The sequence below is a fragment of the Amycolatopsis sp. Poz14 genome (assembly GCF_006704225.1).
Classification (GTDB): Bacteria; Actinomycetota; Actinomycetes; order Mycobacteriales; family Pseudonocardiaceae; genus Amycolatopsis; species Amycolatopsis nivea.
The window spans coordinates 56,362-114,032 of the sequence record NZ_JACLHD010000002.1 but is presented as its reverse complement, the minus strand read 5'-3'; the positions used below and the strand labels follow the sequence as shown (position 1 = coordinate 114,032).

Genomic DNA, 57,671 nt, shown 5'->3' with positions numbered 1-57,671 from the left:
GCAGCTGCTGGGCTCGCCGGACCCGCTCGCGTCCGAGACCGGCGAGGTGGAGGGTGCAGTGCGCAACGGACGGCAGGAGGACCGGCACGCCCGCGCCGGCGGCAAGGGCGGCGGAACCGGCAGGGATGCCGCATGACCCCCGGTGATCCGGGCCGGCCCGCGCCGGCCGTGAGGAGGCCTGCGTGAACACCGTCTTCACGCTGGCGTTCGTCCTCGCGTTCGCCGCCGGCTGGCACGCGCTCCGCAAACGCGTCAAGGAAGGCCCCAAGCCGGGCGGCCGCCGTCCCAGCAGGCGTGCGTCGCTGCTGGCGGTGGTGGCGGTGATCGGGCTGCAGACGGTGCTGTTCGCCCCGTCGGCCAACGCGGCGGCTTGCGGGGAATCACCGAACCCGGAGCGTCCGGGGGCGGGCATGGTCGGCGCGCTCGACCCCGCCGAAGGCCACGGCGAGGCGGGCAGTCCGTACATCGATTACAGCTACGCCGGGTTCGTGTGGAACACCTACCAGACGAACTGCACGGCGTTGTCGGCCATCGCCTCGCCCAGCTCCACGATCGACACCTGGGCGGGCAACCAGCTTTTCAATGTCGGCAAGAACATCGTCGGCGCCACCAACTCGCTGCATTACACGGTGCTCGAGGGCGGTCTGCTCAACCCGATCTACAACGCGGTCAAGGCGGGCGCGGAGAAGGTCTACAACAACATCTACACGCAGTTGTTCGGGCTGGTCGCGCTGATTATGTCGATCATGTTGTTCCGCAACATCTGGCGCGGCGACCTGGCCGGGGTCAGCAAGCGGGCGCTGTACGCGATGGCGGGCGTGTGGCTCGCCGCCTCGTCGCTCGCGATGCTGCGCTATTTCGACCCCATCGACAAAGCGATCGTGCAGACCACCACGAACATCCAGGCCGGGTTCGTGGACGAGTCCGAGAACCGGGTGGTGCGGCACATCCTGCCGACCGACCTGCACAACGAAGTGGTCTACAAGAACTGGCTGCGCGGGGAATTCGGGTCGCCGGACGCGCCGCAGGCAGCCCAGTACGGCCGCCCGCTGCTCGACGCCCAAGCCTTCACCTGGGAGCAACTGCGCAACGGCGACGACGGCAAGCAGAACGTCGTCGACGCCAAGAAGGCCGCCTTCAAGGACATCTCCACCAAACTCGGCCCCGCCACCGGTTACTTCACCGGTGAGGCGGGCGGCCGCACCGGTGCCGGGTTCCTCGCGCTGGGCCAGAGCCTCGTCTACTCGCTCTTCCAGTTGCTGGCCAAGGCGTCCGTGCTGCTCGCGCAGGTGCTGATCCGCCTGTTCGCGCTCACCGCGCCGCTGATCGGCCTGGTCGCGCTGCTGAACCCGGAGATCCTGCGCCGCGTGCTCAAGGTCGCCGGCGGCATCGCGTTCAACCTGGTCGTGCTGTCGGTGCTGGCCGGCGTGCACGCGCTGCTGCTGCAGGCGATCTTCGCCGCGGGCGACGGGCTCAACCTGCTCACCAAGATGGTCCTCGCGGGGCTCATCACGGTGCTGCTGTTCCTCGTCGGACGCCCGGTGCGGCGGCTGTGGCAGATGGTCGAGATGTCGGTCAGCATGGTCGGCGGCGCGGTGCCGTCGCCGGGCGGCGGGCTGTTGTCCCGGTTCCGCCGGAAGAACGAGCCGACGCCGCAGGACCAGTTCTGGCAGAACGTCCGCGACACCGACGACGTCGTGGACGGCGAGCAGCGCGGCCCGATCGGCGCGACCGTCGGCGGCGGCCGGTACCGGCCCGAGGCGGCCGTTTTCGCCAGCTCGCAGCGGCTCGACAACGGCTCCCGGGCGGCCCGTCCCGCCGCGGCCTGGTCCGGTGCTCCGTGGCCGGGCGCGGTCGGCCCCGCGCAGTCCGCCGCGGGCGCGTTGCCCTCGGGCGGCGGAGGCGGTGCGCCGGCGTTCGGCCAGTACCACCCGGTCGCCGGTGCGCCCGGCGACTACGTGATGGCGGGCGCGCGGTGGCCGGTCAAGGAAAGCCGCCAGGTCGACACGTCCCCGGTCGCCGACCGGCGGTGGAGCGACGAGCCGGAACCGGTGGTCGTCCCGTCGCGGATGAGCGCGCCGGATCGCGGCTACTCGGCTCCGGCGCCGGACCAGCCGGGCTTCACCGTGCCGACGCAGGGCATCCGGGCCCAGCCGCGCCGGGTGGATCCCGAGGTCGTGGCCGGGAAACCGGTGTTCGTGCTGTACCGCCCGTCGCGCGGCATCGAGGTCCGCGACACCGACCAGGTCATGGGGCGGTGACCGATGCCGATCCGCACCAACCGCGGCCGGACCGCGGTCTACCGCCGCCTGTGGGGGTTCCCGCTCCGCTCGCCCCGGCATCTCGTGGGCACGCTGGTGTTCCTCGCCGTGCTGATCACCGCGCTGGGCGTCGGCCTGCCCAAGCTCCTGGGCAAACCGGCGTCCGCGCATCCGGGAACGGCTCCGCCTAACTCGTCGGCCGGGCCGCACACCGGCGTCGCGGCCCCGGTGCCGAGCACGGAGACCCTGCCGACCCGGTTGTCGCAGCCGCTGGTCACCCCGTCGTCGGCGGCGCCGAACCCGCAGGCGCTGACCGTCGCTAAGCAGTGGGCGACGGCGTGGGTGCACCATCCGGCGGGCATCTCGAACGCCGACTGGCTCAACGGGATGCGCGCGCTCACCACCGACGAGTACCTCCCGATTATGTCCACTGTGGACCCCGCGAACATCCCGGCGACCAAGGTCACCGGCGATCCGACGGTCGCGCAGTCCTACTCCAGTTCGGTCAAGGTCGTGGTCCCCACCGACGGTCCGAAACTCAGCATCACCGTGGTCAAAACCGCGGCGGGATGGCGAGTGTCGGACTATGACCAGGCGAGCTGACCGTGAAGCTGGCCATTCTCGTCTCGGTGGTGATCGCCGCCGTTTTCGCCACGGTGCTCACCACCAACGTCGTGCAGAAGGCGGTGACCGACCAGCAGCAGGCTGCGGCCGGCGGGGTCGCGCTGACCTCGTGCGACGCCGCGATCGGCCCCACCCAGCCCGGCCAGCCGGAGCAGGGCGGGGCGGACGCCGCGGAACTCGACCAGGAGTCGCGCAACACGGTTTCGCTGATCATCTCGATCGGCAAGCAGCGCAGCCTCGCGCCGCGGGCGTGGCAGGTCGCGATCCAGGCCGGGATGACCGAATCGCGGCTGCACAACGTGAACTACGGCGACCGCGATTCGCTCGGCATCTTCCAGATGCGCCCGTCGATGAACTGGGGCAGCGCGGCCCAGGTCACCGACCCGAACTACGCGATCAACAAATTCTTCGACGTCCTGCTCGGCGTCCCGGACTGGGAGAACCTGCGCCCCGGCGACGCCGCGCAACGGGTCGAGCGGTCCGGCTTCCCGGACCGGTACCACCGCTGGGAGGCCATGGCGGCCGCGCTGGTGCAGAACATGGGCCAGATCGCCGACGTGGTCGGCTGCGGGCAGGGCATGGGAGCCGCGCTGCCGCCGAGCCAGGCCGCGGCGCAGGCGATCAAGTTCGCGCTCGGCGAGCAGGGCAAGCCTTACATCTGGGGCGCGACCGGCCCGGATTCCTATGACTGTTCCGGCCTGATGCTGCGCGCCTACGAGTCGGCGGGCGTGATCCTGCCGCGCGTGTCGAAGGACCAGTACAAGGCGGGCGCGATGCTGCCGGTGCGCGACGCGCAGCCCGGTGACCTGATTTTCCTCGCCACCGACCCGGCCGACCCGACGACCATCCACCACGTCGCGATGTACCTGGGAGACGGCAAGATCGTCGAGGCCCAGCAGACCGGCGTGCCGGTGCACGTGCGCCCGTTCTCGTTCGACGAGCACGAAGTCGTGCCGCAGGCGGTGCGCCCCGGCGTCTAGCATGGGTGCGGGAGGCACCGGCTCTTGACCCGCGGGTTGCCCAGTACCGCGGGTCCGGATTCACCCCGAAGTCGCGGCCTGTCCACGAGCACGTGGCCGCGCGCTGGCAGAGGATGGCACACGTGGCACGGAAATTCGGCAAGCGAGGCAAGACCGGCCAAAGCGAGCCCCAGGACCCGGCGGCGCTGTTCGGCGCACCGCAGCCGCCGCGCCAGTCCGCGCACCCCGCGTCCAGCACCCCGTTGGCGGACCTGCTGAACCAGGGAATGCCCGGCGTCGACGGCGGGTACGTCGTCCTGCCGCGTTCCCTGGCCGAGGGCATGTCGCTCCCGTGGCAACAGCAGATGGCGGCTTTGCTGGCCCAGTTCCACGCCGAACACGCACGGTTGTCGTGGCCGGTGTACCGGGTGGTCCCGTCCCGCTACGAGCGCTTGGTGGATCTCGACGAGGAGCAGCTCGCGGAGGCGGGTTACCTGGTGGAGATGGACGCCGAGGGCGAGATGGTCTACCGGGAACGGAGCGGCCGGAAGGTCCAGGACCCCGACCGGACGACGGTGCTGGTGTCCTGCCTGGACCCGATCCCGCGCCCGGCTGCCGCTGGCCCGGTGCCTTCAGGCGAGGCGCCCCCGGTAGGCCCGCTGGCCGCGGCGGTACCGATGAACATCGGACCGGCGCCGGTTTGGCGATCTTCGGCGCCTCAGGGGCCGGTGGGGGATGAATTGCCGACGAAGTCCGCTCCGGTGGCGGCTGTACGCCCTTCAGACGCTCATGGGGGTTCGGCTCCGGCTCCTTCCGCGGCGGAACAGGCGGTTTCGCCCGCTGAGCAGGCCTCGGAAGCTGCTGGTCCGGAGACGGTTGCTGCGGACGAGACACCTCAGCCCAGCCCGGCTGTCGAGGCTCCGCCTGCCGCGCCACCGCCCGACACCAGCGTCCCGTCCTCGATGCCGCCACCCGCGCAGCCTGCGGTCAATCCTCAGTTGCAGGCGAGGCAGGCGTGGCAGCCGAAGCCGTACGTGCACGAGCCGCGTCAGCCTGCCCGCCCGGCGGAACCGTTGCCGCAACAGGGGAATCCGGTGGTTCCGCCACACGGTCGGCATGAGGCCGCTCCCGGGTGGCATGGACAGAACCCGGCGGAACAGCAAAGTCGGGTTCCGCAGCCCGGGGTGCAGCAGTACGGCCCGAGTTCGCCCCCCGCACCCGCGAACCCGTCGATGCCAGCGCCACAACCCCCGGCTCCGCCAGCTGCGCAACAGCCGGTTACTCCGCCCACGTCCGGTGGGTCGCAACCGGCTCCGCAGCAGCCGCCTACGGCCACACCTAACACGGAGTCGGTGAACCCGCCCGCGGCTAGTGCTGCGCAACCGGTTCCTCCCGCGAGCGCTCCGATGCAGCCTGCTCCTCCCGCGCCCAACGCTGAGTCGGCGAATCCGCCTGCGCCTGGTGCGTCGCAACCGGCACCGTCCGCGAGTGATCCGGCTCCTGCTTCACCCAGTGCTGAGTCGGCGACCCCGCCCGCGTCTACTGCACCGCAGCAGCCGCCGACGGCTCCTGCCGCACCCGGCGCTGAGTCGGCGAACTCGCCCGCCTCTGCTGCGCCGCAACCGGTGCCGCAGCAGCCGCCGACAGCTCCTGTCTCGCCCAGCGCGGAGGCAGCGACTCCGCCCGCGCCTGGTGCCTCGCAACCGACTCCGCCCGCGAGCGATCCGGCTCCTGCTCCATCCAGCGCTGAGTCGGCGACCCCGCCCGCGCCTACTGCACCGCAGCAGCCGACGGCTCCTGCCACACCCGGCTCCGAATCGGCAAGCTCGCCCGCTCCTGCTGCGGCGCAACCGGTGCAGCACCAGCCTGCTCCCGCCGCACCCGGCGCGGAGTCGGCGAACTCGCCCGCGTCTGCTGCACCGCACCAGCCTGCTCCTCCCGCGCTCGGCGTTGAGTCGGCGAACCCGTCCGCGCCTCCTGCACCGCAACAGCCCCCGACTGCTCCTCCTGCACCCGCGGAGTCGGCAAATCCGCCCGCCCCTTCCGCACCGCAACCACCTGCGAATCCTCCGGCCCAGCCGCAAGCACCTCCCGCCTCGGGTGCTCCGTTCCAGCTTCCGCAGCCCAGCGGTCGCCGTCGCGCGGTTGAGACCGGGCCGGACGGGCGGCCCTTGCCTGTCTTCCCTGGGCAGGAGACCGGCACCTCCACGCCGCCGCCGGTGCGGCCGTATCGGGATGAGCTGCCGGTGTTTCCGGGCAAGGAATCGGCCGTACCGCCGGTTCCGGATTACGGTGCTTCCTCCCCGGCGGACGACGCGGCGACCCCGCCTCGCGGCATTCCGGTCGGGGATCCTCGCGGGTGGTTCGACGAGCATCCCGACCACGAGGACGACGGTCCGGCCGACTTCGGGCCCACCGGGCAGCCCACGGAGGTTCCGTTCCGCTGGCGCAAGTGAGCGGGCAGGTGTCAGGCTGAACCCATGTCTGACGACCCGAACCCGGACCAGGGCTGGTACTACAACACCCGCACCCACGAAGTCGAGCACCTGGAACGCAGCCGCGGAGTCGACCTCCTCGGCCCGTACCCGGACGAGGCCACGGCCCGCCGCGCGCTCGACATCGCCCGTGAACGCACCCGGCAAGCCGACGCGGCGGACCGTTCTTGGGACGGCGACTGACTGGGCTGGTCAGGCGGGGTAAAGCGGTTTGGTGCGTGGCTGCCGCCATAGGGGCGGCAGGCAGTCGGAGTCCGCGGTGTGGAAGCGGCTAATGCACCCGGCAAGCCGACGCCGACCGTGCCTGGGTGGCGGCTGACCGGGCGGTCAGTTGGGGTAGAGCGCTTGTCCCCACAGTTGCAGCAGGCAGCCGGAGGCCGCAGTGCGGATGCGGCTAACGCACCCGGCAAGCCGACGCCGCCGACCGTGACTGACTGGGCGGTCAGGCAGGGTAGAGCGGTTTAGTACGCGGCTGCCCCCACAACTGCAGCAGGCAGCCGGAATCCGAGGTGTGGAAGCGGAGCCGGTAGTCGCCGTGTCCGGCGGGCAGCAGTGGCAGCTCCCGTTCCTGTCCGGCCAGTTCGCGCAGGACGACGTGGCCGGAATGAAAACGGCAGCTCAGCTCCGCGATCCGGGCATAGGACCGGTCGGGGCCCGGATCCGCGGGGCAGAGCACCACCGTCAACGGAAGTTCGCCGTCGTGGATCGGGGGCCAGAAGAGCGCCGCGCCGGGGACCGCGTCGATCAGGTTTGCGGATTCGGCGGACGGGGGTACCGGCAGGATGTCGCCGAGTGAACGGCCTCGGTCTAGCAGCATGAACTGCCCTGCCCGGACGCGCAGGAGAAAATCGAGGTGCGTGGTCGCGGGCCGGTACGGGGCGAAGTCCTCGGGGATGCCGTCGGGGAAGCCGTTCGAGGCAAGGAATTCAATGAACTGGGCGTCGGTCACCTGCCGGGTGCGCTCGGCGAGGCCGGGGACGTCTCCTGGCTCCGGCCGTTCGTATCTGCTGACGACCGCGATCTGGCCGGGGCCTTCGGGCAAGGGGCCTTGCCATTGGCTTACCGACACGGTCCCGCAGGTTCGGCAGGCGTCCCGCCTGATGCAGATGGTCCGGCCGGACGCGTCGGTCTGGGTTTCGGTCGCTTCCAGGGCGAAGTCGGGGAAGTCGTGCGGGCTGCCGCAGGCTCGCAGGATGTGTTCCATGGTGACGTCTTCCCGGGTCGGGACGGGTCTCATCGGTCACCTCGGGGTCGGGCCAGCAGGGCGCGGCCACGCTCGGGGGTGAGCGTCGCGGCGAGCATCGGGTCGGCGAGCAGCGCGACCGGGGCGATGTGGTCGGCGTTCCGCGGCCGCCAGTGCTCCATCGCCGCCCGCACGGCCCGCCACAACGCGTCCGCGTCGCCTGTGTGGTCGTCCAGGGCCTTCCTGACCAGCTGATCGAACGCTGGCTCGCCGAAGTTCGGGCCGTCCCGCCGAAGCCGGGCTTGGCCCTCGCCGATGGCGAGCTGGATCTCCGGGCGTTCGCCGATCATCGCCGTCTGCAGCACCGAGTGGCGGTAGTTCGTCGCGGTCCGAGCGTGCTCGGCGAACAGCCACGGCAGGAATTCCTCGGTGAACAGCGGATCGGCGAAAAAGCCTTCTGGCGCCTGATGCAGCAGCCTGCTGAACGACTGGCTGGCCTGGTACTCCCGGCCGAGCAGCAGGTCTAACTGGACGAGCAGGATCGTGGCCCGGTCGCGGCCGAATTCCTCGGCCTGAGCGAGAACCGCCGAGGCAGCGTCGGCATCGCCGGCGAGCGCGTCGAGCCTGGCCTGTTCGACCTTGGCGTCCCACGAGTCGCGAGTTTCGCCTTCCGGACGGCGCATCTGGTGGAACTCGGCGTACAGGCTCTCCATCAACGCGGTGAACGACGCGAACCGGGTGGGCGGTTCAGCCATCCAGGAGAACAAGCTGTACGCCGCCCACTCGCCGGACTCGTCGACGTCCCCGGGATCGAGGAACAGGATCCCGGCGTCGGCCTCGAGCGAGATCAGCAGTCCCCGGCTGAACTTGTTGCTCTCGGCCGGTTCCTCCTCGGAGAGTTCTTCCCAGCCCTCCCAGTACGGCTCGATGTCCCGCAGCCAGCCGAGCGTGGCGGTGTCCCGCATGCGCCAGACGAACGATCCGGCGTCGCGCCAGCCGTCTGTCGTCAGCAGGAAATCCCGGTAGGACGGCGGCAGCGGCAGACCCAATCGTGCCTCTGCCGCCGCGACCGCCTCCTCGCTCGCCGGGGCGAAGCCGAGCCATCGATCGCGCAGCACCTGCGGGTCGAGATCGGCGGGCTCGGAGCTCTGGATCCACTCCGCGCTCCACCGGGACAGCCAGGGTTTCCAGTCCATGCGCGGCATTATGGCGGCGCGGCTCCGGCCCCGGTGGCGGATTCGGCGAGGTGTGCGGTTACCCCATCACCAAGGCCGGATCCAGTACGAATTCCGGATCCACCTGCTCCGTCAGATCCGTTCCCGCGCGTCCGTTCCCCCAGGCCCGTGCGTTCCGCAGGTGGAACTCCACGCCTTGGCGCTGGTACCGGGCCCAGTCGCGCGGCGTCGTGTCCACGAGGTCCTGCATCGCGGCCAGCGTCGCCAGGTTGCGCGGTTCCAGTTCGCCGATCGGCCGGGTCGTGCCGCGTTCGGCGGCCCGGACGTGGCCGGACGTCGTCATCCAGCCCAGCAGTGCCGAACCCAGCTGCTCGGTCAGGAAGTCGACGTCGTCGCCGTCGGTGACCTTGTTCCCGATCGCGACCAGGTGAACCCCGAAGTCCCGTGCGTGATCCGCGTATTGACGGTAAACGCCGACGCTGCGCAGGGTCGGTTCGCACACCAGGAACGTCACGTCGAAGCGCGTGAACAGACCCGAGGCGAACGCGTCGGCACCGGCGGTCATGTCCATCACGACGTACTCGTCCGTGCCGTCGACCAGGTGGTTCAGCAGCAGTTCGGCCGCGCCGACCTTCGAGTGGTAGCAGGCCACGCCGAGGTCGTCCTCGTCGAACTGGCCGGTGACGCCCAGCCGGACGCCGCCGAGCGGGCGGAAGCAGGCGTCGAAGATCGGGTTGTCCTCGAACGGCCGCACGAGTCGCGAGCCGCGGCCGGGCGGGGTGGTTTTGATCATCGCGTCGGCCGACGGGATCCGCGGGTTGTCGCCGCGCAGGTACTCCTTGATCAGCGGCATGTTGTCGCCGAGCGTCGGCCACGCCAGCGCCTGTTCCTCGGTCGCGCCGAGGGCGACCGCCAGGTGCTGGTTGATGTCGGCGTCGATCGCCAGCACCGGTTTGCCCGCAGCGGCCACATAAGAGACGAACAGCGACGAGAGCGTGGTTTTCCCGCTGCCGCCCTTGCCGACGAACGCGATCTTCACCGATCCGGCCCCTTCTGAAAATGAAGACGATTATCAATGCCAGGCAGGCTACACCCGACCGGCCCGCGCCCGAACGGGCGATCACCGGCGGTTCGGCGGGATAGTGTTGGACCGTGCCGCCACTCGTGCTGAGGACACCAGCGTCGGGAGGGGACTTCGGTCGTCTCCGGACGGAGTTCGCGCTGCCGGAGTCATTCGGGCCCGCGGTGCTCGCGGAGGCCGAAACGGCGGTGCTCGATCCGCTCGCGTCCGCGGGCGGCCGCGAGGACGCCACCGACCTGCCGTTCGTCACGATCGATCCGCCCGGGTCCAAGGACCTCGACCAGGCGATGGTGATCGAGCGGCGCGGCAGCGGCTTCCGGGTGCAGTACGCGATCGCGGACCTGGCGGCGTTCGTCCCGCCGGGCGGGGCGCTCGATCACGAGGCGCGGCGGCGCGGTCAGACACTGTATCTCCCGGACGGCAACGTCCCGCTGCACCCGCCGGTGCTGTCCGAGGGCGCGGCCAGCCTGCTGCCGGGCGAGGTGCGGCCGGCGGTGCTGTGGACGATCGACGTCGACGAGGCCGGGGAAATCGTCGCCACCCGGGTTCGGCGGGCGCTGGTGCGGTCGACCGAGCAGTTGGACTACGAAGGCGTGCAAGCCTCGCTGGACGCGGGACGGCCGCATCCCTCGGTGGCGGCACTGCCGGAACTCGGCCGGTTGCGGCGGAGTCTCGCGGTGCGGCGCGGGGCGGTCGAGTTGCAGCTGCCGGAGCAGGAAATCAGCGGCGACGTCGACGGCGGCTGGATTCTCGCGCGCCGCCCGCGGACGGTCGTCGACGCGTGGAATGCCGAAATCTCTTTGCTGACCGGGATGGCCGCGGCGCGGATCATGATCGACGCCGGGATCGGGGTGCTGCGGACGCTGCCGTCCCCGGAGCCGGACGCGGTGGAATGGCTGCGCCGGTCGGCGACGGCGGTCGGGCTGGCTTGGCCGGTCGAGCTGACGGTGTCCGAGTTCCTGTCCACATTGGACCCTGGGCAGCCCGCGTCGATGGCCTTGTACGCGGACACCACGCGGCTGTTGCGCGGCGCGGGGTACACGGCCTTCGCCGGGGAATTGCCCGCGGTTACGACGCACGCGGGGATCGGCGGGGCATACGCGCACGTCACGGCACCGATTCGACGGCTGGTCGACCGCTTCGGGACCGAGGTGTGCCTGGCGGTGACGGCCGGACGCGAGGTGCCGGACTGGGTGCGCGAGGCGTTGTCCGAGGTGCCTGCGTACATGTCCGCTTCGGACAGTCTGGCCGCACGGGTTGAGCGCGCGTGCATAGATCAGGTCGAAGCGTGGGTACTCGCAGAGCATGTCGGTCACGAGTTCACCGCGGTGGTGCTGCGCGCGGACGAGACGCGCGCGGAGATCCTGGTCGAGAACCCGCCGGTGATGGCGAAGTGCTCCGGCGAGAAGTTCCCGGAGGGCGAGCGGATCGCGGTGCGGCTGACCGAAGTGGACGTCGAGCAGCGGAAGGTGTCGTTCGAACGGGTATGAGGAACGCGGAACTGGTCGATGATCTGGGCGAGCCGGTGCCGATCGAGGGCTCGCCGCGGCGCGTGGTGTCGCTGGTGCCGTCGCTGACCGAGGCGGTCGAGGTGAGTGCGCCGGGGCGGCTGGTCGGGGCGACGGACTACTGCACGCATCCGGCGGAGCTGGACGTGGAACGGGTCGGCGGGTCGAAGTACCCGAAACTCGACCGGGTGCTGGCGCTCGAACCGGATCTGGTGCTGGCGAACTCCGAGGAGAACCGGCCGGAGGACGTGGAAACCCTGCGTGCCAACGGGATCCCGGTGTTCGTGATGGCCGCGGCGGAATCCGTACCCGCCGCGCTGGGATCGCTGCGGCGGATTTTCGGCCAGGTGTACGGCATCGACGAACCGGAATGGCTCGACACCGCGGACGAGCTGTGGCGCGAAGTGGCACCGGTGCGCCACCGCGCGGTGATCCCGGTGTGGCGCAAGCCGTGGATCGTGCTGGGCCGCGACACCTTCGCCGGAGACATGTTGCGCCGGGTCGGGGTCGAGAATGTCTACTCAGGACACTCCGAGCGCTATCCCCGGCCCGCGCTGGAAGAGCTCCAGAAGACCGGGGCCGACCTGGTCGTACTGCCCGACGAGCCGTACGAATTCACCCAGGACGACGGCCCCGGCTTCTTCCCGGAGATGCGCCCGGTACTGATCTCCGGGCGCTACCTCACGTGGTACGGACCGTCTCTCGTGGACGCCTACGCGGCGCTCAGAGAGTCAGTCCGGTAAGGACAGTCACGCGCTCCTCGGTGAAGTCCGCCATCGCCGCCGCCGGGCCTTCCCGGCCGACACCGGAGTCCTTCACGCCGCCGTAAGGCATCTGGTCGGCGCGGAAGCTCGGCACGTCGCCGACCAGCACGCCGCCGACCTTGAGCCGCGCCGACACGTCGAACGCGGTCGGCAGGTCGCGGGTGAACACGCCGGTCTGCAAACCGAAGCGGGACGCGTTGATCCGCTCGACGCCGTCGTCCACAGAGGACACCCGGACCAGCGAGACCACCGGGCCGAACACCTCGTCCGCCATCACCGAAACGTCCTCGGGAACCTCGGAGAGCACAGTCGGCTCCACCGTCGCGCCCGAACGGCCGCCGCCGGTCAGCAGCTTGGCGCCTGCGACAACCGCGTCGGTGACCCAGGTTTCGACTCGCGACGCGGCGGCTTCGTTGACCAGCGGGCCCACGTCGACGCCGTCCTCGCGCGGGTTTCCGGTGCGCAGCGCAGCGACCTGCTCCAGCACCTTCTTCTGCAACTCGTCGTAAACGTCGGCGTGCGCGTACACGCGCTGCACCGAAATGCACGACTGTCCCGCCTGGTACATGGCGAACGTCGCGATCCGCTGCGCGGCGAAGTCCAGGTCAGTCCAATCCGGACAGACGAGCACCGCGCCGTTGCCGCCGAGCTCCAGTGCGACGTGCTTGCGCGGCACGCTGTCGCGGATCGCCCAGCCGACCGGCACCGAACCGGTGAACGACACGACCGGCAGCCGCGGGTCCTTGACCAGTTCGGCGGTCGCCTCGTTGCCCAGCGGCAGGATCGACCAGCTGCCCGCCGGAAGAGCGGTCTCGGCAAGGATTTCGCCGAGCAGGAGCGCGGTCAGCGGCGTCGCCGGGGCCGGCTTGAGCACGATCGGCGCGCCGACCGCGATCGCCGGGGCGACCTTGTGTGCCACCAGGTTCAGCGGGAAGTTGAACGGCGTGATGCCCAGCACCGGACCGCGCGGCACGCGCCGGACGAGCGCGAGCCGTCCGGTGCCGCCCGGGTCGGTGTCGAGGCGCTGCAGGTCGCCGGAGAACCGGCGGGCCTCCTCGGACGCCCAGCGGAACGTCGACACCGCACGGCCGACCTCGCCGCGCGACCACTTCAGCGGCTTGCCCGATTCGGCGGTGATCAGCTGCGCGATCTCCTCCGTCCGCTCGGAAAGCCGCCGCGAGATGTGGTCGAGCGCGCCCGCGCGGACGTGCGCGGGCAGCGTCGCGTACTCGTCGGCGACGTCCGCCGCGGCCTGCACCGCGGTCTCCACTTCGGACGGCTCGGGCAGGTAGTGCGAACCGGCTTCGGAGCCGTCGAACGAATGCCGGACGACGGTCGTTTCGCTGCTGGTTACCGGCTTTCCGGCCACCCAGAACGGAAAAGTCACTTGCGGGCCTCCGTGGCGATCGCGTACTCGAGAACGGCGAGGCCTTCGTCGAGCAACTCGTTGGACAGGGACAGCGGGGGAAGCAGCCGGACGACGTTGCCGTACGTGCCGCAGGTCAGCACCACGACGCCTTGTGCGTGGCAGGCGGCGGCGATGCGCTTGGTGAGGTCAGCGTCGGGCTCGTTCGTGCCCGGCTTGACGAACTCGGCCGCCAGCATCGCGCCACGCCCGCGCACGTCGCCGATCACGCCGGTTTCCTCCGCCAGCGCCCGAAGCCGCGGCAGCACCAGTTCCTCGATGCGCTTCGCGGAACCCGTCAGGCCTTCGCCCCGCATGGTCTCGATCGCTCCCAGCGCCGCGGCGCACGCGATCGGGTTGCCGCCGTAGGTGCCGCCGAGCCCGCCCGGGCCGACCGCGTCGAGCAGGTCCGCGCGCCCGGTCACCGCGGCGAGCGGCAGGCCGCCCGCGATGCCCTTGGCCGTGCAGACCAGGTCCGGGACGACGTCCTCGTGCTCCGAGGCGAACCAGTTGCCGGTGCGGCAGAAACCGGTCTGCACCTCGTCGGCGACGAACACGACGCCGTTCGCCTTGCACCACGACGAAATCGCGGGCAGGAAACCGGGTGCCGGCTCGATGAACCCGCCCTCGCCCTGGATCGGTTCGAGCACGACGGCCGCGACCTGGTCGCCGCCGATCTGCTTCTCGATCCGGTCGATCGCCTGCCGCGCGGCCTCCGGGCCGGCGAGCCCGTCGCGGTACGGGTACGAGCCCGGCACGCGGTACACCTCGGGCGCGAACGGCCCGAAACCGTGCTTGTAGGGCACCGATTTCGCGGTCATGCCCATGGTCAGGTTGGTGCGGCCGTGGTAGGCGTGGTCGAACACCACGACGGCCTGGCGACCGGTGGCGGTGCGGGCGATCTTCACCGCGTTCTCGACCGCTTCCGCGCCGGAGTTGAACAGCACCGACTTCTTCGCGTGGTCGCCCGGCGTCAGCTCGGCCAGCGCCTCGCACACCTCCACGTAACCCTCGTACGGGGTCACCATGAAGCAGGTGTGGGTGAACAGCGCCGCCTGCTCGCGCACCCGGTCGACCACCTCGGGCGCGGAATGCCCGACGCTCGTCACCGCGATCCCGGAACCGAAGTCGATCAGCACGTTGCCGTCGGCGTCGGTGAGCAGGCCGCCGCTGGCGGAGGTGATGTAGGCGGGCAGCGTCGACGCGACCCCGGCGGCGACCGCGTTCGCGCGGCGCTCCTGCAGCGCGCGGGAGACGGGCCCGGGGATCTCGGTCTGCAGCCTGCGCTGCCGGGGTGCCGGAGCCTGCGGCTCGGCGGCGGTGCTGGTGGTCACGGCGCTCCTACGTCGCGGTCGTGCGTGCCGGTGAGGACCGGCGTTCACGAGCTTCGGGTGGGTCGCCCTCAGGATGGGGCCTGCGCCGCCCGCCGTCAGCTGGCCGTTCTGTCCAACTTGACGTCTACAATTGGCCGTTATGGCACTCACCCTGCGGGCACTGGCCGCCGAACCCGCGCTCGGCCTGCGCGTGGTCGCGGGCGAGGCGGGGCTGGACCGCCCGATCGGCTGGGTGCACCCCACCGAGCTGACCGACCCCCAGGTCTTCCTCGAAGGCGGCGAACTGCTGCTCACGACCGGTCTGACGCTCTACAGCGCGACGTACGCGCCCTACATCCGGCGGCTGGTCGACGCGGACGTCGCCGGGCTCGGCTTCGGCGTCGGGCTGAGCCACGCGAAGGTACCGGACGCGTTGGTGGCCATCGCCGACGAAGTCGGGTTGCCGGTGCTGGAGGTACCGCGGAAGACACCGTTCATCGCGATCACGCGCGCGGTCTCCCGGTCGGTCGCGGCTGACGAGTACGCCGCGACAGTGCGGATCGGCCGCGCCCAGCAGGAACTGACCCGTACCGCGGTCGGGCGCAGCGGTGCCGGGGGAGTGGTGCGTCGGCTCGCGCGACTCATCGACGGCTGGGTCGTGCTGTACGACTCCGCCGGACGCGTGCGCGAGGCGTCGTCGGCCAAAGCGCGCGGCGTCGAACTGGACGTCACCAGTCTTCGCGCGGGCACGCGCGTGGTGTCTCATGGCGACGACGAGGTCGTCATCCAGACTCTGCATACGCGGGGTGCGCTGGCGGTCGGTACTGCGGAACCGTTGGACAGCACCGGACAGCACATTGTCAACACAGCTGTCTCGCTACTTTCCCTTGCCTTGGAACAGGATCGCGCACAGCGGCTCTCGCTGTCCCAGCTGCACACCGGCGTGCTGGAGCTACTCGCCGCCGGACACGACGAGCTCGCCCGCGAGGTCGTACCGGATCTCCCAGCAGAGCCGTGGACGGTGCTGGCGGTAAAGGGGAGCAAGGCGGCCCGGAACACCCTGTACGAGCGGCTGGAAACCCTTGCCGGGCAGGTGTTCGCCGCGCATCGCGGAGACAAGCTGATCGTGCTGGCCGAGAACGACGAGGTGACCGCGATCGTCGGGGAGACCGGAGAATTCCACAGTGGACTGTCCACAGGAGATTTTCCAACCGCGTTGAGGCAGGCGGAAGAAGCGGCCGAGGCAGCTCAGACCCAGCGTGTGCCGCTGCTGCGCTACGCCGATCACGCCGGGGCCGGGTTGCTCAGCTTGATCGATCAGCAAGCCGCGCAAGCGTTTTCCGACCAGCTGCTCGCGCCGGTACGGGAGTTCGACCGGACCGGCCGCGGCGACCTGGAACTGTCGCTGCGCTGCTGGCTCGAACACCACGGCCACTGGGACCTCGCCGCGACGAAGCTCGGCGTGCACCGGCACACCTTGCGCAACCGGGTCACCAAAGCCGCCGAGTTGCTGGGCCGGGACCTCGACGCGCCGGGCGTCCGCGCGGAACTGTGGTTCGCGCTGCAGATCAGGTCGTGACCAGCAGCGTGATCGGGGAATCCCCGCACCGCCGCAACGTCATCCCGCCCGGCGCGGTATACGGTTCCGCGCCGGATGCCCACCAGGCAGGCACGTCGATCTCGCGCACCAGCGACCCGGTCGCCTTCCGCACGCTGTTCGACACGATCACTCGCCCCTGCGCGTTGAGCAACGCGGCGGTCCGGCCGAGCGCGCGCAGCCGGCGACTCACCGTGCGCTCGAACTCGCGCACATACACGTCCGCACCAACGACTCCGGCGAATTCCTCACCGCGCGTGACGGGAATGGTGAAGGTGAGCGTGTACTCGTCGGTGCAGAGATAGTCCACGTACGGCCCATTGACATGCCGCCGCCCGCTGTCGCGCGGGACGGTGAACCAGGATTGCCGCGTGTAGTCGAGAAAATTGGGGCTCTCCGGGTCGAGGCTGATGAACAGCTGTTCCGGAGCCCCGTCGTCGGCACGGCAGGAGGTCCACCATTCGAAGCCGAGTTCTTGATCGGCAAGGACATTCGGCGCGCTCACGAAGCCCGCGCCGACCACGAGGCCGCCGAGCGCCTCGATGACCTGCGGCCGGATCGTGTGCAGCGCATCGGCGGACAGCTCGCCGGATTCGGCGAGCAGCGTCTCGGCGGCGGCCAGAACCGGTTTCAGGCGCGCGAAAATCTCCTCGACGAGGGAGGAAACCTGGGTCACTACCTCTTCGCCGGTCAGCGTGCGGGTGTCGGGCACGATGCTCACCTCGTGATGCGGGTCATCGGAGCTTACGGCGTTTCGAGGGTCAGGTGCAGATCTGCGAGCCGATCAAGCGCGCCGAGAAGGTGCTCTTCGGTCAAGGCGCGCGCCCGATCGCCGTCGGCCGAGGCGATCGCCGAGACGATCGCCTGGTGCTCAGCGTAAGACCCGCGGCAGGTTTCCTTGTCGCCGAGGGGCGCCCAGAGCAATACGCCGTGTTCGCTCTGCAGCTGAACTTCCTGGTTGGTGAGCCGAGGGGACTGTGCGGCGGCGGCGACTTCGAGGTGGAAGTGCCGTTCCGCGCGGGTCGCGTCGGGACCGCTCGCGCCGAGGAGGTCTTCCGCGGTGAGCCGCAGCCGTTCGAGATCTTCGGGAGTGCTGCGTTCCGCGGCGAGTTTCGCCGCCGAGCCCGCGACGGCGAGGTAGTGGTCGCCGAAGTCGCGAAGTTCAGCCATTGAGACCAATCGCAGGCGTTCGGCCCACGAACTCTGCGCGGGCCAGTCCGGGGTGCGCACGAAGCTGCCGCCGCCGCGTCCGCGCCGCGTTTCGACGAGACCCTGCTGCCGCAGCACCGCGAGCGCCTCGCGCACGGTGACCGTGGAGACGCGGAACTGCGCGGCGAGTTCGGCCTCGCTCGGCAACTGCTCGGCGTCGTCGAGGAGACCGAGCGTGATGGCGTCGAACAGCCGCGCCGCGACCGCCTCCGCGCGCCCCACCTGTTCCAGCGGGGCGAACATCGCCAGTCGTGCGCTGTTCGACATCTCCTTGCGCATCGTTGGTCCACCCGTCTCGGCATCCGTTGGAGCCAATCCTGCCCCAGGGCCTTGTCATTTGAAATATGGAGTTATATGTTTCATCCTGCCACGGAGAGTCAGGAGGCGCACGCGTGCAGGAGTTGAAGCACTATGTCGGCGGGACTTACGTCGACTCGCTGTCCGGAAAGGTCGCGGAAATCGTCGACCCGGTTACCGACCGTGCGTACTGCACCGCGCCGGTGGCCGGCGCCGAGGACGTGGACCGCGCGCTGAAGGTCGCCGCGGAAGCGTTCGAAAGCTGGCGCGAGACCACCCCGGCGCAGCGGCAGCTCGCACTGCTGAAGATCGCCGCCGCGCTCGAGGCGCGCGGCGAGGAGATCATCCGGGTCGAAGCGCAGGACACCGGCAAGCCGTTCGCGCTGACCATGGAGGAGGAGCTGCCCGCGGTCATCGACCAGGTGCGCTTCTTCGCCGGTGCCGCGCGCGTGCTCGAAGGCCGTTCGGCCGGCGAGTACATGGAAGGCCACACGTCGTTCATCCGCCGCGAGCCGGTCGGCGTCTGCGCGCAGGTGACGCCCTGGAACTATCCGCTGATGATGGCGATCTGGAAGATCGCGCCCGCGCTCGCCGCGGGCAACACCATCGTGCTCAAGCCGTCCGACACCACCCCTGCCTCGACGCTGCTGCTCGCCGAGATCTGCGGCGAGCACCTGCCCGCGGGCGTGTTCAACGTGATCTGCGGCGACCGCGACACCGGACGGGCGTTGGTGGAGCACGACATTCCGGCGATGGTGTCGATCACCGGCTCGGTGCGAGCGGGCATCGAGGTCGCCGGTTCGGCGGCGCACGACGTCAAGCGCGTGCACCTCGAGCTGGGCGGCAAGGCCCCGGTGATCGTGTTCCCGGACGCCGACCTCGAAGCCGCCGCCGAAGCCATTGCCGCGGCCGGGTATTTCAACGCGGGCCAGGACTGCACTGCCGCGACTCGCGTGCTGGTGCACGACGACGTGCACGACACGTTCGTCAACGCGCTCGCCCGCCAGGCCGAGGCGAACAAGACCGGCACGGGCGAGGACGTCGCGTTCGGTCCGCTCAACAACGCCGCGCAGCTGGAAAAGGTCGCCGGTTTCGTCGACCGGCTGCCGGAGCACGCGACTGTCCACTGTGGAGGACGACGGTCCGGCGACGAGGGCTACTTCTACGAGGCCACCGTGGTTTCCGGGCTCCGCCAGGACGACGAGATCATCCAGAACGAGGTCTTCGGCCCGGTCATCACGGTCCAGCGGTTCACTGAGGACGACGAGGCGCTCAAGCACGCCAACGGGGTTCCCTACGGCCTCGCCTCCTCGGTGTGGACCAAGGACCACCAGCGAGCCATGAAGTTCTCGGCGAAACTCGACTTCGGTTGCGTGTGGATCAACACGCACATTCCGCTCGTGGCCGAGATGCCGCACGGCGGGTTCAAGCGGTCCGGCTACGGCAAGGACCTCTCGCTGTACGGCCTCGAGGACTACACCCGCGTCAAGCACGTGATGAGTGCGCTGTAGCCGTCGTGACCAGATCCATCGGAAGGCCTGTCATGCCCCATCAAGCCCCCGCCGAGACCCGGCCGCCGGGAAGGCGTCCGCAGACCGGACAGCCGGCGATCCGGCTCACCGGACTGGAAAAGCACTTCGACAAGGTGCGCGCCGTGGACGGGGTCGACCTCGACATCCCGCCCGGCGAGTTCTTCTCGATGCTCGGCCCGTCCGGTTCCGGCAAGACCACCGTGCTGCGGATGATCGCCGGGTTCGAACTGCCCACCGCGGGCACGATCGAACTCGAAGGCAAGGACGTCAGCCAATTGGCTCCGTTCGACCGCGACGTGAACACGGTTTTCCAGGACTACGCGCTCTTCCCGCACATGACGGTGCAGCAGAACGTGGAGTACGGCCTGAAAGTCAAGCGGGTCGCGAAAGCCGAACGCCGCGACCGGGCGAAGGAAGCCCTGCGCACGGTGCGGCTGGAGGACTACGGCGACCGCAAACCGTCGCAGATGTCCGGTGGACAGCGGCAGCGTGTAGCACTTGCGCGCGCTCTAGTGAATCGCCCGAAAGTGTTGCTTTTGGACGAACCCCTTGGCGCACTTGACCTCAAGCTGCGCCAGACCATGCAGGTCGAGCTCAAGCAGATCCAGCGCGAGGTCGGCATCACCTTCGTCTTCGTCACCCACGATCAGGACGAGGCGCTCACGATGAGCGACCGGATCGCCGTGTTCAACGCGGGCCGCATCGAACAGGTCGGTACTCCGGTCGAGGTGTACGAACGCCCGGCAACCGCTTTCGTGGCAGGGTTTGTGGGCACGTCGAACCTGCTCAGCGGGCGCAGCGCGGAGGCGGTGATCGGCAGGCCGGGCGTGTACAGCATCCGGCCGGAGAAGATCCGCATCGACGGCGATCTCGCGTCTCCGGCGGGCCCCGGCGAGACCTCCGCGACCGGTTCGGTGACGGATGTCGTTTATGCCGGGTCGACAGTGCGCTACGCTGTCGCGCTCGATGCCGGGGGCCAATTGTCCGTTGTCCGCCAGAACACCAGCGAGCCGACCGAGTTCGCCGACGGTCGCGTTCGCCTGCGCTGGCGCCGCGAACACAGTTTCCGGGTCCCCGAAGCCGGCTAGTTCCTCACGGGAAGGTTTCTCTCGCTATGAAGAACAGGAAGACGCTGCTCGCAGGGCTGTGCGGCGTGAGCCTCCTGCTCGCTGCCTGCGGCACCTCGGGCTCCGACTCCAAAGCGGGGTCGGCGCCGGGCGCACAGGGCTTCACGCCGCCGAAGCTGAACGCGCTGACGCAACTCGGCCAGCCGGAAGGCCAGCTGAACGTGCTGGCGTGGCCCGGTTATGCGGAAAACGGCTCGAACGACCCGAAGGTCAACTGGGTCACGCCGTTCGAGCAGCAGACCGGGTGCAAGGTCAACGTCAAGCCGTTCGGCACCTCCGACGAGGCCGTGACGCTGATGAAGACCGGGCAGTACGACGTGGTTTCCGCGTCCGGCGACGCCTCGCTGCGGCTGGTCGCCTCGGGCGACGTCGAGCCGGTCAACACCGCGCTCGTGCCGAACTACAACGACATCTACCCGTTCCTCAAGAACAAGTCGTGGAACAGCGTCAACAACGTCGCCTACGGCATCCCGCACGGCTGGGGCGCGAACGTCCTGGCCTACCGCACCGACAAGGTGCAGCCGGAGCCGAAGTCGTGGTCGCCGATGTTCGACGAGAAGTCGCAGTTCAAGGGCAAGGTCATCGCCTACGACTCGCCGATCTACATCGCCGACGCCGCGCTGTACCTGATGGCGCACCAGCCCGACCTCGGCATCAAGAACCCGTACGCCCTGGACGACAAGCAGTTCAAGGCCGCCACGGACCTGCTCAAGAAGCAGCGCCCGCTGGTCGAGGAGTACTGGTCGGACTACCTCAAGGAAACGCAGTCGCTCAAGAGCGGCGACGGCGTGATCGGCACGGCCTGGCAGGTGACGGTGAACCTCGCGAAGAGCGAGGGCGCGCCGATCGCGGCCACGGTGCCGAGCGAGGGTGCGACCGGCTGGTCGGACACCTGGATGGTGTCCGCGAAGTCGCAGCACAAGACGTGTGCGTACAAGTGGATGGACTACATCACGAGCCCGAAGGTGAACGCCCAGGTCGCCGAGTACTTCGGTGAGGCCCCGGCGAACTCCAAGGCCTGTGCGGAGTTCAAGGACAAGTCGCTGTGCGACACCTACCACGCCAACGACGCCGCGTACGCCGCCAAGATCCAGTACTGGACCACGCCGATCCCGCAGTGCCTCGACGGCCGCACGGACGTCAAGTGCAAGGACTACGGCGACTGGACCCGGGCCTGGACCGAGATCAAGGGTTGACCGACCCTCGCGGACGCCGGTACCCACCGCGCCGGCGTCCGCGAGCCCGCCGGGGGTTGCGGGCCCTCCCCAATGTTCCCGCAGCCCCCGGCTTTTCTCCCTTCCGCACCCGAAAGCGCTAAGACATGACCGCCGTGAGCCCGCCGAGTCACCGCATCTCGGCTTTCTTCCACCGCAAACCCCAGCTGCGCCTCGGACTTCTCCTCACCGCGCCGATGCTCTGGCTCGGCCTGGCCTACCTCGGCGCGCTCGCCGCCCTCTTCATCACGGCCTTCTGGTCCACCGACGTCTTCACCGGCAAGGTGGTCACCGACTGGTCCTTCGACAACTTTGTCACTCTTTTCAGTGATTCTGTTTATCGCACGATCACGTTCCGCACTGTCGGCATCGCGTTGCTGGTGACGGTGATCGACGCGGTGATCGCGTTCCCGATGGCGTTCGCCATGGCCAAACTCGCGTCGCCGCGGGCGCAGCGGCTGCTGGTGATCATGGTGATGACGCCGCTGTGGGCGAGCTACCTGGTGAAGGCCTACGCGTGGCGGACCCTGTTGTCCGGCAACGGGGTGCTGAACTGGCTGCTGGACCCGCTCGGCCTGTCCGGGCCGGGATACGGCGTCACCGCGACCGTGATCACGCTGTCCTACCTCTGGCTCCCGTACATGATCCTGCCGATCTACGCGGGCCTGGAAAAGCTTCCGACGTCCCTGGTGGACGCTTCCGGCGACCTCGGCGCGAAATCGTTCCGCACGTTCCGTTCGGTGATCCTGCCGCTGACGTTCCCGGCGATCGTCGCGGGTTCGATCTTCACCTTCTCGCTGTCGCTCGGCGACTACATCGCGGTGAAGATCGTCGGCGGCACCTCGCAGATGCTCGGCAACGTCGTGTACGACAACATCGGCGCGGCCAACAACCTGCCGTTCGCCGCGACCGTCGCGACGGTTCCGGTCGTCATCATGCTCGTCTACCTGGCCGCGGTGCGTCGCACCGGTGCGCTGGACAACCTCTAGGAGACCGCCGTGCGGATGTCGAAACCCGCCCGGGTGCTGTTGTGGACCGCGCTCGGCATCGGATTCGCGGTGATCTATTTCCCGCTGCTGGTGGTCCTGCTGAACTCGGTGAACGCCGACACCACGTTCGGCTGGCCGCCCAAGAGCTTCACCCTGGAATGGTGGGGCCGCGCGATCACCAACGAGGGCGCCCTGCACGCCTTGTGGACCAGCGTCATCGCCGGGCTCTCGGCGACCGCGATCGCTTTGGTGCTCGGCACGATGGCCGCGTTCGCGCTGCAGAAGTACCGGTTCTTCGGCCGGAACTCGTTGTCGCTGCTGGTGATCCTGCCGATCGCGCTGCCCGGCATCGTCACCGGCATCGCGCTGAACAACGCGTTCCGGACGATCTTCGGGCTCGATCTCGGCCTGATGACGGCGATCGTCGCGCACGCCACGTTCTGCATCGTCGTGGTGTTCAATAACGTCGTCGCCCGGTTGCGCCGGATGGGCGGGAATCTCGAAGAAGCGTCCATGGACCTCGGCGCGGACGGCATGACGACGTTCCGCCTGGTGACGTTCCCGATGCTGCGATCCGCGTTGCTGGCAGGCGGTTTGCTCGCGTTCGCGCTGTCGTTCGACGAGATCATCGTGACGACTTTTACGCTCGGCACCGGCATGGAAACGCTGCCGATCTGGATCTACAACAACCTGTTCCGGCCGAACCAGGCCCCGGTGGTCAACGTGGTGGCGGCGGTGCTGATCATCGTCTCGACGGTGCCGGTCTACCTGGCACAGCGGCTTTCCGGCGGCGACAGCTCCAGCGGCGGCCGGATCTAGCTCCGAAGGTCCGTGAAGGGCTCCTTGCGGGAATTCCGCAAGGAGCCCTTCACGCTTTTACCGGAAGCTGTCGGTGGCCTCGCGGAGAGCGGCGAGGATGCCCGGGTCGGTGACGGCGTGTCCCGCGGATTCGGTGAGCTTCAGCGTTGAGCCGGGCCAGGCGCGGTGGAGCTGATACGCCGTGATGGGCGGGCACACCGCGTCGTAGCGGCCTTGCACCAATACTCCCGGGATCCCGGCGAGCTTCCCTGCGTCGCGGATCAGCTGTCCTTCTTCGAGCCACGCGCCATGCCGGAAGTAGTGCACCGCAAGGCGAGCGAACGTCAGCGCGAACTGCGGATTCGCGTATTGGTTCACAAAGGACTGTTGCGGCAGCAACGCCACCGTCGCGCCTTCCCAGACGCTCCAAGCGATCGCGGCTCGTTCACGCACCGCGCGGTCGGGGGAGTGGAGCAGTTCCGCGTACCCGGCGAGCGGATCGTCCACATTGTCCAGTGGCTCCAGGAACGCGTCCCACTCCGCGGGGAAGAGATTCGCCGCGCCACCGCGGTAAAGCCAGTCCAGTTCCCGCTGCCGCACGGTGAAAATCCCGCGCAGCACCATCTCGGACACCCGCGACGGATGGGTTTCCGCATACGCCAGGGCAAGCGTCGAGCCCCACGACCCGCCGAACAGCTGCCAGCGTTCGATGTTCAGCCGTTCGCGCAGCAGCTCCATGTCGGACACCAAGTGCCACAACGTGTTCGCCGACAGGTCGTCGCCCGCGTTGGGCGTGCTGCGGCCGGCGCCGCGCTGGTCGAACAGGATGATCCGGTACGCCTCGGGGTCGAAGTGCCGCCGGGTCATCGGGGCGATGCCGCTCCCGGGCCCGCCGTGCAGCACCACCACCGGTTTCCCCTGCGGGTTCCCGGCCTCCTGGCAGTAGATCCGGTGCCCGTCGCCGACGTCCAGCATTCCGTCGGCGCGCACCGGGATCGGCGGGTAGAGCTCGTCCATACCGGGCACTCTTCCCGAAAGCTCCCGGCATCTCAAAAGCAGGGTGGGGGCCCGCCCCCGCCGCCGGGCTGAGCGGGCCCCCGTCTGTGATCGCGGTCAGCAGCCTGGTGTCGCGGCTACGTTCGCGAAGCCCTTCCCGGCGTTCGTCACCTTGTTGCTGGCGCAGACCTTGTTCCCGGTGGCCGCCTTGACCACGTAGAAACCGTAGGCCGAGGGCACCTGCACGTCCGCGGTGTTGTCCGAGAAGGTGTTGTCCCTGCCCCAGCCGTCGAGCTGCACGTGGACCTCGAACGACCCGTAGGTCGCGTCGTGCACGAAGACCTTGCTGCCCTTGTTGCCGGTGACCAGGTACCCGTTGCCCTTCACGTCGACCCAGCTGTCGGCGTAGTTCTCGCCGCTCTGCCCGGTGCCGTCGAAGGTGTTGCCGCGCAGTTCGCCGCCGGTGGTGCCTTCCTTGACGTCGATCGACTCCGCGCGCACGTTCGGCCCGATCTTGTTGCCGATCGCCTTGTTGCGGTCGCTGTGATCGGGCTGCCCGTCCGGCCAGTTGCTCTTGGCCGAACCGAAGTAGATGCCCTCGCCGAACCCGCCGTTTTCCTTGCCGGTGTCGGAGATTTCGGAGTTCTGCACGACGTTGTCGCTGCTGCCGTGCTGGAAGTGGATGCCCTCGTTGCCGATGCCGGTCACCTTGAGCCCGTCGACCAGCGTGTGGTTGACGCCGAGCGCCATCACGCCCTTCTGGCCGCCGGTGACGGTGAACCCGGACAGCGTCCAGTAGCTGCCGGTCAGCTCGATGGTGCGGCCGCCGGACGCCTGCACGACCGCGCTGCGCGGGCCGGTGAGCGTGATGCGCCCGTTCGCGGTGCCGCTGGCGGCGGCCTTGAAGTTGCCGGTGTAGGTGGTGTTCGCGGCCAGCTGGATCGTGGTACCCGGCTTGGCCGAGGCCAGCGCCGTCTTCAGCTCGGCGGAGTTCTTGACCGGGACGGTCCCGGCGGACGCCGCGGGCGTGGCGAGTGCGAGCAGTGCTGCGGCTCCGGCAGTGACTGCCAGAACTCGGTCGCGGACGCGCATTCCAACCCTCCTCGTCGAGGCTCGATGACTTCGGATGCGGCGTGCGCTCACGCTAAGACATCGAGAGAACACTGGTCAAGTACATGATTGATGTTCATGGATGTGAACGGGATGAACAAAGCGTGGCCGGAAAGTGTCGGCTGCGCCTGTTCCCGCCCGGCTTGCTCGGAGTTAACCCGATCCTCGGTAGCTTTTCCGCGGAATGCCCGAACTGCGGCGAGAAAGGCTTCGTGAATGTCCGCGGTCAGCTACCTCGAGTCCATTGTCGTCGGCGCTTTGCAAGGCGTGTCGGAATTGTTTCCGGTGTCCAGTCTCGGGCACAGCGTCCTGTTGCCCGCGCTCGTCGGCGGAAGCTGGGGACGCGACCTGAGCATCGGGAAGGATTCGCCGTATCTTGCCGTGCTGGTGGCGATGCACGTCGCCACCGCGATCGCGCTGATCCTCTTCTTCCGGCGCGACTGGGTGCGCATCGTCACCGGCCTGTGGACGTCGGTCCGCGATCGCGAGGTTCGCACGGCCGACCAGCGGCTCGCGTGGCTGCTCATCCTCGCCACGATCCCGGTCGGGATCGCCGGGCTGCTGCTGGAAAGCCTGCTGCGCGACGTCCTCGGCAAACCGGTGCCGTCGGCGATCTTCCTCGCGCTCAACGGCGGCGTGCTCTACGCGGCGGAGAAGTTCTCCCGGAAGCCCAAGCCGGAGGTCGCGCGGGTCGCGCGCGAGGAGGAGACGATCGACTTCAGCGCCGAGGAGACGATGGTGATGCGCGCGGTGACCGTCGACGAAGCCACCGACCTCCGGTTGTCCAAGCTGAGCGTGAAAGAGGCCGTGCTCATCGGTTCGGCGCAGATTTTGGCTCTGCTGCCCGGAATCAGCCGCTCCGGCATCACCATGGTGGCCGGTCTGCGGCGCGGGCTCGACCACGAGGACGCCGCCCGGTTCGCCTGGCTGCTGGCGACCCCGGTGATCCTCGCCGCGGGCGCGCTGAAGATGCCGTCGCTGTTCACGCCGGAGAACAAGCCGTCGCTCGGGCCGGCGTTGGTCGGCAGCGTGGTCGCGTTCGCGGCGTCCTACATTTCTGTCCGTTTTCTGACGAAATACTTTGAAACGCGCACCTTGACCCCCTTCGCCATCTACTGCGCGGTCGCCGGAATCGGCAGCCTGATCTTCTTCACGGTGTCAGGGGCGGCGTAAGGCGCAATTTCGCCGGGTGCACACTGAAGGCATCGAAATCGTGCCTGACCTGCCACCGCTGAGCGGATCGACGTTGTTGACGGCCTGGACCTTCGACGTCCCGGCCGTGCTCGTCGCGCTCGCGCTCGGCGTCGGATACGTGGCCGCGGCTCGCCGTCAGGAGTGGAGCGCCGGGCGGACCACAGCGTTCCTCGCCGGGCTGGCCACGCTCGTCCTCGTCACGTGCTCGTTCCTCGGCGTGTACGACACGACGCTGTTCTGGGTACGCGCCACGCAGAACACCGTGCTCCTCATGGTCACGCCGCTGCTTCTCGCGCTAGGCGCGCCCGTGACGCTGCTGATGCGCACCGCGCCGCCGAAGCTCGCCACGTGGTTGCGTACGCATGGCCGTGGCCGCTTCGCGCAGTTCATCACCTTCCCGCTGTGCGTCACCGTGGTGCTGATCGCGCCGTTCCTGCTCATCTACCTGACACCGCTGTACGAGCTTTCGCTCGACTCAGCGGTCGTCGGCGGCCTCGTACGCGTAGCGCTCGTATTGGCCGGCTTCCTGTACTTCTACAGCCGCGTGCAGCTCGATCCGACGCCGCGCAACGGCTCGCACCTGGTGTCGGTGTGGATCTCGTTCACCGAAGTGGTGTTCGACGGCGCGCTCGGCCTCGTGCTGTGGCTCGGTCCGCTGCTCGCGCCCGCGCACTACGACGCGGTGCACCGTGACTGGGGTCCGGACCGGCGCACGGACCAGATCATCGGCGCGGGCGTGCTGTGGATCGGCGGCGACGTCGCCGGGCTGCCGTTCGTCGGCGCGCTCTTCATCAGGTGGGCCCGCGACGACGAAAAACGGGCGAAACGGCTCGACCGGAAATTGGACGAGGAGGCAGCGGCAGGCGAGGCACCGGCGAAGGGCTTGTGGTGGGAGAACGATCCGGAACTCGCCGAACGGTTCCGCCGCTCGTGAGTGCCGGCTCGCACCGGCACTCACGAGGCAGCTCAGTGGAACGCGTGCTCAGGCGCCGGGAACTCGCCGCGCCGGACGTCCTCGGCGAACGCCGTCGCGGCGCTCTGCAGCACCCCGGCGACGTCGGCGTACCGCTTCACGAACCGCGGCGCCTTGCCGCGGCGCAGCCCGGCCATGTCCTGCCAGACCAGCACCTGGGCGTCGCAGTCCGGACCGGCGCCGATGCCGACCGTCGGGATCTTCAGCTCGTGCGTGACGCGCTTGGCGGCCTCGGCGGGCACCATCTCCATCACGACCGCGAACGCGCCGGCTTCCTGCAGCGCCAGCGCGTCGGCGAGCAGCTTCTCCGCCGCCTCGCCGCGCCCTTGCACCCGGTAGCCGCCGAGGTTGTGCTCGCTCTGCGGGGTGAAGCCGATGTGGCCCATGACCGGGATCCCGGCCGAGGTGAGCGCTTCGACGTGCGCCGCGAACCGGTGCCCGCCCTCGAGCTTGACCGCGTGCGCGCGGCCCTCCTTCATGAACCGGACGGAGGTGGCCAGCGCCTGCTCCGGGGAAAGCTGGTAGGAGCCGAACGGCAGGTCGGCCACCACGAGCGCCCGTTTCGCCGCCCGGGTGACCGAGCGGACCAGCGGGAGCAGCTCGTCGACGGTGACCGGAAGCGACGTGTCGTAGCCGAACACGTTGTTCGCCGCGGAGTCGCCGACCAGCAGCACGGGGATGCCTGCTTCGTCGAAAAGCTCAGCGGTATACATGTCGTAAGCGGTGAGCATCGGCCACGGTTCGCCGCGGTCCTTCAGCTCGCGCAGATGATGAATCCGGACTTTTCTCGGTTTGCCCGGGCCCGCACTGGTCGCGGGGCCGGTTCCGTAAGGGGCGGCCACCTCGCCGGCGGTGCCGTCGGGTTGGGCAGACTGGGCAGACATCGTCGTCGACCGTCCTTCCCTCGAGGCCTCGCAGAGGTCCCCGGGTCGTGGAGTCAGTACCGGACACAGCGTGACACGCGCGCCGGAGGGCCCCAAGGTCGTGCGACCAGCTTCACACGGCCGGGTAGCGACAACCGTTTTGCCTCCTGTGACGTCTTGATAGGCATCGGGCCGATTTGCGCCTGGTGGGTGAGAAGGTCCGGCGCGTCCCGCGACGCGGTCGCGCCGCAAGAAAGGTACCGATGGGAACCCCAGTGACCCGTCCGCGCAGCCTAGGCTGGAAAGCCCGCGCGGGCGGCCTCGTGGCCACTGTCGTGCAGCTGGCAGCGCTTTTCTCGATCGTGCTGCTGCTCGCTGGCGGACGGCACGGGCACCTGCTGAACGGCATCGACATGGCGTTCGGCGTGGTGAGCGTGCCGACCAGTTCGAGCCTGGTGATCGTGCTGCTGCTCGTCGTGCTCGGCGCGGCGCTGCGCAGGCGCAAGAAGGCCGCGCTGTACGTGCTCGTGCTGTTCCAGGTCGCCGGCCTGGTGACCACGCTGGTCCTGCAGGCGCTGCTGCTGTGGGCTCCCGACCTGCTCACCCTCAACGCCCGGCAGATGCGCCACATCCCGACGCAGGTCGGCGCGCTCGCCATCGCCGACGTGATCTCGATCCTGCTGATCGTCTTCCTGCTGTCGCTGCGTCCGGCGTTCCCCGCGCGGCTCGCCCCCGGTGCCTGGTGGAACGGGCTTTCCGTGCTGTTCGTCGGGTTTCTCGGCGTGATCGTGCTCGGCTGGGCACTCACCGAGGTGTTCCCGGGCAGTCTCGGCGACGCGTGGGAGCGCTTCGCCTGGGTGGTCAACCACGCCACCGGCGAGAACCTGCAACTGCGCCGGATCGGCGTCGGCGAAGGCCCGGCGTGGATCGACGTGGTTCTCGACCTCGGCGCGACCTTCGTGTCCACAGCCGCGCTGTACACGCTCTTCCGCGGCGTACGCAGCCGTCGCATTCGGACAGACGACGAAGAGCTGCAGTTGCGCCGTCTGCTGGGAGAGTTCGGCGAGGACGACTCTCTCGGCTACTTCGCAACGCGCCGCGACAAGAGCGTCATGTTCGCGCCTAACGGCCGCGCCGCGGTGACGTACCGCGTGCTCGCCGGGACCACAGTGGCGAGTGCGGACCCGATCGGTGACCCGGACGCGTGGCCGGACGCGGTGCAGGCGTGGCTCCACGAAGCGCGTACGTACGGCTGGACGCCGGGCGTGCTCGGCGCGAGCGAGAAGGGCGCGAAGGTGTACGCCGCCGCGGGGCTGCGCGCGTTGCAGATCGGCGACGAAGCGGTCCTCGACGTCCGAGAGTTCTCTCTTACCGGTCCTGAGCGGAAGTCCGTGCGACAGGCGGTGAAGCGGATCCAGCGCGCCGGGTACACCTCGCAGGTCCGGCGGCACAGCGAAATCCCCGAAGACGAGATGGTGCAACTGCTCGCCCGCGCGCAGCAGTGGCGCGTCGACGAGACCGAACGCGGCTTCTCGATGGCGCTCGGCCGGCTCGGCGACCCGAGCGACGGCCGCAGCGTGATGGTCGAGGCGTACGACGCGCACGGCGAGCTGCGCGGCTTGCTGTCGTTCGTTCCGTGGGGCCGCCGAGGCCTTTCTCTCGACCTGATGCGCCGTGACCGGGACGCAGAAAACGGGCTCAACGAGTTCATGGTCGCCGAGGTCGTTTCGGCCGCTCAGCACATCGGCGCACAGCGGATCTCGCTGAACTTCGCGATGTTCCGCGCGGTGTTCTCCGAAGGCGAGCGCATCGGCGCAGGTCCGGTACTGCGCGCGTGGCGGGCGGTGCTCGGCGTCGCGTCGCGGTTCTTCCAGCTGGAATCGCTGTACCGGTCGAACGCCAAGTACGGCCCGGATTGGGAACCGCGGTTCCTCTGCTACTCGTCGGCGCGACGGCTCCCGCGAGTCGGCATCGTCGCGGGCGCGCTGGAGGGCTTCGTGCCCACCGGGCGCGCGCGGTCGCTGCGGCTGGAGAACGTCGGCGAGGATTTCGTCGCGCAGGTCCGGCGGATCGACGAGGAAGCGGCGCAGGTCGTGCCGCGCGCCAAGCGCCGTCCGGAACAGGTCCGCGTGCGAGTGGCCAAAGTGGACAAACTGCGGGAACTCGGGGTGGACCCGTACCCGGTCGGTTTCTCCCGCGAGGACCACCTCGGCGACATCGTGCACGCGTTTTCCGGACTGGAACCGGATTCCCACACCGGAAAACGCGTCCGGGTAGCCGGTCGGGTGCTCGCCCTGCGCACCCTTGGCGGCCTGTGTTTCGCGCGGATCAAGGACTTCTCCGGCGAACTGCAGCTGATGCTCGACGCGAAGGTCCTCGACCTGACCGGCTGGCGCACCGGCGTCGACCTCGGCGACCACGTCGGCGTGAGCGGCGAGGTCATCACCTCCCGCCGCGGCGAACTGTCGGTGCTGGTGGACGAATGGACCGTGACGGCGAAGTGCCTGCACCCGTTGCCGGACAAGCGAAAGGGCCTCACCGACCCGGAGACGCGAGTCCGGCAGCGCTACCTCGACCTGGCGGTCAACCCCGACTCCGCGAACATGCTCCGCCTGCGCTCGACGGTCGTCCGCGCCGTCCGCGAACGCCTGCACCAGGGCGACTTCCTCGAAGTCGAAACCCCCATGCTGCAAACCATCCACGGCGGTGCCAACGCACGGCCGTTCGTCACGCACATCAACGCGTACGACATGCGGATGTACCTGCGCATCGCCCCGGAGCTGTACCTGAAGCGCCTGTGCGTGGCCGGCGTCGAGCGGGTTTTCGAGCTCAACCGGAACTTCCGCAATGAAGGTGTCGACGCGACCCACAACCCGGAATTCACGATGCTGGAGGCGTACCAGGCGTACGCGGACTACAACGCGATGCGCCACCTGATGCGCGACCTGATCCAGTACGCCGCCGAAGCCGCGTACGGCGCACAGATCGTGCGACGCCCAGACGCCGACGGCCGCATCGTCGAACACGACATCTCCGGCGACTGGCCAGTGATCCCGGTGCACAAAGCCGTGTCGGAGGCCTTGGGCGAAGAAGTCGACTCGCAGACGCCGGTCGCGACATTGCGAAAACTGTGCGCCGCCGCCGGAGTTCCGGTGCCGGAGGAAGCCGGTGCAGGCGACCTGGTCCTGAAAGCACACGAGCACTTGGTCGAAGGCTCGACGGTCCTGCCGACCTTCTACACGGACTACCCGACCGAGGTCTCCCCGCTGACCCGCCAGCACCGCACCGACCCGCTCCTGGCCGAACGCTGGGACCTGATCGCGTTCGGCTCGGAAGTCGGGACCGCTTATACGGAACTGACCGACCCGTTAGAACAGCGCCGCCGTCTGGAGGCACAGTCGCTGCGCGCCGCGAGCGGGGACGTCGAGGCGATGGAGTTGGACGAGGACTTCCTGCTGGCACTGGAACACGGAATGCCCCCGACTGGTGGTCTGGGCCTCGGAGTGGACCGGCTGCTGATGATGCTGAGCGGGACGTCTATTCGGCAGACGGTGCTTTTTCCGTTCGTCCGACCGCAGGGGTGAAGCTGGCGTTTCGGGGCTGGCTGTCTTTTGCCTGCTTGGCCCCGATGCGCTTTGCTCGGCTTCGCCTGCTTTGTCTGCCTAGCGCCGATACGCTTGCTCGGCTTCGCCTGCCTGCCTGATGCCGGTGCGCTTTGCTTGGCTTCGGCCTGCTTTTGCTGCCCGGCTCCGACGCGCTTCGCTCGCCCTTGGCCCCTTCGCCTGCCTGCCCCCGGTGCGCTTCGCTCGGCATCGACTCGCTTCGCCTGCCTGGCCCTACGCACTTCGTTCGGCATTGGACCCCTTGCCTGCACAACCCTGATGCGCCTCGCTCGGCACCGGCCCTCTTCGCCCTGATCTGGCTGGCCGCGGTCAGCCCGGCCCGCTTCGCCCTCATCCGGCTGTCCGCTGTCAGTCCCGGCCCGTCCCCGAGGCAGGTATTGGCAGTCCGCCAACTCGGATCCGGTAACCTCCACCAGGGATTCGGTGCGTGAGTTCGTGGTAGCGGATGGTGTCCGGAACCTCCGGTAAGTCACGGGTGTGACACCATCCGGCACTTCGTCGCAGAGATTCGCTTAGGGTGGGCAAGTGCATGCTGCGCGGGTGGCTTCGATAGTCCTGCTCGGACTGGGTTTGGCGGGATATTCCGCGTGGCTGCTGGAGTTCTTCATGCAGACCGGGGTGTCGCCGACCGAACAGCCGGTCTGGGACCTGTTCAGCGCGCAACCGGTCTTCCCGGTAGCGACGGCGATCGGCGGCCTCGCCTTTCTTCTCACCGGCCCCGCCCTCATGCGACTCGCGCCAGCACACTGGAGCGGACGGCTGACGTCGGTTTCGGTGTCCGCGTTCGGAATCATGCTGATGGTGTACGCCGGGGTCCCGGAAACCGCGGTGACCCCGAACCTGCTGAGCGCCGCCGTCGCGGTCGGAGCGCTGAGCCTCGTCTTCTGGTGGCCCTCGGGCTGGCGAGCCTGCGCGGTGGGTTGCCTGGTAGTCGTGCTGCTCGCGTGGGCGCTGGTGGTGGCGTCGAAGCTGACCGGGCACCTGGAAGGCGTGTTCACCAGGGTGCAGTTGGTGGTGCACTCGGCGCAGGTCGTGATCGGCGGCGCGTACATCGTCCAGACTCCCGTTCCGGTCCGCGGCCGAAAATTGTCGGTGGCAGGTGCGATGCTGCGGAGCAACAGACACCGGAAGTGAGGCCACCATGGCTGGAAAGCTCTCCCCGACCCCCGACGAACGCGGCGGTCTGCTCGGTTTCCTGGCACAACAGCGTCAGGCAATGAAGGTCGCCACGTACGGCTTGACCGACGACCAGGCACGCGCCGTCCCCAGCGCGAGCGCCCTGAGCGTAGGCGGCCTGCTGAAACACGTGTCGTCCACCGAAAGCGGCTGGATCGACCTGGTGCTGAAGATCGAGCCAAAACCCTTCGCCGAAGCCGTGGAGGCCTTCCAGGAGAACTACCGGCTGGGCCCGGACGAAACGCTGGAGTCGGTCATCGCCGCCTACGACCAGGTCGCCGCCCGCACCGAAGAGGTCATCGCCGGGATCGCGGACCTGAACCAGGAAGTCCCCATCCCGAAAGGCGTCCCCTGGTACCCGGACGACGCGTCTGCCTGGTCCGTCCGCTGGGTGCTGCTGCACCTGATCGAAGAAACCGCCCGGCACGCCGGCCACGCCGACATCGTCCGCGAGTCCATCGACGGAGCCACCGCCATGCCCCTGCAAGCCGCCGCCGAGGGCTGGCCGGAGACGGACTGGCTGAAGCCTTGGAAACCGGCTGAATGAGCTGACTTTCCGCGCGGGCTGGGCTTGATCGAGACGGGCCGAGCTTTTCCGGATGGCTGTTGGGGCTGGTTCGGTTGCGGGAGGGACAGGGCTTGGTTGCTCCGCGAGGTTGTCACTCCGGTGGTTGGGCCTGAGCCATGCGGGTCGGGTTTCCCGGTGGCAGATGCGGTCGGGGGAGTTGGCTTGGGCGGTCGGCGGGGCACTCTCCCCGATGGCTGGGCCTGAGCCATGCGGCTCGTGTTTCCCTGTGGCTGACGCGGTCGGGACAGCTGACCTGATCGATCGGCGAGGCGATCGCTTCGCTAGCTGGGCCTGAGCCATGCCGGTTAGGTCTGCCAGGTGGCGGCCGGGGAGCTGGTGTGGCCGCCCAGGGGCTGGCTTGGTGAGTCGTCGCTCCGGCAGCAGTGCCTGAGCTGCCCGGGTCGGGTTTTCCCAGCGGCCGATGCGGTCGGGAAGCTGGCTTGGCTGATGAGCGGACCGAACTGCCCCGGGGAGTCGGAGCGCTCGTCGGCGGGCTGGCAGGTCGGCTCGCCGAGGCGCGCCGATGGGTCCGGGACCGCGAAGCCAAGCGATCTGGCCTGACCGCACTGGGGGAGGCGTGCGGAGCCGGGCAGCCAATTCATTCGGTTGGGCTCAGCAGGTTTGGGGCGTGCTCGGTCGGCGTCCAGCGGCACTGGGGGTGCGGCTGGAACCCGACCGAGCGCGCCGACGCCCAATCCGTTCAGGCACCGAGGCCGGTCCGATTCCCGCAGCCGGTGCGTCAGAACAAAGTCGGTTCCTCCGGAAACGCCCCTTCGATCACCAACATCCGCCGCTTGGTCTCGACCCCTCCCGGTGCCGAAAAGCCGCCAGTGTTCTTGCCCGCACCCAAAACCCGATGGCACGGCACGATGATCGGGAACGGATTGCTCCCCATCGCCTGCCCGACAGCCTGCGCGGAGCCCGGCGCACCCAGCTGGTGCGCGATGTCCCCGTACGTCAGCACCTTCCCGGGCGGAATAGCCCGCGCGACGTCGTACGCCCGCCGGTTGAACTCCGGCACATCCCGGTAATCCAACGGAGCCGCACGCAAATCGCGAGCATCCCCCGACAGCAGCGCGACGACGTCATCCACCACCGCGCGCAGTTCCTCCGGCACCGGCGATTCCACCGCATCAGGGAAGCGCTTCGCGAGGTGCGCGCGAGTCCGCTCAGCCGTACTCCCCGGCAGCGCGGTTCCGACCACCGCACCGTCCCGCCAGGCGAGGCCGCACGCCCCGATCGGGGTGTCGAACACCGTGTACCCAACCGTCATATCGCCAGCGTACGACCCGGCACCGACAGAAACTGGCGAGAAAACGACATGACCCTGCCGCCGCATTCAGCAACGCGGCTGATCGCGCCCGGCGAGCCGGACGGGCATCGGATTTTCAGCGAGCCAGGCCGAAAACCAGGCCGTGGAGCCGGAAATCCCGGTCAGCCAAGTTCACCCAGCCGACCGCGCCGGCCAACCCGGCCCGCCCGGCCGCCCGGCCAACCCAGCCGACCGGCCAGTCCAGCCGACCGCGCCAGCCAGCCCGGCCAGCCCAGCCGACCGCGCCGGCCAATCCAGCCAGACCGGCCAACCGCGCCAGCCAGCCCGGCCAATCCAGCCGACCGCGCCGGCCAATCCAGCCAGACCGGCCAACCGCGCCAGCCAATCCAGCCAGTCCAGCCGACCGCGCCAGCCAGCCCGGCCAGCCCAGCCGACCGCGCCAGCCAACTCAGCCAGCCCGGCCAACCGAGTCCAAACAACAACCAGCGTCAGAAACCCCCGCTCAGGACTTCCGTTCCCGCCACCCGTTCGTCATCGGAAGACGCCGGTCCCGCCCAAACGCCTTGAACGTGATCTTCGTGCCCGGCGGATATTGCCGCCGCTTGTACTCGGCTCGGTCGACCATCCGCACCACTCGGTCGATCGTCTCCGGATCGAACCCCGCCTCGATCAGATCCGCGTACCCGCGGTCGTTCTCGACGTAGTCGTCCAGGACGTCGTCCAGCAGCTCGTAGTCCGGCAGCGAGTCCGAGTCCTTCTGGTCCGGCCGCAGCTCCGCCGACGGGGGCTTCGTGATCGAGTTTTCCGGGATCGGCGGCGTTTCCCCTCGCTTGGCCGCCTCCTCGTTCCGCCACCGCGCCAGCTGCCACACGTGCGTCTTGAACAAGTCCTTGATCGGCGCGAACGCTCCGACCGCGTCGCCGTAAATGGTCGAGTAACCCACGGCCAGTTCGGTCTTGTTGCCGGTCGCCAGCACCAGGTGTCCGTCCAGATTGGACAGAGCCATCAGCAGCATTCCGCGCACCCGCGCCTGGATGTTCTCCTCGGCGAGCCCGGTCAGCTGCAGCTGGTTGACATACACATCGACCATCTCGCCGATCGGCTCGACCCGGTAGTGCGCGCCGATCCGCTCCGCCAAATCCGAAGCGTCGTCCCGCGAGTGCGAGGACGAGTACTTCGACGGCATCGAAACGCCGTACACGTTGTCGCCGCCGAGTGCGTCCGCCGCCAGGGCCGCGCATACCGCGGAGTCGATTCCGCCGGAGAAGCCGAACGTGACCGTCGAGAAGCCGTTCTTGTGCACGTAGTCCCGCAGCCCGACCACCAGCGCGGACCACACCTCGGCCTCGTCCGACAGTGGTTCGCTGATCGTCCGGGCCGAAAGCGGTTCGTACGCGGGCAACGGCGCATCGGTCAGCACTCGACGGTGGACCTCCAAGCCGTCGAAAGAGCCCGTGGCCGACGCGTCCGCAGTGGGGAGATCCAGGTCCAGCACCAGCAGGTGCTCCACGAACTGCGGCGCCCGCGCGAGCAGCGTCCCGTCCGCGCCGACCACGAGCGAGTCGCCGTCGAAAACCAGATCATCCTGTCCGCCGACCTGGTTCGTGTACACCAGCGGCGCGCCCGCTTCGGCCGCGCGGCGGGCGATGAGCGGCAGCCGCTGTTCGTCCTTCGACCGTTCGTACGGCGACGCGTTCGGCGCGACCACCAGGTCGACCCCGGCCTTGCCCAGAGCGGAGATCGGGCCGCCGTCCTGCCAGATGTCCTCGCAGATCACCATGCCGATGTCGACGCCGTGCAGCCGCAGCACCTCGAGTTCGGTGCCCGGCTTGAAGTACCGGTGCTCGTCGAACACGCCGTAGTTGGGCAGGTGGTGCTTGAACTGCCGGGCCACGACCTCGCCGCGGTAGAGCGCGGCCGCGGCGTCGCGCGGGCCGACCTCGTCGTGGTCGAGATAGCCGACGTACGCGAGCACCTCGCCGCAACCCGCCTCGTCGAGCCGGCGCGCCAGTTCGGTCACCGAGCGCCGGGACGCGTCGGCGAACGTGCGCCGGAGCGTGAGGTCCTCGACCGGGTAACCGGTCTGGGACATCTCCGGGAACACGACGACGTGCGCGCCCGCCTCGGCGGCTTTGCGGGTCCACTCGACGGTGAGCGCGGTGTTCCCGTCGATGTCGCCGACGGTGGTGTTGACCTGGGCCAGTGCGATGCGCAGTTGCGGCATGCCGCCATTCTGTCCCACCGCACCGACAGAAACTACGCAGAGGTGAGCCAGAGAACGGCGAAGGGCCCCTCACCCGCGGCGAGGGGCCCTCCGAAAGAAGGACTCAGGACTTCTTCATCCGCATCATGCTGCGCACCTTCTTGACCGTCTGCTCGAAGTCCGAGTCGAACGGGTTGTCGTGCACCAGGTACGTCCACGTCGTGTTCGCTCGCCGCACGCCGACGTCCTCGAGGTCGAGGCCGTTGTCGGTGATCTCGGCTTCCTCGAGCGTCTTCGCCGCCCGCGAGGCGGATTCGGCGATGATCTTGTGGAACTCCGGGATCGCCGCGCGGTGGAACTCGTCCAGCGGCGTCTCGCGGGCGAGCGCGCGCAGGTGGATGCTCTCGCGCACGTCGGTGAGGTACGCCAGGTGGTCCGACCACAGCTGGTCGAGGTGGAACAGCCGGACCTCGCGGCACACCTGCTCGAGCCGCTCGGAGTCGTCCAGCTTTTCCTTCAGCTCGGCGAACTTCTCCGGCTGTGCCTTCTCCAGCTCCTCCGCCGCGAGCCCGGTGTGCAGCACCTGGTCGCGGTGTTCCAGCAGCTCAGCGCGCTGCCGCTCGATCAGCCGGGTGTAGCGCCAGGTGTTGCGGTGGATCTCCAGGTCGACGCCCTCGGCGACGCGCTGGGCGTGGTTGAGCTGCCGGTGCGCGGCCGGGTCGGTGATTTCGCCGGTCTCGGTGTCCGCGTCGATGCCGTCCGGCAGGTCCGGCGCGTTCGACAGCACGAGGTCGTCGTTGAGGCTCGCGAAGAAGATCGCGCTGCCCGGGTCGCCCTGTCGTCCGGACCGGCCGCGCAGCTGCCCGTCGAGGCGGCTGGAGGGATACCGCGCGGTGCCGATCACGTGCAGGCCGCCCAGCTCGGCGACCTCTTCGCGGGACGCGCCGTCGCTGCCGCCGAGCCGGATGTCGGTACCGCGGCCCGCCATCTGCGTGGACACGGTGACCGCGCCCTTCTTGCCCGCCTCGGCGATGATCGCGGCCTCTTCGGCGTCGTTGCGCGCGTTCAGCACGACGCACGGCAGGTCGGCCTTCGCCAGCTTCTCCGCCAGCTCCTCGGACTCGGCGACGTCCTGGGTGCCGACGAGGATCGGCCGCCCGGTCTCGTGCACCGTGCGGATCTCCTCCTCGATCGCGCGCAGTTTCTGCGACGGCGAGGCGAAAACCCGGTCCTGCAGGTCCTCGCGGACGTTCGGGGTGTTCGGCGGGATGACCGCGACCTCGAGCTTGTAGAACTCGCGCAGCTGCTCGGCGACCGCGACCGCGGTACCGGTCATGCCCGCGACCTCCGGGTAGCGCGCGAGCAGCGCCTGCACGGTGATCGAATCGAGGATTTCGCCCCGGTCGGTGGCCGTGACCTGCTCCTTCGCCTCGACCGCGGCCTGAAGGCCGTCCGGCCAGCGCTGCAGTTCGGCGACGCGGCCGCGGGCGGCGTTGATCAGCTGCACCTTGCCGTCGCGGACCAGGTAGTCGACGTCCCGGGTGAGCAGGGCGTGCGCGTGCAGGGCGACGTTCACCGCGGCGAGCCGGTCCGAACCGGACTCGTCGTACAGGTCCACGCCGCCGAGCGACTTCTCCACGACCGACGCGCCGGCGCTGGTCAGCCACGCGTTGCGGCCCTCGGAGTCGGTTTCGTAGTGCAGGCCGAGCCGCAGCCGCCGGACGATCTTGGCGACCTCCTCGTCGGCGTCGTTGTGGTCGATCGAACCGGCCATGACCAGCGGCACGCGCGCCTCGTCGACCAGCACCGAGTCGGCCTCGTCGACGATCGCCACCTCGGGAGCCTTCTGCACCAGGTCGTCGGGGTGCGTGACCAGGCGGTCGCGCAGCACGTCGAAGCCGATTTCGGCGACCGCGCCGTAGGTGACCTCCTTGCCGTAGGCCTCCTTGCGCTCCTCCTTCGAGTGCGCCGGTTCGACCCAGCCGACGGTGACGCCGAGCAGGTCGTACACCGGGCTCATCCACTCCGCGTCGCGGCGGGCGAGGTAGTCGTTGACCGTGACCACGTGCACGCGGCGGCCGCGCAGCGCGTACCCGGCGGCGGCCAGCGCGCCGGCGAGCGTCTTGCCCTCACCGGTCTCCATCTGCACGACGTGGCCGGTGAGCAGGCCCATGGTGCCGAGCAACTGCACGTCGAAGGCCCGTTCGCCGAGCTCGCGGCGGGCGGCCTCGCGGCCGAGCGCGCAGATCTCGATGAGCTGGCTGTCGGTGAACGAGGCGGCCCCGCCGATGGAGTCCCGCAGCTTGCCCGCGCGCTCGGTGAGCTCGGCGTTCTCGAGTTTCTCCAGCTCCGGTTCGAGCTTCTCGACGGCGGGCAGCAGCGCTTCGTAGCGGGTCAGCTCGACGCTGCCCGGCCGCTGGATGATCCGGCGGAGCCGCTTGCCCACTCGGCTGATCAGTGCCACCCCTGGTCTCCTCGTGTCGATGTGTCTCCGGTCGCACCCGCACTGCCCAACGCGCCGACGGTGCGTTCGAGTTCCGCGCCCGGATGGCACGATCAAACCGTGTCCCGTCATCCCAGCGCCAGCCCGAAAGTCCATCCGTTAGTCGTGTTCGCGGCTGCCGGCCTGCTCGCGACCACGCTCGCGGCGTGCACGTCCAAGCCCGACCAGGCCGCGTCCGCGCCGACGGTCGAATCGCACGCTCCGGTGGGCCCGGTGCCCGCCGGACTGGACCGGTTCTACGGGCAGAGCATGTCCTGGTCCGCGTGTGCACCCTACGCGACCTCGGCCGACGCCCGGTCGGCGTTCAAGGCGCAGGGAATCGAGTGCGGACGCCTCACCGTTCCGTTGAACTATGACAAACCGGACGGCCAGACGATCACCATCGGCGTGCTGCGGCACCGCGCGAGCGATCCGGGCGAGAAAATCGGTTCGCTGGTGGTGAACCCGGGCGGACCGGGCGCTTCGGGCATGGTCGCCGCAGCAGGACTGATCGACCAGGTGTCGAAGTCCGATCTCGGCGACCGGTTCGACCTCGTCGGCTTCGACCCGCGCGGCATCGGCGCGAGCGAACCGCAGATCCAATGCCTGACCGGACCCGAGCGCGACGCCGACCGCGCCGACGACAGCGAGACCGACGGTTCTCCCGCGGGCGTCACGAAGCAGGAAACAGAGCAGAAGGACTTCGCCGCGAAGTGCGCACAGCGGACGAAGTACGGCGACGACATGCTCGCGCACGTCGGCACGCGCGACGTCGTCAAGGACATGGACGTGCTGCGAAGCGTCCTCGGCGACCAGAAGCTCACGTACCTCGGTTACTCGTACGGCACGCGCATCGGGTCCACGTACGCGGAGACCTTCCCGAAGAACGTGCGCGCGCTCGTCCTCGACGGCGCTGTCGACCCGACGCAGAGCCCGGAAGACTCGCTCGTCGCGCAGGGCCAGGGCTTCGGCGGCGCGTTCAACGAGTTCGCGAAGTGGTGCGCGGCGCGTCAGGACTGCGCGCTCGGCAACAACCCGGCTGACGCGACGAAGCAGTTTCAAGACCTCACGCGCCGGCTGATCGACTTCCCGGTTCCGGTCGGCGACGGCCGCAAGCTGTCGTACGACGACGCCACCACAGGTGCCATACAGGCCCTCTACCAGCAGAATCTCTGGGAGTACCTGAACACCGGGCTGAACGAGCTGAAGCTGCAGCGCGGCGCCACGCTGGAGAAGCTGGCCGACATCTACAACGAGCGCAATCCGGACGGCAGCTACGGCACCACGCAAGACGCCTTCGTCGCGATCCGCTGTGTCGACGACCCGCGCGTCACCGATCCGAAGCAGATCCTCGAAGGCCAGGAGAAATACGTAAAGGCCGCGCCCTTCCTGGACGACGGCCGCCAACCCAGCTCCGCCCGCGACGCGTGTGCGTTCTGGCCGGTGCCGAACACGTCGAAGCCGCACGAACCGAACGTTGAAGGCCTGCCGAAGACGCTGACGATCTCGACAACGAACGACCCGGCGACGCCGTACCAGGCGGGCGTGAACCTCGCGAAGGCGCTGAAGGGATCACTGCTCACCTTCGAGGGGACGCAGCACACGGTGTTCCTGCAAGGCAACGCGTGCGTCGATAAGGCAGCCACCGCGTACCTGATCGACGGCACCACGCCTCCGGACGGCACGCGCTGTAAGGCCAACTGAGGTTGCGCTGGCTCGCGACAGCCGTGGCGGCGATGATGCTCGCTACGACTTGCGCGAGCCAGCGGGGCCGTGCGCGATTTGCCGCGAGCGCTGGAAGAACTAAGGCTGCTGGTCCGTCAACAGCACCTCGTACATCACCGGGCTGTCGCGGTTCGTCGCTGGCGGCACCTGCAGCCACATCCGTGCGAACCGGTGCGGTTCGGCGACCGTCACCCAGATCTTCACGTTCACGTCGTCGTGGATCTGCGGCACCAGGTTCGCCGCGACCGCTTGGGGCACGGTTCCGCCGACGCGGTAGCCGTCGACGTGCTGGATCGTCTCGCGGATTTCGGTTTTCGGCTGCTGGAGCGAGTCGAGGAGCCGGATCAACCCGCCGTGCGGGCCGAGGAACCGGTCGACGGTGAAGGGCGTGGGGCCGTTCGTTTCGCGACCCTTCGTGTCCTTTGTGGTCGCGGTCTGCCCGGAGACGGTGAACGAGAACGACCGATCGGTGAATTCCGCGCTGCCGCTCGCTTGCCCGCCGCGTTTGAGGGTCGCGTTGCCGACGAGCTTGGTCATCGGCAGGCCGGGCAGCACTCCGTTGACACCGACCGAGAAGTGCAGACTGGCGACCTTGGCGAAGTTCGTCTTGGCGGCGGCGAGCAACCCGTCCGCCGCGGGCAAGGGGGGTGCCGCGGTGCAACCGCCGACCAGCCCGAGGAGCAGCAGCGCCGGCAGGACACGTCGGCTGAGCATGGCCGAGAGCCTACTTGGCTGGCCCGATCCTTTCGCACAGTGTCCTTCCGGCCACTGTCATCGAGGCTTCCGGCGCACCAGACTGTCTGCTCGTGACCGTTGAGACCCGTCCTGCCCGCCGCCTGCATCGCGCCTGGTTCGTCGCGGCGGCCGCGTTCGTCGCCCTCCTCGCCGCCGCCGGTTTCCGCGCCGCGCCGGGCGTCCTGATCGATCCGTTGCACGAAGAGTTCGGCTGGTCCCGCGCCACGATCGGGTCCGCCGTCTCGGTCAATCTCGTTCTGTACGGCCTCTTCGCGCCCTTCGCCGCCGCGTTGATGGAACGGTTCGGTATCCGCCGGGTCGCGGCTACCGCGCTGTGCGTCGTCGCTCTCGGCGCGGGCGGCACCGTCTTCATGAGTGCCAGCTGGCAATTGATCCTCTGCTGGGGCGTGCTCGTCGGCCTCGGCACCGGCTCGATGGCGATGAGCTTCGCCGCGATGGTCGCGACGCGCTGGTTCATCCGCCACCGCGGCGTCGTAACCGGCGTGCTCACCGCAGCCGGGGCGACCGGACAGCTGATCTTCCTGCCCTTGATCGCGTCGCTCGCGGCGGACGACGGCTGGCGGACAGCGTCCATGGTCATCGCCATCGCGGCTCTCGCCGTGGTCCCGGTCGTGCTGTTGGCCGTACGCGACCACCCCGCCGATGTCGGCACTGTCGCGTACGGAGCGCCCGAAGACGCCGAAGTGGCGCGTCCGGCACCGAAGGTCGGCACGGTCCGCCGTGGTCTGTCGGTGCTGTTCCAGGCCGCGCGCACCCGGACGTTCTGGCTACTCGCTGTCGGGTTCGCGATCTGCGGGGCGACCACGAACGGGTTGGTCAGCACGCACTTCGTCCCGGCCGCGCACGACCACGGCATGCCGCAGACGACCGCGGCGAGTCTGCTCGCACTGGTCGGCGTCTTCGACGTGGTGGGAACGATCGCGTCGGGATGGCTCACCGACCGTGTCGATCCGCGGATCCTGCTCGGCATCTATTACGCGTTGCGGGGAGTTTCGCTCGCCCTGTTGCCGCAGCTGTTCACGAATTCGGTCCAGCCGAGCATGTGGGCGTTCATCCTCTTCTACGGCCTCGACTGGGTCGCGACCGTCCCGCCGACCGTCGCGCTCTGCAGCCGCTCCTTCGGGGAAGCCGGTCCGATCGTGTTTGGTTGGGTCTTCGCCTGCCACCAGCTGGGGGCGGCGTTCGCCGCCTCCGCCGCCGGCGCGGTGCGGGACCAGTTCGGCGATTACGCGATCGCCTGGTACGTCGCCGCCGGGCTCGCGGTGATCGCCTCGGTCGCGTCGTTGTCGATCACCCGGTCGAGGAAACCCGGGAAAACCCAGCTCGCACAGGTGGCGTGAATCCGCCGCCGTTGTGGGTGACCCGTGAAACATGGCGTTAACACGTGCTGGTTAGGGTTCGGCCATGGATCGCCAGCAGGAATTCGTGCTCCGCACCTTGGAAGAGCGCGACATCCGTTTCGTCCGCCTGTGGTTCACCGACGTGCTGGGATTCCTGAAGTCCGTCGCGGTCGCGCCCGCCGAACTGGAGGGCGCGTTCAGCGAGGGCATCGGGTTCGACGGCTCGGCCATCGAGGGCTTCGCGCGCGTCTACGAGTCGGACATGGTCGCCAAGCCCGACCCGTCGACGTTCCAGGTGCTCCCGTGGGAAACCCCCGACGGCGGCCCGTACTCCGCGCGGATGTTCTGCGACATCGCGATGCCCGACGGTTCGCCGTCCTGGGCCGACCCGCGGCACGTGCTGCGCCGCCAGCTGTCGAAGGCCAGCGAAGCCGGGTTCACCTGCTACGTGCACCCGGAGATCGAGTTCTTCCTGCTCGCCAACCTCCCCGACGACGGCAGCGAGCCCGAGCCCGCCGACAACGGCGGCTACTTCGACCAGGCCAGCCACGCCACCGCGACGCACTTCCGCCGGCACGCGATCGAGACCCTCGAGGCGATGGGCATCTCGGTCGAGTTCAGCCACCACGAGGGCGCGCCGGGCCAGCAGGAAATTGACCTTCGCTACGCCGACGCCCTCACCATGGCCGACAACGTGATGACGTTCCGTTACGTCGTCAAGGAGGTCGCGCTGACCCAGGGCGTGCGCGCGACCTTCATGCCGAAGCCGTTCACCGACCAGCCCGGCTCCGGCATGCACACGCACGTCAGCCTGTTCGAAGGCGACCGCAACGCGTTCTACGACGCGGAGGACCCGCACGAGCTTTCCGAGACCGGCAAGGCGTTCGTCGCCGGCGTCCTGCACTACGCCAAGGAAATCTCCGCCGTCACCAATCAGTGGGTCAACTCCTACAAACGGCTGATCAGCGGCAGCGAGGCGCCCACGACGGTGTCGTGGGGGAGGGCGAACCGCTCGGCCCTCGTGCGCGTGCCGATGTACTCGCCGGGAAAGGCCTCGTCGCGGCGCGTCGAGATCCGCACGCTCGATTCGGCGTGCAACCCGTACCTGGCCTACTCGGTGATACTGGCCGCGGGGCTGAAGGGCATCGAAAAGGGCTACGAGCTGCCGCCGCCCGCCGAGGACAACATCTGGCAGCTGTCGGATTCCGAACGCCGCGCCGCCGGCTACTCCCAGTTGCCGCAGAACCTCGGCGAGGCGCTCGCCGAGATGGAGAAGTCCGAGCTGCTGCCGGAAGCGCTCGGCGAGCACGTTTACGACTTCTTCTTGCGCAACAAGCGGGTCGAGTGGGACAACTACCGGAGCGCGGTCACTCCGTACGAGCTCCGGACCCTGTTGCCGATGCTCTGACCCGGACCCCGGGGCCGTGCTCCGACGTTGGGGAGGCATCGGAACATGGGAAAAAGACTGCCCGCCGTACTCGCCGCACTGGTCGCGGCGGCGGGCTTGGCCACCGCGCCGCCGGCGGTCGCGATGGAGACTGACCACGCGGACCCGGCCGAGCTGCACTTCGACCTCGACCGCGCCGACATCCCGTCGCTGCAGCACCGGATGGCGGCCGGGCAGCTCACCGCGACCCGGCTGACCAGCGCGTATCTCGCCCGGATCCGGGTGCTGGACCCGAAGGTCAACGCCGTCCTCGCGCTCAACCCGGCGGCGCTCGCGCAAGCCGCGGCCAGCGACGTCCGGCACCGGACCGGCCGCACCCGCGGTCCGCTCGACGGGATCCCGGTGCTGGTCAAGGACAACGTCGACACCCACGACCAGCAGACCACCGCCGGTTCGCGCGCGCTGCGCAGCCGTCCGGCCAAGGACGCCACGCTGATCACCCGGCTGCGCGACGCGGGCGCGGTGATCCTCGGCAAGGCGAACCTGTCGGAATGGGCCAACTTCCGCGCCGCGAAGCCGACTTCCGGCTGGTCCGGCGTCGGCGGCCAGACCAACAACCCGTACGTCCTGGACCACAACCCGTGCGGTTCTTCCGCCGGATCCGCGGCGGGCGTCGCCGCGTCGCTCGCCCAGGTCGCGATCGGCAGCGAGACCGACGGGTCGATCGTGTGCCCGGCCGGGATGACCGCGACCGTCGGGCACAAACCGAGTCTCGGGCTCGTCAGCCGCACCGGCGTCGTCCCGATCTCCGCGGAGCAGGACACGGCGGGACCCATCGCGCGCAACGTCGTCGACACCGCGTTGACGCTCTCGGTGCTGCAGGGCCGCGACCCGTCCGACCCGGCCACCCTGCGCTACCCGTCGACCCAGCCGACCGACTACGCGAGACTTCTCCGTCCCGGCGTCCTGCGCGGCGCCCGGATCGGCCTGTGGCGGCTGCCGGTGCTCGGCCCGGACACGGACGCCGTGGTCAGCAAGACGAAGGCTTCGCTGGAACGCGCGGGCGCGACGGTCGTCGAGGTGACGCTGCCGTACCAGGACCGGCTCTCCGAGCTGGAGTTCCCGGCGCTGCTGACCGAGTTCCACCGCGACATCGACGCGTACCTCGCCACGCGGCCCACCGGCCCGCGGAACCTGGCGGACCTCATCGCGTACAACCGCGCCGACCCGCTGGAACGCACCTGCTTCGCTGGTCAGGAGCTGTTCGAACAGGCGCTCGCCGCACCCGGCCCGCAGGATCCGACCTATCTGAAGAACCGCGCGGAGCTGACCGACCTGTCGCGCCGGTCGCTGGACGAGACCCTCGTGAAGTACGACCTGGACGCGATCGCGTCGCCGACGAACCCGCCGGCCTGGAAGACGGACTGCAAGGTCGGCGACAACGACGTGATCCCGTCCTCGACGCCGGCCGCGGTGGCGGGCTACCCGGACGTGACGGTCCCGGCCGGTTCGGTCGGACCGCTTCCGGTGGGGATTTCGTTCATGGGCGGACAGTGGACGGACGGCAAGATGCTCGCGCTGGCCGCGGACTACATGCGGGTCGCGCCGGTCCGGGTTCCGCCCCGGTATCTGCCGAAGCTGCCCGGGTAATCCGGTTGGGGTTGCCCGGAGCGGGTGAAGGTTTGTGGCGGCCGCCGGTCAGTGCCCTTGCACTGGCCGGCGGCTTGCTTTTCCGGCGAGCTGGCTTGCGCCGCGGTGGGCGGGCAGGGCGCTGACCTGCTGAATCGGGTCTGGTTCGGAGGTCTTCGGCAGCAGGAGGCTCGCCCGACGGGGGAGACCTGGGTCACTCGGGGCCTTTCCGGGACCCTTCCGAGCGCGGTCCGCGGCCCTCGAAGCGGTCGAATCAGCCTGCTGGCAACCCTCTGACCAGGCTCGATGCCGTTAAGTGACCCCCCTGTTTTCGGGTGGTTGGAAGGCATGTAATCTTCTCTTCGTCGCCAGGAACACCGGGCCGGCGGGGCCGAAAGCCTCACCGACCAGGAGCCAGGGCTGAGCGGGTTGACACCGCGAAACGGACCAGGTAATGTTCAGCGTCGGCCCACGAGCGGTCGCCGACTCCCTACGACTAGCCTTGTAGGTACCGGCATGCTCGACCAAAAGCTTGAAATAACGCATCGAGCTTGGCCTGGTTGATTCCGGGGCTGGTTCGGGGTGTGTTGCTTGAGAACTCAACAGTGTGCTAGTGAACTAAGCCAGTAGAGCTTATATGAAACCCCCTCGTCGGGGTTTCCTTTGAGAAATGATTGAGAAGTAGTCTCGATCGAACTGTTCATTGTTGGAGAGTTTGATCCTGGCTCAGGACGAACGCTGGCGGCGTGCTTAACACATGCAAGTCGAACGCTGAACCGGTTTCGGCCGGGGATGAGTGGCGAACGGGTGAGTAACACGTGGGTAATCTGCCCTGTACTCTGGGATAAGCCTGGGAAACTGGGTCTAATACCGGATACGACTCTCGGAGGCATCTTCGGGGGTGGAAAGTTCCGGCGGTATGGGATGAACCCGCGGCCTATCAGCTTGTTGGTGGGGTAATGGCCTACCAAGGCGACGACGGGTAGCCGGCCTGAGAGGGTGACCGGCCACACTGGGACTGAGACACGGCCCAGACTCCTACGGGAGGCAGCAGTGGGGAATATTGCACAATGGGCGCAAGCCTGATGCAGCGACGCCGCGTGAGGGATGACGGCCTTCGGGTTGTAAACCTCTTTCGCCAGGGACGAAGCGCAAGTGACGGTACCTGGATAAGAAGCACCGGCTAACTACGTGCCAGCAGCCGCGGTAATACGTAGGGTGCGAGCGTTGTCCGGAATTATTGGGCGTAAAGAGCTCGTAGGCGGTTTGTCGCGTCGGCTGTGAAATCTGGAGGCTTAACCTTCAGCGTGCAGTCGATACGGGCAGACTTGAGTTCGGCAGGGGAGACTGGAATTCCTGGTGTAGCGGTGAAATGCGCAGATATCAGGAGGAACACCGGTGGCGAAGGCGGGTCTCTGGGCCGATACTGACGCTGAGGAGCGAAAGCGTGGGGAGCGAACAGGATTAGATACCCTGGTAGTCCACGCTGTAAACGTTGGGCGCTAGGTGTGGGCGACATTCCACGTTGTCCGTGCCGTAGCTAACGCATTAAGCGCCCCGCCTGGGGAGTACGGCCGCAAGGCTAAAACTCAAAGGAATTGACGGGGGCCCGCACAAGCGGCGGAGCATGTGGATTAATTCGATGCAACGCGAAGAACCTTACCTGGGCTTGACATGCGCCAGACATCCCCAGAGATGGGGCTTCCCTTGTGGTTGGTGTACAGGTGGTGCATGGCTGTCGTCAGCTCGTGTCGTGAGATGTTGGGTTAAGTCCCGCAACGAGCGCAACCCTTATCCTACGTTGCCAGCGCGTCATGGCGGGGACTCGTGGGAGACTGCCGGGGTCAACTCGGAGGAAGGTGGGGATGACGTCAAGTCATCATGCCCCTTATGTCCAGGGCTTCACACATGCTACAATGGCTGGTACAGAGGGCTGCGATACCGCGAGGTGGAGCGAATCCCTTAAAGCCGGTCTCAGTTCGGATCGCAGTCTGCAACTCGACTGCGTGAAGTCGGAGTCGCTAGTAATCGCAGATCAGCAACGCTGCGGTGAATACGTTCCCGGGCCTTGTACACACCGCCCGTCACGTCATGAAAGTCGGTAACACCCGAAGCCCATGGCCCAACCCGCAAGGGAGGGAGTGGTCGAAGGTGGGACTGGCGATTGGGACGAAGTCGTAACAAGGTAGCCGTACCGGAAGGTGCGGCTGGATCACCTCCTTTCTAAGGAGCACAACACATCCCAGTCATCGTGCTGGGAGTGGCCGGAGCTTAGGCCTCGAATGCAGGTCTGTTCTGGTTGCTCAAGGAATTGTGGAACTACTGGTTATGGGTTCTCGCGGTGGTGATGCCGCCGACTTAGTACTGCGGGGCTTCGGCTTCGCGTGGAACGGCGGCCGCGGATCCGGGCGGGTTCTTGTTCACTCAGCACGCTGTTGGGTCCTGAGGCAACACACGTTGTTTCTGGTGTGGTGTTTGAGAACTGTAGAGTGGATGCGAGCATCTTTGTGGTCAAGTTGTTAAGGGCACATGGTGGATGTCTTGGCTTCAGGAGCCGATGAAGGACGTGGGAGGCTGCGATATGCCTCGGGGAGCTGTCAACCGAGCTGTGATCCGAGGATTTCCGAATGGGGAAACCCAGCACCAGTGATGTGGTGTTACCCGCCGGTGAATATATAGCCGGCGCGGAGGGAACGCGGGGAAGTGAAACATCTCAGTACCCGCAGGAAGAGAAAACAAAAGTGATTCCGTGAGTAGTGGCGAGCGAAAGCGGAAGAGGCTAAACCGTTTGCATATCAAGCTGTCAGGCGTTGTGCAGGCGGTGTTGTGGGACCCAGCGTCGAGGATCTGACAGTCCTCGGAATGTGCGCGCGTGTTAGTGGAACCGCTTGGGATGGCGGACCGGAGTGGGTGAGAGTCCCGTACGCGAAAACATGTTGCGTGTGTTTGTCTGGTGTTCCCGAGTAGCAGCGAGCTCGTGGAATTTGCTGTGAATCTGCCGGGACCACCCGGTAAGCCTAAATACTTCCTGAAGACCGATAGCGGACGAGTACCGTGAGGGAAAGATGAAAAGTACCCCGGGAGGGGAGTGAAAGAGTACCTGAAACCGTGTGCCTACAAGCCGTCAGAGCGTTTCGGCGTGATGGCGTGCCTTTTGAAGAATGAGCCTGCGAGTTAGTGCTGCGTGGCGAGGTTAACCCGGGTGGGGTAGCCGTAGCGAAAGCGAGTCTGAATAGGGCGATTGAGTCGCGTGGTCTAGACCCGAAGCGGAGTGATCTACCCATGGCCAGGGTGAAGCGACGGTAAGACGTCGTGGAGGCCCGAACCCACTTAGGTTGAAAACTGAGGGGATGAGCTGTGGGTAGGGGTGAAAGGCCAATCAAACTCCGTGATAGCTGGTTCTCCCCGAAATGCATTTAGGTGCAGCGTCGCGTGTTTCTTGCCGGGGGTAGAGCTACTGGATGGTCTAGGGGCCTTACCGGGTTACCGAAATCAACCAAACTCCGAATACCGGTTAGTGAGAGCGCGGCAGTGAGACGGCGGGGGATAAGCTTCGTCGTCGAGAGGGAAACAGCCCAGAACACCAGCTAAGGCCCCTAAGTGTGTGCTCAGTGGGAAAGGATGTGGGATTGCCCAGACAACCAGGAGGTTGGCTTAGAAGCAGCCACCCTTGAAAGAGTGCGTAATAGCTCACTGGTCAAGTGGTCCTGCGCCGACAATGTAGCGGGGCTTAAGCACACCGCCGAAGCTGTGTCATTCACACAATACATCCGCAAGAGCTTTCGGGTTCTTGTGCAGTGGTGTGGATGGGTAGGGGAGCGTCCTGCATCCAGGGAAGCGGCCGCGGAAGCGAGTCGTGGAGGGTGCGGGAGTGAGAATGCAGGCATGAGTAGCGAATGCAGAGTGAGAAACTCTGCCGCCGGATGACCAAGGGTTCCTGGGCCAGGCTAATCCGCCCAGGGTAAGTCGGGACCTAAGGCGAGGCCGACAGGCGTAGTCGATGGACAACGGGTTGATATTCCCGTACCCGAGCATGTGCGCCCATGGCGAGGCGGTTGACACTAACCACCCGAAGCCGCGGTTGAAGTCTTCGGACGGATTCCGTGTGTGGAGCGTGGGACCTGATTCCGTAGTAGTCAAGCGATGGGGTGACGCAGGAAGGTAGCTCCGCCAGGCGATGGTTGTCCTGGTGTAAGCGTGTAGGCCGTCATGTAGGCAAATCCGCATGGCATATAGGCTGAGACGTGATGCGTAGCCGTTTGAGGCGAAGTGGGTGATCCTATGCTGTCGAGAAAAGCCTCTAGTGAGTGCATGCACGGCCCGTACCCCAAACCAACACAGGTGGTCAGGTAGAGAATACCAAGGCGATCGGGTGAACTGTGGTTAAGGAACTCGGCAAAATGCCCCCGTAACTTCGGGAGAAGGGGGGCCAAGCATCTTGAAGTCCCTTGCGGACGGAGGGGTGGTTGGCCGCAGAGACCAGCGGAAAGCGACTGTTTACTAAAAACACAGGTCCATGCGAAGTCGCAAGACGATGTATATGGACTGACGCCTGCCCGGTGCTGGAACGTTAAGAGGACCGGTTAACCCACTTTGTGGGTGAAGCTGAGAATTTAAGCGCCAGTAAACGGCGGTGGTAACTATAACCATCCTAAGGTAGCGAAATTCCTTGTCGGGTAAGTTCCGACCTGCACGAATGGCGTAACGACTTTCCGGCTGTCTCGACCACAGGCCCGGCGAAATTGCATTACGAGTAAAGATGCTCGTTACGCGCGGCAGGACGGAAAGACCCCGGGACCTTTACTATAGTTTGGTATTGGTTTTCGGTTCGGCTTGTGTAGGATAGGTGGGAGACTGTGAAGCGCTCACGCTAGTGGGTGTGGAGTCGTTGTTGAAATACCACTCTGGTCGGATTGGGAATCTGAACCTCGGACCATGATCTGGTTCAGGGACAGTGCCTGATGGGTAGTTTAACTGGGGCGGTTGCCTCCTAAAGGGTAACGGAGGCGCCCAAAGGTTCCCTCAGCCTGGTTGGCAATCAGGTGTCGAGTGCAAGTGCACAAGGGAGCTTGACTGTGAGACAGACATGTCGAGCAGGGACGAAAGTCGGGACTAGTGATCCGGCACCTCCTGGTGGAAGGGGTGTCGCTCAACGGATAAAAGGTACCCCGGGGATAACAGGCTGATCTTGCCCAAGAGTCCATATCGACGGCATGGTTTGGCACCTCGATGTCGGCTCGTCGCATCCTGGGGCCGGAGTAGGTCCCAAGGGTTGGGCTGTTCGCCCATTAAAGCGGCACGCGAGCTGGGTTTAGAACGTCGTGAGACAGTTCGGTCCCTATCCGCCGCGCGCGCAGGATACTTGAGGAAGGCTGTCCCTAGTACGAGAGGACCGGGACGGACGGACCTCTGGTGTGCCAGTTGTCACGCCAGTGGCATGGCTGGTTGGCTATGTTCGGAAGGGATAACCGCTGAAGGCATCTAAGCGGGAAGCCTGTTCCAAGATGAGGTATCCCACCCCTTTGTGGGTTAAGGCCCCCAAGAGACGATTGGGTTGATAGGCCAGAAATGGAAGCACAGTAATGTGTTGTCGAGTTGACTGGTACTAATAGGCCGAGGACTTGCCCACAAAGATCGCTCGCATCCACTCTACGGTTCTGAAACACCACACCGGTCACCCCTCGGGGGGTGGGTGTGTGTTGTTTCGGAGTGTTTCGGTGGTTTTAGCGTCAGGGAAACGCCCGGTCCCATTCCGAACCCGGAAGCTAAGCCTGACTGCGCCGATGGTACTGCAACCGAAGGGTTGTGGGAGAGTAGGACACCGCCGAACTTAACCTGACAGTCTGGGCCCCGGTCGAGAACCCGAAGAGGGTTTTCCCGGGGCCCAGACTCATTTTCACGGACAAGTACGAGGCCCGGAACCCCCACGGGGAACCGGGCCTTCGTCATGTCCGGGTCACAGCGGTAGCCCGCGGCCTCGGACGGGAGACGAGAACACCAGCGAGGTCGTCGTCTCGCCGTAGCGCTGTGCCTGTTCCACAAAACGCTCCAGCTCGGCTGTCGTACGGCAGTGCACGCGGAGCTGCCAGCACTCGTCACCGGTGACGTGATCGGCGTCCGTGATCTCCGGCAGCGGAAGGATCGTCTCGTGGAAGCGCGGGCCGTCCAGGCTCCGCACGCGAACCCGGACGATCGCCTGGATCGGGCGGCCCAGTTTCTCCGGATCGACGCGTGCAGCGTAGCCGGTGATCACCCCGCGCTGTTCCAGCCGGCGCACTCGTTCCGTCACGGCGGGGGCGGACAGCGAGACCCGGCGGCCGAGTTCCGAGAACGTCAGGCGGCCGTCGGACTGGAGCAGCTCCAGCAGGTGCCGGTCAACGTCGTCCAGGTCCATCGGCGGCACCCTCTCAGAAACTCAAGGCCAACTGCCGTCCAGACCCGGAAAACCCTGGTGAGGACGGCGGAACACCTGGATCTTCCCCTGTCCCGCATCAGGACCGGAACGGGAGGATCATCAGTGTGAAACCGCGCATCCTCTCCCTTCCCCGCGAAGCCGCCAACGCCGTCGAGTACTTCGGGCGGGAGCTCGCCTTCGAGGTCGACCCGGTCGACCTCGCCCAGGACCTCGCCGACGGACGCACCGACGGTTACGTCCTCGTCGAAACCCGCAGCCCGGGCGCGTACGCCGAAGCTCACCTGCCCGGCGCGATCTGCTTGCCGTACCGGGAAATGACCGAGGAAAGCACCCGTGACCTCGACCGGAATCTCGTCTATGTCTGCTACTGCGAGAGCATCTACTGCAACGCCGCCACCCAGGGCGCGTACCGGCTCGCGCAGCTCGGCTTCACGGTGAAACGGCTCTCCGGCGGCATCACGACCTGGCTCGCCCACGGCTATCCGACGGAGGCCGGAGAGCCCGTACCCTGGACGCCGTGACTCGTCTGCTCATCATCCAGCCCGACGCCAGCGATCCCATCGGCCCGCTCGGGGAGTGGCTCACCGAGGCCGGCGCGGAACTCGACGTGCGGCTGCCGCCGGAGCAGGAGTTGCCCTCGAGCCTCGACGGGTACGACGGGTTGATCTGTCTCGGCGGCGGCATGGGCGCGCTCGACGACGCGAAGCACCCTTGGCTCGCCGACGTCCGGAAGCTGCTCGCCACCGCGGCGGGGCATGCCTTGCCGACGCTCGGGATCTGTCTCGGTTCGCAGCTGCTCGCCGTCGCGACCGGCGGGCAGGTCGCGAAGGGCGAGTCCGGTCCCGAGGTCGGGCCGGGGCTCGTGTCCAAGAAGGACGCCGCGTGGGTCGATCCGCTCTTCGCGGACATGCCCTTCCTCCCGGACGTCCTGCAGTTCCACGGCGACGTCATCACTGTCCTGCCGCAGAGCGCCGAGCTGCTCGCGTCCACTCCGAAGTACCCGCACCAGGCGTACCGGATGAACCGTTGTGTCTACGGTGTCCAGTTCCACATCGAGACCACGCCGGACGTCGTCCGCGCCTGGGCCGAGGCAGCACCGGAAATGGCGGAACTCACCCGTCCGGGCGCGCTGGAGGAGGAGAGCCTGATCTCTGCGCACGCGGACATCGCCGAGACGTGGCGTCCGTTCGCGCACCGGTTCGTCCAGTTGGCCGCCGGTCGGCTGGAGGCGGCTCCGGAAAGTCAACGCCAGTTGCCGCTCGCTTAACGGATGACGTCGGAATCACTTACGGCGAGTTAACGGTTCACCCAAACGGTCAGGTACCTTGCGAGAGGTATTTCCGTAGGGTTCGGAGGTCGGGGTGGACCCCTCGCTGCTCGTTGTCGTCGTGATCTGCACGGCGCTGGTTTTCGATTTCACCAACGGCTTCCACGACACGGCGAACGCGATGGCGACCTCGATCGCCACCGGAGCACTCCGGCCCCGCGTCGCCGTCGCGATCTCCGCGGTGCTGAACCTGGCCGGCGCGTTCCTGTCGGTCGAGGTCGCGAAAACGATTTCCAGCGGTCTCGTCGACGAGACGAGGATCGGGCCCGCCATCGTGTTCGGCGGGCTCATCGGGGCGATCGTCTGGAACCTCTTCACCTGGTACGTCGGCCTGCCGTCGAGTTCGTCGCACGCGCTGTTCGGCGGCTTGATCGGCGCGACCTGGGTGTCCGCGGGCGCGGACTCCGTCCACTTCGCCAAGATCGTGGACAAGGTGCTCGTCCCGGCCGCGGCGTCGCCGATCATCGCGGGAGTGGCGGCGGCCGCGGTCACGTACTTCGTCTACCGGTTCCTGGTGCGCAAGCGCGGCGGCCGGGGTTTCCGAGTCGGGCAGATCGTCTCCGCGTCGCTGGTCTCGCTCGCGCACGGCACCAACGACGCGCAGAAAACCATGGGTGTCATCACCCTGACCCTCGTAGCGGCCGGCAGTCTCCCCGCCGGGTCCGCGCCGCCCGTGTGGGTGATCATCAGTGCGGCGTCCGCGCTCGCGCTCGGCACGTATCTCGGCGGCTGGCGCATCACCCACACCCTCGGCAAGGGCCTCACCGACATCGAAGGCCCGCAGGGCTTTTCCGCGCAGACCAGCAGCGCTGTCGTGATCCTGCTGTCCTCGCACCTCGGTTTCCCGCTGTCGACCACGCACGTCTGCTCGGGCGGCATCATCGGCTCCGGCGTCGGCCGTCGCGAGGCTCCGGTGCGCTGGCGGATGGCGGGCCGGATGGTGCTCGCGTGGCTGTTCACGCTGCCCGCGGCGGCGATCGTCGGTGCCGCAGCGGGCAAGATCGCCTCGCTCGGCGAGGCCGGGACGATCGCGGTCGGCGTCGCCGGGATTCTCTTCGCGGCCGGGATTTACCTCCTTTCCCGGCGCAAACCCGTCACCGCACACAGCTTCCAGGTCCCCGAACCCTCCGCTGTCGACACCGAACCGGACCGCCTGGCTGCCTGAACCGCCCCGGGTCCGGCTACGGTGTGAGCGATGGCAGAGCGCGCGCGGACCACAGCTTCGGCGGCCAGGTACGGCTTCACTGACACCCGGGCCGACGGTCAACTGCGCGCCGCGGGCTGGTGGACCGAAGGCGGACCCGCCGACGGTGCCACCGACGTCCTCCTCGCCCTTTCCCGTGCCGCGGATCCGGATCTCGCGCTGGCCGGTCTCGACCGCATTCGCGAGGCCGACGAACCCGGCTGGCCTGAGCTGGACAGCACGCTCCGCGAGAACCGCACGTTCCGCGGTCGGCTACTGGGCGTGCTCGGCACCTCCACCGCATTGGCGGATTTTCTCGTCGCCAATCCGGGCGAGTGGCGGTGTCTCGCGGACAACCGGTGCACCGACCCGGCGAAGTTCGCGGAGCGGCTGCTCGAGCGGGTCCGCCAGGACGACGGGACGTACCTCACCGGGACCGCCGCCGAATCCGAGCTGCGGGCCGGTTACCGCGGGTTGCTGCTCGGCATCGCCGCCGCTGACCTCGGCCACCTCGTCGAACCCGGGCTGGAACATCCGGAGTTCCGGGACGTGGCCAGCGAGCTGACCACTCTCGCCGAGGCTTCGTTGCAGGCCGGGCTCGTCGTCGCCGAGCAGGAGGTCGGTGCGTCCGCCGAAGGCACGCTCGCGGTGATCGCGATGGGCAAGACCGGCGGCCGCGAGCTGAACTACGTGAGCGACGTCGACGTCATCTTCGTCGGGGCCGGCGACCTCGGCGTCGCGACCCGGCTGGCCAGCACGATGATGCGGCTGGTCGGCAACGCGTGCTTCGAGGTCGACGCGGCGTTGCGGCCGGAAGGCAAGAGCGGAGCGCTGGTGCGCACGCTCGAAGGGCACACCGCGTACTACCAGAAGTGGGCGAAGACCTGGGAGTTCCAGGCTTTGCTGAAGGCGCGTCCGGTGGCGGGTGACGCCGAGCTGGGCCGCCAGTACGCGGAGATGGTCGCGCCGATGGTGTGGTCGGCCGCGGACCGCGAGAACTTCGTGACCGAGGTCCAGCAGATGCGCCGGCGGGTGGAGGACCACGTCGCGTCGGAGCATCTCGAACGCGAGCTGAAGCTGGGCCGCGGCGGCCTGCGCGACGTCGAGTTCGCCGTGCAGCTGCTGCAGCTCGTGCACGGCCGGGTCGATCCCGCGCTGCGTTCATCGTCCACTTTGGACGCATTGGCCGCGCTGGGCGACGGCGGGTACGTCGGCCGCGCGGACGCCGCGGAGATGAGCTCGTCGTACGAGTTCCTGCGCACCGTCGAGCACCGGCTGCAGTTGCGCCGGTTGCGGCGGACGCACCTGTTCCCGGCCGCGTCGGACACCGATGAGCTGCGGATTCTCGCCCGTGCCTGCGGGATTCGGCCGGTGCGCGGACGCAGTCAGGGCGAGGCGCTGCTCGCCGAGTTCCGCCGGCACGCGCAGGGGATTCGGCGGCTGCACGAGAAGGTCTTCTACCGTCCGCTGCTGCAGTCGGTGGCGAATGTGCCGACGGAAGCGTTGCGGCTCACCACGAAACAGGCAGCCAGCCGGCTCGCCGCGCTCGGGTATGCCGCGCCGGAAGGGGCGTTGCAGCACATCAAGGCGTTGACCGCCGGGGTGTCGCGGCGCGCGGCGATTCAGCAGGCGCTGCTTCCGGTGTTGCTCGATTGCCTCGCTGACACGCCGGATCCGGACGGTGGGCTGCTCTCGTATCGCAAGGTGTCCGAGGCGCTTCAGGACACGCCGTGGTACCTGCGGGTGCTGCGTGACGAGGGCACTGTCGTCGAGCGGCTCGCTTTCCTGCTCGGCACGTCGAACCTGGTTCCGGACCTGCTCGTCCGCGCGCCGGAAGTGCTGCAGCTGCTGGGAGATCCGGCTCGGTTGACCGGACGTACGCCCGCCGAAGTGGCGACGTCGCTTCGGGCCGCCGTA

General features: G+C 68.0%; 43 protein-coding genes and 3 rRNA genes (2 of these 46 only partly in view). 30 read left to right on the top strand and 16 right to left on the bottom strand.

What is annotated here, in order from left to right:
• From FKO37_RS44220 to FKO37_RS44195, 6 genes are all read left to right on the top strand, one after another.
• A protein-coding gene (locus FKO37_RS44220; RefSeq protein WP_238608474.1) for an ATP-binding protein crosses the window boundary here: on the top strand, nucleotides 1-136 show its 3' portion. Its footprint begins 2,822 nt before the window's first position; 136 of the gene's 2,958 nt are visible here — the last part of the coding sequence; its start codon lies off the left edge, out of view; its stop codon occupies nucleotides 134-136.
• Between the two features lie 46 nt (nucleotides 137-182).
• Nucleotides 183-2,261: a magnesium transporter gene (locus FKO37_RS44215; RefSeq protein ID WP_238608473.1), complete on the top strand. Its 2,079-nt coding sequence runs from the start codon at nucleotides 183-185 to the stop codon at nucleotides 2,259-2,261.
• A gap of 3 nt (nucleotides 2,262-2,264) precedes the next feature.
• The gene (locus FKO37_RS44210; RefSeq protein ID WP_037815751.1) at nucleotides 2,265-2,864 is read left to right on the top strand and encodes a hypothetical protein; all 600 of its coding nucleotides are present in this window, start codon (nucleotides 2,265-2,267) and stop codon (nucleotides 2,862-2,864) included.
• A gap of 2 nt (nucleotides 2,865-2,866) precedes the next feature.
• Entirely contained in the window at nucleotides 2,867-3,865 is a 999-nt protein-coding gene (locus FKO37_RS44205; RefSeq protein WP_037815749.1) for a C40 family peptidase, read from the top strand.
• A 2,150-nt stretch (nucleotides 3,866-6,015) separates the two neighbouring features.
• Nucleotides 6,016-6,300, top strand: coding sequence for a hypothetical protein (locus tag FKO37_RS44200; RefSeq protein ID WP_167754405.1), 285 nt, complete (start codon nucleotides 6,016-6,018; stop codon nucleotides 6,298-6,300).
• A 24-nt stretch (nucleotides 6,301-6,324) separates the two neighbouring features.
• A complete protein-coding gene (locus FKO37_RS44195) occupies nucleotides 6,325-6,522 on the top strand; it encodes a hypothetical protein (protein ID WP_037815747.1) in 198 nt (65 codons plus the stop codon).
• A gap of 259 nt (nucleotides 6,523-6,781) precedes the next feature.
• Here FKO37_RS44195 and FKO37_RS44190 read toward each other — a convergent pair whose 3' ends face one another.
• The 3 genes from FKO37_RS44190 to FKO37_RS44180 are packed head-to-tail and all read right to left on the bottom strand — an operon-like array spanning nucleotide 6,782 to nucleotide 9,736.
• Nucleotides 6,782-7,576, bottom strand: coding sequence for a hypothetical protein (locus FKO37_RS44190; RefSeq protein WP_238608472.1), 795 nt, complete (start codon nucleotides 7,574-7,576; stop codon nucleotides 6,782-6,784).
• A complete protein-coding gene (locus FKO37_RS44185; RefSeq protein WP_238608471.1) occupies nucleotides 7,573-8,718 on the bottom strand; it encodes an SMI1/KNR4 family protein in 1,146 nt (381 codons plus the stop codon). Before FKO37_RS44185 ends, FKO37_RS44190 begins: the two co-directional genes overlap by 4 nt.
• Nucleotides 8,719-8,776: 58 nt before the next feature.
• Nucleotides 8,777-9,736, bottom strand: a complete 960-nt coding sequence (locus FKO37_RS44180) for an AAA family ATPase (RefSeq protein ID WP_134733918.1) — start codon at nucleotides 9,734-9,736, stop codon at nucleotides 8,777-8,779.
• 113 nt (nucleotides 9,737-9,849) lie between these two features.
• Here FKO37_RS44180 and FKO37_RS44175 point away from each other — a divergent pair, with 113 nt between their 5' ends.
• Together FKO37_RS44175 and FKO37_RS44170 are read left to right on the top strand one after the other, a co-directional pair.
• Nucleotides 9,850-11,268 carry an RNB domain-containing ribonuclease gene (locus FKO37_RS44175; protein ID WP_199817810.1) on the top strand — a complete coding sequence of 473 codons (1,419 nt, stop codon included), beginning with the start codon at nucleotides 9,850-9,852 and terminating at the stop codon, nucleotides 11,266-11,268.
• Nucleotides 11,265-12,029 carry a helical backbone metal receptor gene (locus tag FKO37_RS44170; protein WP_037815744.1) on the top strand — a complete coding sequence of 255 codons (765 nt, stop codon included), beginning with the start codon at nucleotides 11,265-11,267 and terminating at the stop codon, nucleotides 12,027-12,029. The genes FKO37_RS44175 and FKO37_RS44170 overlap by 4 nt, the downstream gene beginning before the upstream one ends.
• On the opposite strand, the gene FKO37_RS44165 is transcribed toward FKO37_RS44170, so the two are convergent.
• Both FKO37_RS44165 and gabT read right to left on the bottom strand, forming a co-directional pair.
• Nucleotides 12,010-13,437: an aldehyde dehydrogenase family protein gene (locus FKO37_RS44165; RefSeq protein WP_238608470.1), complete on the bottom strand. Its 1,428-nt coding sequence runs from the start codon at nucleotides 13,435-13,437 to the stop codon at nucleotides 12,010-12,012. The genes FKO37_RS44170 and FKO37_RS44165 overlap by 20 nt on opposite strands.
• The gene (gene gabT / locus FKO37_RS44160; RefSeq protein WP_043834904.1) at nucleotides 13,434-14,789 is read right to left on the bottom strand and encodes a 4-aminobutyrate--2-oxoglutarate transaminase; all 1,356 of its coding nucleotides are present in this window, start codon (nucleotides 14,787-14,789) and stop codon (nucleotides 13,434-13,436) included. Before gabT ends, FKO37_RS44165 begins: the two co-directional genes overlap by 4 nt.
• Nucleotides 14,790-14,928: 139 nt before the next feature.
• Between gabT and FKO37_RS44155 the strand changes: the two genes are divergently transcribed.
• Nucleotides 14,929-16,347, top strand: a complete 1,419-nt coding sequence (locus FKO37_RS44155) for a PucR family transcriptional regulator (protein WP_238608469.1) — start codon at nucleotides 14,929-14,931, stop codon at nucleotides 16,345-16,347.
• Here the strand turns inward: FKO37_RS44155 and FKO37_RS44150 are convergent.
• The gene (locus FKO37_RS44150) at nucleotides 16,337-17,077 is read right to left on the bottom strand and encodes a cache domain-containing protein (RefSeq protein WP_037816366.1); all 741 of its coding nucleotides are present in this window, start codon (nucleotides 17,075-17,077) and stop codon (nucleotides 16,337-16,339) included. The two genes, FKO37_RS44155 and FKO37_RS44150, sit on opposite strands and share 11 nt — an antisense overlap.
• Nucleotides 17,078-17,109: 32 nt before the next feature.
• Nucleotides 17,110-17,853, bottom strand: a complete 744-nt coding sequence (locus FKO37_RS44145) for a FadR/GntR family transcriptional regulator (RefSeq protein ID WP_037815737.1) — start codon at nucleotides 17,851-17,853, stop codon at nucleotides 17,110-17,112.
• A gap of 113 nt (nucleotides 17,854-17,966) precedes the next feature.
• Here FKO37_RS44145 and FKO37_RS44140 point away from each other — a divergent pair, with 113 nt between their 5' ends.
• From FKO37_RS44140 to FKO37_RS44120, 5 genes are all read left to right on the top strand, one after another.
• On the top strand, nucleotides 17,967-19,382 hold the full coding sequence (locus tag FKO37_RS44140) for a gamma-aminobutyraldehyde dehydrogenase (protein ID WP_238608468.1): 1,416 nt from the start codon (nucleotides 17,967-17,969) through the stop codon (nucleotides 19,380-19,382).
• 32 nt (nucleotides 19,383-19,414) lie between these two features.
• Nucleotides 19,415-20,491, top strand: coding sequence for an ABC transporter ATP-binding protein (locus FKO37_RS44135; protein ID WP_037815734.1), 1,077 nt, complete (start codon nucleotides 19,415-19,417; stop codon nucleotides 20,489-20,491).
• 26 nt (nucleotides 20,492-20,517) lie between these two features.
• The gene (locus FKO37_RS44130; protein ID WP_037815733.1) at nucleotides 20,518-21,726 is read left to right on the top strand and encodes an ABC transporter substrate-binding protein; all 1,209 of its coding nucleotides are present in this window, start codon (nucleotides 20,518-20,520) and stop codon (nucleotides 21,724-21,726) included.
• Between the two features lie 125 nt (nucleotides 21,727-21,851).
• Nucleotides 21,852-22,733: an ABC transporter permease gene (locus FKO37_RS44125; RefSeq protein ID WP_037815731.1), complete on the top strand. Its 882-nt coding sequence runs from the start codon at nucleotides 21,852-21,854 to the stop codon at nucleotides 22,731-22,733.
• 15 nt (nucleotides 22,734-22,748) lie between these two features.
• Nucleotides 22,749-23,552, top strand: a complete 804-nt coding sequence (locus FKO37_RS44120; protein ID WP_240016164.1) for an ABC transporter permease — start codon at nucleotides 22,749-22,751, stop codon at nucleotides 23,550-23,552.
• A 57-nt stretch (nucleotides 23,553-23,609) separates the two neighbouring features.
• On the opposite strand, the gene pip is transcribed toward FKO37_RS44120, so the two are convergent.
• Together pip and FKO37_RS44110 are read right to left on the bottom strand one after the other, a co-directional pair.
• Nucleotides 23,610-24,548, bottom strand: a complete 939-nt coding sequence (pip, locus tag FKO37_RS44115) for a prolyl aminopeptidase (protein ID WP_037815726.1) — start codon at nucleotides 24,546-24,548, stop codon at nucleotides 23,610-23,612.
• Between the two features lie 96 nt (nucleotides 24,549-24,644).
• Nucleotides 24,645-25,619 (bottom strand): right-handed parallel beta-helix repeat-containing protein, encoded by a 975-nt coding sequence (locus tag FKO37_RS44110; protein WP_238608467.1) that lies wholly within the window; start codon nucleotides 25,617-25,619, stop codon nucleotides 24,645-24,647.
• 234 nt (nucleotides 25,620-25,853) lie between these two features.
• On the opposite strand from FKO37_RS44110, the gene FKO37_RS44105 reads away from it, so the two are divergent.
• Both FKO37_RS44105 and FKO37_RS44100 read left to right on the top strand, forming a co-directional pair.
• Nucleotides 25,854-26,810, top strand: a complete 957-nt coding sequence (locus FKO37_RS44105) for an undecaprenyl-diphosphate phosphatase (RefSeq protein WP_238608466.1) — start codon at nucleotides 25,854-25,856, stop codon at nucleotides 26,808-26,810.
• A 16-nt stretch (nucleotides 26,811-26,826) separates the two neighbouring features.
• Nucleotides 26,827-27,765, top strand: a complete 939-nt coding sequence (locus FKO37_RS44100; protein ID WP_238608465.1) for a cytochrome c oxidase assembly protein — start codon at nucleotides 26,827-26,829, stop codon at nucleotides 27,763-27,765.
• A gap of 32 nt (nucleotides 27,766-27,797) precedes the next feature.
• Here the strand turns inward: FKO37_RS44100 and panB are convergent, their stop codons facing one another.
• Nucleotides 27,798-28,688 (bottom strand): 3-methyl-2-oxobutanoate hydroxymethyltransferase, encoded by an 891-nt coding sequence (panB, locus tag FKO37_RS44095; protein WP_238608464.1) that lies wholly within the window; start codon nucleotides 28,686-28,688, stop codon nucleotides 27,798-27,800.
• A 242-nt stretch (nucleotides 28,689-28,930) separates the two neighbouring features.
• Between panB and lysX the strand changes: the two genes are divergently transcribed.
• The 3 genes from lysX (at nucleotide 28,931) to FKO37_RS44080 (ending at nucleotide 34,013) form a co-directional block, all read left to right on the top strand.
• Entirely contained in the window at nucleotides 28,931-32,251 is a 3,321-nt protein-coding gene (gene lysX, locus FKO37_RS44090) for a bifunctional lysylphosphatidylglycerol synthetase/lysine--tRNA ligase LysX (RefSeq protein WP_238608463.1), read from the top strand.
• Nucleotides 32,252-32,830: 579 nt separating this feature from the next.
• Nucleotides 32,831-33,424: a hypothetical protein gene (locus FKO37_RS44085; protein ID WP_037815718.1), complete on the top strand. Its 594-nt coding sequence runs from the start codon at nucleotides 32,831-32,833 to the stop codon at nucleotides 33,422-33,424.
• A 7-nt stretch (nucleotides 33,425-33,431) separates the two neighbouring features.
• Nucleotides 33,432-34,013, top strand: coding sequence for a DinB family protein (locus FKO37_RS44080; RefSeq protein ID WP_238608462.1), 582 nt, complete (start codon nucleotides 33,432-33,434; stop codon nucleotides 34,011-34,013).
• 760 nt (nucleotides 34,014-34,773) lie between these two features.
• Here FKO37_RS44080 and FKO37_RS44075 read toward each other — a convergent pair.
• The 4 genes from FKO37_RS44075 to secA2 all read right to left on the bottom strand — a co-directional run bounded on the left by FKO37_RS44075 (nucleotide 34,774) and on the right by secA2 (nucleotide 39,974).
• Nucleotides 34,774-35,307 carry a methylated-DNA--[protein]-cysteine S-methyltransferase gene (locus tag FKO37_RS44075; RefSeq protein ID WP_238608461.1) on the bottom strand — a complete coding sequence of 178 codons (534 nt, stop codon included), beginning with the start codon at nucleotides 35,305-35,307 and terminating at the stop codon, nucleotides 34,774-34,776.
• 115 nt (nucleotides 35,308-35,422) lie between these two features.
• Nucleotides 35,423-35,617 carry a hypothetical protein gene (locus FKO37_RS44070; protein ID WP_238608460.1) on the bottom strand — a complete coding sequence of 65 codons (195 nt, stop codon included), beginning with the start codon at nucleotides 35,615-35,617 and terminating at the stop codon, nucleotides 35,423-35,425.
• Between the two features lie 192 nt (nucleotides 35,618-35,809).
• Entirely contained in the window at nucleotides 35,810-37,531 is a 1,722-nt protein-coding gene (locus FKO37_RS44065) for an NAD+ synthase (RefSeq protein ID WP_037815705.1), read from the bottom strand.
• Between the two features lie 103 nt (nucleotides 37,532-37,634).
• The gene (secA2, locus tag FKO37_RS44060) at nucleotides 37,635-39,974 is read right to left on the bottom strand and encodes an accessory Sec system translocase SecA2 (protein WP_037815702.1); all 2,340 of its coding nucleotides are present in this window, start codon (nucleotides 39,972-39,974) and stop codon (nucleotides 37,635-37,637) included.
• A 144-nt stretch (nucleotides 39,975-40,118) separates the two neighbouring features.
• Here secA2 and FKO37_RS44055 point away from each other — a divergent pair, with 144 nt between their 5' ends.
• The gene (locus FKO37_RS44055; protein WP_374204487.1) at nucleotides 40,119-41,696 is read left to right on the top strand and encodes an alpha/beta hydrolase; all 1,578 of its coding nucleotides are present in this window, start codon (nucleotides 40,119-40,121) and stop codon (nucleotides 41,694-41,696) included.
• Nucleotides 41,697-41,795: 99 nt separating this feature from the next.
• On the opposite strand, the gene FKO37_RS44050 is transcribed toward FKO37_RS44055, so the two are convergent.
• Entirely contained in the window at nucleotides 41,796-42,431 is a 636-nt protein-coding gene (locus FKO37_RS44050) for an LppX_LprAFG lipoprotein (protein ID WP_238608458.1), read from the bottom strand.
• 92 nt (nucleotides 42,432-42,523) lie between these two features.
• Between FKO37_RS44050 and FKO37_RS44045 the strand changes: the two genes are divergently transcribed.
• From FKO37_RS44045 to rrf, 6 genes are all read left to right on the top strand, one after another.
• Nucleotides 42,524-43,813, top strand: coding sequence for an MFS transporter (locus tag FKO37_RS44045; RefSeq protein WP_238608457.1), 1,290 nt, complete (start codon nucleotides 42,524-42,526; stop codon nucleotides 43,811-43,813).
• A gap of 64 nt (nucleotides 43,814-43,877) precedes the next feature.
• A complete protein-coding gene (glnA, locus tag FKO37_RS44040; protein WP_037368721.1) occupies nucleotides 43,878-45,221 on the top strand; it encodes a type I glutamate--ammonia ligase in 1,344 nt (447 codons plus the stop codon).
• Nucleotides 45,222-45,266: 45 nt separating this feature from the next.
• The gene (locus tag FKO37_RS44035) at nucleotides 45,267-46,850 is read left to right on the top strand and encodes an amidase (protein ID WP_238608456.1); all 1,584 of its coding nucleotides are present in this window, start codon (nucleotides 45,267-45,269) and stop codon (nucleotides 46,848-46,850) included.
• A gap of 682 nt (nucleotides 46,851-47,532) precedes the next feature.
• Nucleotides 47,533-49,052: ribosomal RNA gene (locus FKO37_RS44030) — 16S ribosomal RNA — on the top strand.
• Nucleotides 49,053-49,338: 286 nt separating this feature from the next.
• Nucleotides 49,339-52,458, top strand: a 23S ribosomal RNA gene (locus tag FKO37_RS44025).
• An 84-nt stretch (nucleotides 52,459-52,542) separates the two neighbouring features.
• Nucleotides 52,543-52,659, top strand: a 5S ribosomal RNA gene (rrf, locus tag FKO37_RS44020).
• Together the 16S, 23S and 5S rRNA genes form the textbook arrangement of a ribosomal RNA operon.
• A 126-nt stretch (nucleotides 52,660-52,785) precedes the next feature.
• On the opposite strand, the gene FKO37_RS44015 is transcribed toward rrf, so the two are convergent.
• Nucleotides 52,786-53,223: an Lrp/AsnC family transcriptional regulator gene (locus FKO37_RS44015; protein WP_238608455.1), complete on the bottom strand. Its 438-nt coding sequence runs from the start codon at nucleotides 53,221-53,223 to the stop codon at nucleotides 52,786-52,788.
• Between the two features lie 125 nt (nucleotides 53,224-53,348).
• Between FKO37_RS44015 and FKO37_RS44010 the strand changes: the two genes are divergently transcribed.
• The 4 genes from FKO37_RS44010 to FKO37_RS43995 all read left to right on the top strand — a co-directional run.
• A complete protein-coding gene (locus tag FKO37_RS44010) occupies nucleotides 53,349-53,765 on the top strand; it encodes a rhodanese-like domain-containing protein (RefSeq protein WP_238608454.1) in 417 nt (138 codons plus the stop codon).
• Complete coding sequence (locus tag FKO37_RS44005) at nucleotides 53,762-54,511, top strand: type 1 glutamine amidotransferase (RefSeq protein WP_037818246.1); 750 nt, start codon at nucleotides 53,762-53,764, stop codon at nucleotides 54,509-54,511. The genes FKO37_RS44010 and FKO37_RS44005 overlap by 4 nt, the downstream gene beginning before the upstream one ends.
• 94 nt (nucleotides 54,512-54,605) lie before the next feature.
• Entirely contained in the window at nucleotides 54,606-55,736 is a 1,131-nt protein-coding gene (locus tag FKO37_RS44000) for an inorganic phosphate transporter (protein WP_238608453.1), read from the top strand.
• 30 nt (nucleotides 55,737-55,766) lie between these two features.
• Nucleotides 55,767-57,671: the 5' portion of a bifunctional [glutamine synthetase] adenylyltransferase/[glutamine synthetase]-adenylyl-L-tyrosine phosphorylase gene (locus tag FKO37_RS43995; RefSeq protein ID WP_238608452.1), read on the top strand. 1,071 nt of this gene lie beyond the right edge of the window; the window shows 1,905 of its 2,976 coding nt (coding positions 1-1,905); it begins with the start codon at nucleotides 55,767-55,769; the stop codon falls past the right edge of the window.

Coding starts and splice junctions, on each gene's coding strand:
- FKO37_RS44125 (WP_037815731.1), top strand. CDS start 21,852: ATGACCGCCGTGAGCCCGCCGAGTCACCGCATCTCGGCTTTCTTCCAC.
- FKO37_RS44110 (WP_238608467.1), bottom strand. CDS start 25,619: ATGCGCGTCCGCGACCGAGTTCTGGCAGTCACTGCCGGAGCCGCAGCA.
- FKO37_RS44065 (WP_037815705.1), bottom strand. CDS start 37,531: ATGCCGCAACTGCGCATCGCACTGGCCCAGGTCAACACCACCGTCGGC.
- lysX (WP_238608463.1), top strand. CDS start 28,931: ATGGGAACCCCAGTGACCCGTCCGCGCAGCCTAGGCTGGAAAGCCCGC.
- panB (WP_238608464.1), bottom strand. CDS start 28,688: ATGTCTGCCCAGTCTGCCCAACCCGACGGCACCGCCGGCGAGGTGGCC.
- FKO37_RS44190 (WP_238608472.1), bottom strand. CDS start 7,576: ATGAGACCCGTCCCGACCCGGGAAGACGTCACCATGGAACACATCCTG.
- FKO37_RS44130 (WP_037815733.1), top strand. CDS start 20,518: ATGAAGAACAGGAAGACGCTGCTCGCAGGGCTGTGCGGCGTGAGCCTC.
- FKO37_RS44015 (WP_238608455.1), bottom strand. CDS start 53,223: ATGGACCTGGACGACGTTGACCGGCACCTGCTGGAGCTGCTCCAGTCC.
- FKO37_RS44210 (WP_037815751.1), top strand. CDS start 2,265: ATGCCGATCCGCACCAACCGCGGCCGGACCGCGGTCTACCGCCGCCTG.
- glnA (WP_037368721.1), top strand. CDS start 43,878: ATGGATCGCCAGCAGGAATTCGTGCTCCGCACCTTGGAAGAGCGCGAC.
- FKO37_RS44035 (WP_238608456.1), top strand. CDS start 45,267: ATGGGAAAAAGACTGCCCGCCGTACTCGCCGCACTGGTCGCGGCGGCG.
- pip (WP_037815726.1), bottom strand. CDS start 24,548: ATGGACGAGCTCTACCCGCCGATCCCGGTGCGCGCCGACGGAATGCTG.
- FKO37_RS44075 (WP_238608461.1), bottom strand. CDS start 35,307: ATGACGGTTGGGTACACGGTGTTCGACACCCCGATCGGGGCGTGCGGC.
- FKO37_RS44135 (WP_037815734.1), top strand. CDS start 19,415: ATGCCCCATCAAGCCCCCGCCGAGACCCGGCCGCCGGGAAGGCGTCCG.
- FKO37_RS44185 (WP_238608471.1), bottom strand. CDS start 8,718: ATGGACTGGAAACCCTGGCTGTCCCGGTGGAGCGCGGAGTGGATCCAG.
- FKO37_RS44155 (WP_238608469.1), top strand. CDS start 14,929: ATGGCACTCACCCTGCGGGCACTGGCCGCCGAACCCGCGCTCGGCCTG.
- FKO37_RS44080 (WP_238608462.1), top strand. CDS start 33,432: ATGGCTGGAAAGCTCTCCCCGACCCCCGACGAACGCGGCGGTCTGCTC.
- FKO37_RS44145 (WP_037815737.1), bottom strand. CDS start 17,853: ATGCGCAAGGAGATGTCGAACAGCGCACGACTGGCGATGTTCGCCCCG.
- FKO37_RS44050 (WP_238608458.1), bottom strand. CDS start 42,431: ATGCTCAGCCGACGTGTCCTGCCGGCGCTGCTGCTCCTCGGGCTGGTC.
- FKO37_RS44105 (WP_238608466.1), top strand. CDS start 25,854: ATGTCCGCGGTCAGCTACCTCGAGTCCATTGTCGTCGGCGCTTTGCAA.
- FKO37_RS44120 (WP_240016164.1), top strand. CDS start 22,749: ATGTCGAAACCCGCCCGGGTGCTGTTGTGGACCGCGCTCGGCATCGGA.
- FKO37_RS44170 (WP_037815744.1), top strand. CDS start 11,265: ATGAGGAACGCGGAACTGGTCGATGATCTGGGCGAGCCGGTGCCGATC.
- FKO37_RS44195 (WP_037815747.1), top strand. CDS start 6,325: ATGTCTGACGACCCGAACCCGGACCAGGGCTGGTACTACAACACCCGC.